This window comes from Symbiopectobacterium purcellii, assembly GCF_019797845.1.
GTDB classification, from domain to species: domain Bacteria; phylum Pseudomonadota; class Gammaproteobacteria; order Enterobacterales; family Enterobacteriaceae; genus Symbiopectobacterium; species Symbiopectobacterium purcellii.
This window is the reverse complement of sequence record NZ_CP081864.1, coordinates 4,833,143-4,890,813: the sequence shown is the minus strand read 5'-3', so window position 1 is coordinate 4,890,813 and position 57,671 is coordinate 4,833,143. Positions and strand designations below refer to the sequence as shown.

The window sequence follows — 57,671 nt, the reverse complement described above, 5'->3', positions numbered from 1 at the left end:
CTTGCGATCTTACTACGTATCTCTTTTGCGCCGGCCATCTTTGCATCTCCTCAATGCCTGAAGGCCTGCCATCAGGCAGGCCTACGGGCGTTACCAGGACTGGGTTGCCTTGAAGGTATCAAGGATAGTTTTGAACTTACCCTCGATCTCATCGTTATAAGCGCCAGTCTGGTCGATTTGTTGCAGAAGATCGCCGTGCTCGCGGTCGGCATACGCCAACAGCGCCGCTTCGAAGCTGCCTACTTTCGCCAGTTCAACATCAGCCAGATAGCCACGTTCCGCAGCGAACAGCACCAGAGACTGCTGCGCAACCGACATCGGCGCATACTGTTTCTGTTTCAGCAGTTCAGTTACTTTCTGACCATGATTCAGCTGCTTACGCGTTGCATCATCCAGATCCGAAGCAAACTGGGAGAACGCCGCCAGTTCACGATACTGCGCCAGCGCGGTACGGATACCACCGGACAGTTTTTTCATGATCTTGGTCTGTGCTGCACCACCCACGCGGGATACGGAAATCCCTGGGTTAACAGCAGGACGGATACCGGCGTTGAACAGGTTAGATTCCAGGAAGATCTGACCATCGGTAATCGAGATTACGTTGGTCGGAACGAACGCGGAAACGTCACCTGCCTGCGTTTCGATGATCGGCAGCGCCGTCAAGGAACCGGTTTGCCCTTTAACTTCACCCTTGGTAAACGCTTCTACGTAATCAGCATTAACGCGTGCCGCGCGCTCCAGCAAACGGGAGTGGAGGTAGAAAACGTCGCCTGGGTAAGCTTCACGACCTGGCGGACGACGGAGCAGCAGGGAAATTTGACGATAAGCGACGGCCTGTTTGGACAAGTCATCGTAAATGATCAGTGCATCTTCACCGCGGTCACGGAAGTATTCACCCATCGCACAACCGGCATACGGCGCCAGGTATTGCAGTGCAGCAGATTCAGACGCCGTAGCGACCACCACGATGGTGTTGGCCAATGCGCCGTGCTCTTCCAGTTTACGCACCACGTTAGAAATGGTGGAGGCTTTCTGGCCGATGGCCACGTACACGCACTTGATGCCGGAATCGCGCTGGTTGATGATGGCGTCGATAGCCAGTGCGGTTTTACCCGTCTGACGGTCGCCGATAATCAATTCACGCTGACCACGACCAATCGGGATCATGGCGTCAACGGACTTGTAGCCCGTCTGTACCGGCTGATCAACGGATTGACGTTCGATAACGCCCGGTGCGATCGCTTCTACCGGAGAGAACCCGTCGTTCTCAACCGGGCCTTTGCCGTCGATAGGTGCACCCAGGGTATTCACCACGCGGCCCAGCAGACCACGACCAACCGGCACTTCCAGAATACGGCCGGTACACTTGACCTTCATGCCTTCGGCGAGGTCAGCGTACGGACCCATCACCACCACACCCACGGAGTCGCGCTCCAGGTTCAGGGCGATAGCGTAACGGTTGCCAGGCAGGGAGATCATCTCCCCCTGCATTACATCGGCCAGACCGTGTACGCGAATGATCCCGTCACTAATGGAAACAATAGTACCTTCATTGTGAGCTTCGCTCACCACATTGAACTGAGCAATGCGCTGCTTGATCAGTTCGCTGATTTCGGTGGAATTCAGTTGCATGCTCCAGTCCCCTTAAGACTGCAAGACGTCTGCGAGGCGTTCCAGACGGCCGCGAATACTGCCATCTATCACCATGTCGCCCGCGCGGATCACCACGCCTGCGACAACAGACTTATCAATTTTGCAATTCAGCTTCACTTTGCGTGACAGGCGTTTTTCCATGGCGGAAGTAATCTTGTCCAGCTGCGGTTCACTCAGTGCGCTCGCGGAAGTGACTTCGACGTCAACCGTCGACTCCTGCGCGGCACGGAGTTGCGCAAACTGTTCCAGAACTTCAGGAAGCACCAGTAAACGCCCATTTTCTGCCATCACCTTAATCAGGTTCTGGCCGGGCTCATCCAACTGATCGCCACACACGTCAATGAACGTGCTCGCCAGCAGATTCGGTGCCATAGCACCGGACAGCAGAGCGGCAACCTGTTCATTGCGTGTGACTTCAGCGGCAAACGCCAGCATGTTCTGCCAGCGTTCAACGGCCTGATGTCCAACCGCAAAGTCAAAAGCTGCTTTGGCGTAGGGGCGAGCTACCGTGACAAATTCAGACATCGGCCCCTCCCTCCTTACAGTTCAGCGACCAGTTTATCAACGATGTCGCTGTTAGCAGCTTCATCCACGGAACGTTCAATAATCTTCTCGGCACCGGCAATCGCAAGCATGGCAACCTGTTTACGCAGCTCTTCACGAGCACGTTTACGTTCGGCTTCAATTTCAGCCTGCGCCTGCGCCACGATTTTGCTACGTTCAGCTTCTGCTTCCGCTTTGGCCTCATCCAGGATCTGAGCACGGCGTTTATTGGCTTGCTCGACGATCACCTGAGCTTCCGCTTTGGCTTTTTTCAGCTGATCGGTGGCATTGGCCTGCGCTAAGTTCAAATCTTTTTTGGCACGTTCCGCAGAAGCCAAACCGTCAGCAATCTCTTTCTGACGCTTCTCGATGGCAGCCATTAACGGCGGCCATACAAACTTCATGCAAAACCAGACAAACAGGACGAACGCAATGGCTTGGCCGAGGATTGTTGCATTAATATTCACAACACAATGCCTCTTTTAAGTTAAATAATTGATGTTAAATACCTAACCGGCGTTACCGGGTTAGGCGACCGCAAACATCACATACAGGCCCAGACCAACAGCAATCATCGGGATGGCGTCAACCAGACCCATAACGATAAAGAACTGTGTACGCAGCAGAGGAATCAGGTCAGGCTGGCGAGCCGCGCCTTCCAAGAATTTACCACCCAGAATGCCGATACCGATCGCAGCACCGATCGCCGCCAGACCCATCATCAACGCGGCAGCCATGCACAGCAGATCCACACTCAGGTTTTCCATGACAGTCTCCAGTTTGTTTCAGTTAGAACGTTATTATGTTGAAAGAAAAATCAATGCTCTTCAGATGCCATCGAGAGATAAACAACCGTCAGAACCATGAAAATAAAGGCCTGAAGCGTAATGATCAGGATGTGGAATATTGCCCAAGGCACATTCAACAACCATTGCGACCACCACGGCAGCAAACCGGCAATCAGGATGAAGATCAACTCACCCGCATACATGTTGCCAAACAGTCGCAAACCGAGTGAAACCGGTTTGGACAGCAGGCTGACACCTTCAAGAATCAGGTTGATGGGAATAAAGACCGGATGGTTGAAAGGTTGCATGGTCAGTTCTTTAACAAAACCGCCAACGCCTTTCATTTTGATGCTGTAGAACAGCACCAGGATAAACACCCCCAACGCCATTGACAGAGTGATGTTGACATCCGCTGTCGGTACTACGCGCAGGTAAGGTAATCCAATCCAATGCTCACCGATAAAGGGAAGAAGATCGATCGGCAACAGGTCCATGGCGTTCATCAGGAACACCCAAACGAAAATGGTCAACGCCAAAGGGGCGATAAGTTTGCTTTTGCCATGGAACATGTCGCGCACGTTGCCATCAACAAAACCGATGATCATCTCCACAAAGGTTTGCAGTTTACCGGGCACACCGCTGGTCGCGTTCTTTGCAACCCTGCGGAAAATGACCAGAAACAGGATCCCAAGTGCGATTGAGAAAAACATCGAATCGACGTTAATCGACCAGAACCCCGAACCTACCTGTAAATGTTTCAGGTGATGACCGATATACTCTTGGGGAGTAGATGCAGACATGATGTTCCTTACCCTGTTGTTGTTAATACGGTAACGGTTAACGAATCTTACGGTTAACGATGTCTGGCGCCACTATCTGCATTATCAGCACCGCCAGGTAGGTCAGACCAAGGGGAACAAACGCCGCCTTGAACAACCCTAACGCCACCACCAGCAACGCGATGGTGATAAATACCTTTAACGCTTCGCCAATGGCAAACGACCAGGCAACGCGCCCCGCTATGGGCTTACCCGCCTGATGACGCAAGGCGAACAGCACAAAACACACGTTCGGCAGCCACACCGCCAGTCCCCCGGCTAAAGCGGAAACGCCCGCCTCAACGCTCCGCAGGCAAAAAAGGGCGCTGACTAAAATGAACGTAGCCGCCTGTAGCATCAACCCCAAAAAGGCCGGTTTTCCACTGTAAAGGGAGACAGACATGCGTTTTGCTCTTCATTCCTGTTCCAGAGGCTGACTGACGTATAAAACTGCCTTTATTCCATCGAGTCAAGCGGCAAAAAACGAGCAAATTATACGGTTCACGCCTGCGAATTCAATCGATAAGTAGCAAAAAGGTGAACAATAATTTAAATCTCTTATTCAAGCCCTATTTTTACTAACAATCCTGACAGCAGCCGCGGCCCGTAAGCCTTTCAATAACCCGATAATATGTGATATCAATCACATAAAAATGACATATAGGCTTTATATCAGATCTGATTTTTTTAAGTCTTTAGCAAAAATAGCTATTTATCTTAATTAAATTCAAATAGTTAAATAACGACTCTTTTTAAAACGCCTCGAAAACATCCCGTGCACTGCGTATTGACATCATTAACATTATTTATTTATGTCTTTAACATCTGGATTTTTCATTCGCAATCTACACCGACAATTAATTTCTCGAGTTACTATTCGAAGAGAAACAAATAGTGTGCAAGGCGGCCAGGTTTTGTAAAAAAATGGTGATCGGTGTCCATTTTTCCGCAAATAATACCCTTCTGGCTTAAAAGGTCTCTCTGATACAATTAGTTATAATTTATTTGATAAAACGCAAAATTAGTTTGCTTTAAGAATCACCAAATGGCGTTCAGCGTCCAATCCAGGTACCGATAAACGCACAATACGCTCTACCACTATCGATGCAGGTAATGCAGTTAATTCCTCTTCCGGCACTACCCCTTTCAGGGCATAAAAACGTCCGTTTGCCGATGCAGGCAGATGTTTGCACCACGCCAGCATATCAAGCAAAGAGGCAAAAGCACGGCTGATTACGCCATCGAAAGGCGGTTCGGCGGTGAATTCCTCAACCCGAGACTGCACCGGAAAGACATTATCCAGCTTAAGTTCATGCTGAACCTGTCGCAGAAAACGCACGCGTTTTCCCAAGCTATCCAGCAGCGTGAATGACGCTGACGGACGTACAATAGCCAGTGGAATACCTGGTAATCCCGGCCCGGTACCCACATCGATAAACCGATCGCCCTGCAAATGCGGCTCAACCACGATGCTATCCATGATATGCCGAACCAGCATCTCCTGCGGGTCGCGCACTGAGGTGAGATTATAAGCCTTGTTCCATTTGTGCAGCATTTCGACATACTGGATTAGCGAATTTTTTTGTTGTTCACTGACCAAAATGCCAGCCCGCTGCAACAGAGCGTCTAATTTGTGTTTCACGCGCTTATCCTGCCATATCTGATGAAACGTGGCTGTCAGGAACAGCCACCAAATGACACACCGTAGTGCGCTATCCGCACCGGTTATCAGGCGCTGCGGCGCAGCAGCCCTTGTTTTTTCAGCCAAACCAGTAGAATAGAGATCGCTGCTGGGGTAATTCCCGAAATACGCGATGCCTGACCAATCGATCCCGGTTTGTGGTCGTTGAGTTTGGCTTTCACTTCGTTAGAAAGCCCACTCACCTGACCATAATCCAGATCCGCTGGCAGCACGGTACTCTCATTGCGCAGCTGTTTTTCAATCTCATCTTGCTGGCGCGCGATGTACCCTTCGTACTTCACCTGAATTTCAACCTGCTCTGCCGCCTGAACATCCGTCAACGCAGGCGAGAACATCGGTAACGAGGTCAGGGTGGCGTAATCCATCTCAGGGCGACGCAGCAGCTCCTCACCGGTCGCTTCACGCGACAGAGGCGTTTTCAGCAACGCATTCACAGCTTCTCGCTGTTCACTGTGAGGATTAACGCGAATGTCGCGCAGGCGCTGGCGTTCCTGCTCAATCTGTTCCAGCTTCTCGTTAAAGCGCGCCCAGCGATAATCGTCCACCATACCGAGTTCACGGCCAATTTCTGTGAGACGCAGATCGGCGTTGTCTTCGCGCAGCATCAGGCGGTATTCAGCACGCGAGGTGAACATGCGGTAGGGTTCTTTGGTGCCGAGCGTGCACAGGTCGTCCACCAGAACGCCCAGATACGCCTGATCGCGACGTGGGAACCAACCGTCCTGATCGAACGCCAGACGTGCCGCGTTTAAGCCAGCCAGCATGCCCTGAGCAGCGGCTTCTTCGTAACCGGTTGTGCCGTTTATCTGTCCTGCAAAGAACAAACCGTGGATAAATTTGCTCTCCAGCGTGGGTTTAAGATCGCGCGGATCGAAGAAATCGTATTCGATAGCATAACCGGGGCGCACGATTTTGGCGTTTTCCATGCCTTGCATCGAACGGACGATTTGACACTGTACGTCGAAGGGCAGGCTGGTTGAAATGCCGTTGGGGTAGATTTCGTTACTGGTCAACCCTTCAGGCTCAAGGAAAATCTGATGCGCATTGCGATCGGCAAAGCGCATCACCTTGTCTTCAATCGATGGGCAATAACGCGGGCCAATCCCCTCGATCACACCGGCATACATCGGGCTGCGATCCAGGTTATTGCGGATCACCTCATGGGTTTTTTCATTGGTGTGCGTGATGTAGCACGGCATCTGTGCCGGGTGCTCGCTGGCATTCCCCAGGAACGAGAACACTGGCATTGGGTTATCACCGTGCTGTTGCGCCAGTACGCTGAAATCAATGGTGCGCGCATCGATACGCGGTGGCGTACCGGTTTTAAGACGGCTGACACGCAGCGGCAGCTCACGCAGTCTGCGCGATAGCGGAATGGAGGGCGGATCGCCAGCACGTCCACCGCTGTAGTTATCCAGGCCGATGTGAATTTTGCCGTCAAGGAATGTCCCAACGGTCAGCACCACCGTTTTGGCGCGGAATTTCAGTCCCATTTGGGTAACAGCACCGACCACACGATCGTTCTCAACAATAAGATCGTCAACCGCCTGTTGGAAGATCGTCAGGTTCGTCTGGTTCTCCAGCGCAGTGCGTACTGCTTGACGATAAAGCACGCGATCCGCCTGTGCTCGGGTGGCGCGAACGGCAGGGCCTTTACTGTTGTTTAGTATTCTAAACTGAATGCCGCCCCGATCGACCGCGCGAGCCATCAAGCCGCCCATGGCATCGATCTCTTTAACCAGATGTCCCTTTCCGATCCCACCAATAGCCGGATTGCAGGACATTTGTCCCAGCGTATCGATATTGTGTGTCAATAACAGGGTTTGACGCCCCATGCGTGCCGCTGCCATGGCGGCTTCTGTGCCCGCATGACCACCGCCGATCACTATGACGTCAAAAGGATCTGGATAAAACATGGTACTGCACCTCGCGTGGTGTTAACGAGAATAGTCGGGTTAACGATGTGTGCCTAAGATCATTGCTTGCCTTGGGGAAGGGGATTCTACTCAAGTTTACGCAAACGACAAGCCCGTTGGATCGTCGGTAGTTAAATAAAGATCTTTTTATATAGAGATCTTCTTATTGGATCTATTATTAGGATCCATACTGCTTGTGGATAAGTACTTTTTCCAGATGAAGATCAACAGATTGTTGACGATCGTTTGCTGTGAATGATCGGTGATCCTGCACCGTATAGCCTGGGATCAAAACAGGCGGTTATTCACATGTCAAAAAACGAACAGCGGTTGTTATTGGGATAACTACCGGTTTTCACCCGGATATACATAAAGTTATACACAATTAAGTGGCTAAATAAACCGCTTAATTGAGTAATTCTACCCACGGAGCCAACCAAATTTCTGCTGGATCCTCGGGAATATCGTGCTCGGTAATGTCGATCTGCAACATCTCACCGATCCTTTTTGCGCCACGATCCGCAAGAATACGATCCACGGTAACGATCGCACCACAGAAGGTGTCGTACTCTTTACTGCCGATCCCGATCGCACCATAACGAACCTGCGAAAGATCTGCTTTGCGATCGCTGATCTGTTTAAACAGGGGTTGCAGGTTATCCGGTAATTCACCGGCACCGTGGGTTGAGCTCACCAGTAGCCATATTCCGCTCTGCGGGAGGTCGTCCAGTTGTGGGCCATGCTGAACATCAGTGGAAAAGCCTTGCTGTTCCAGTAACTCTGCCAGATGTTCTGCCACATAATCGGCACTGCCTAACGTACTGCCGCTGATAAGCGTAATGTCTGCCATGCTCGATCCCGCCCGAATAAAAGATGCGGTATTGTACGCTGTGTTCGAGCTGTTATCTACCTGTGGATAATAGGGATATACCTGTTGACGTTTACGGGGTGATCGTCCGCATGATCGGGTTCTGTAGCGAGATCAGGGTTTCTGTAGACTGAATTTCATCGATGGTTTGGATCTTGTTGATAAGTACGTGTTGCAGTGCATCTATGGAACGGCACATGACTTTGATGAAAATGCTGTAATGTCCCGTGGTGTAGTAAGCCTCTACCACTTCTTCCAGATTATTTAATTTCTCCAGGGCTGAGGGGTAATCCTTGGCGCTTTTTAAAATGATGCCGATAAAGCAGCACACGTCGTAACCGAGTTGCTTGGGGCTGACATCAACCCGAGTGCCGACAATAATGCCAGCCTGCTTCATTTTTTCTACACGAACGTGGATGGTGCCGGGGCTCACCGAAAACTGCTTGGCCAATTCGGCATAAGGGGTGCGGGCATTCTCCATTAACGCGTTGAGGATGCCGCGATCAAGATTATCTATCTGATAAATTTCAGTCATAATTTTTACTTATATTTAGCTCTTTCTCATTTTTAGCATGCGTTAAATGAGGAATCAAAACCATGATGCCTGTTTCTTTGCTGGAATATTGAGTTTCACCGCCATTCTATTGCTTAATTGCACAATAGACAGTGACGACGGACATGGGTAAATGAAAAAGAGCTATATCGAAAAACAACAACAAATCGCGTTTGTGAAATCCTTTTTCTCCGCACAGTTGGCGCAGACGCTGGGCCTGATTGAAGTTCAGGCCCCGATACTGAGCCACGTGGGCGATGGCACTCAGGACAACCTTTCCGGCAGCGAGAAAGCGGTACAGGTACACGTGAAAGCGCTGCCCGACGCCACGTTTGAAGTGGTGCACTCCTTGGCGAAATGGAAGCGTAAAACCTTAGGGGAATATGATTTTAGCGCCGGAGAAGGGATCTACACCCACATGAAGGCGCTGCGCCCGGATGAAGATCGCTTGAGTCCAATCCACTCTGTTTATGTCGATCAGTGGGATTGGGAACGCGTAATGGGGGATGGCGAGCGTTCCATCAGCTATTTGAAAGCCACTGTTAACCACATTTATCAGGCAATAAAGCGCACCGAAGCCGAGGTGAGCAGCAAGTTTGGCCTGGCCCCTTTCCTGCCGGATACCATTCATTTTGTCCACAGCGATACGCTGCTCAAGCGTTATCCTGAACTCGATGCCAAAGGGCGCGAACGCGCCATTGCCAAAGAGCTGGGTGCCGTATTCCTGATAGGAATTGGCGGGGCGTTGTCCCACGGTGAACGTCACGATGTGCGTGCCCCGGATTATGATGACTGGTCGTCAGCGGGTGAGCAGGGTCTGAAAGGGCTGAACGGCGATATCCTGGTATGGAACCCAGCGTTAAATGATGCTTTTGAGCTCTCTTCCATGGGGATCCGTGTCGATGCTGAGGCGCTTCAACGTCAATTGACACTGACCGGGGATGTTGATCGTCTGGCCCTGGAGTGGCATCAGGCGCTACTGCGTGGTGACATGCCGCAAACCATCGGCGGTGGTATCGGGCAGTCCCGCCTGGTGATGTTATTGCTGCAATTAGCGCATATTGGTCAGGTGCAGTGCGGTGTATGGCCGCAGCCGGTCAGAGAATCTGTGCCAGCACTGCTGTAACCGCTGTAGAAGGCGCTACGCTCAGGCGTGGCGCAATCGCCGCAGTAAACGTCCTTTTAGCCCGGTATCCACGTGCCAGATATGGTCGAAAATATGCAGGATGCCGGGTTTTCCATGCTGTGACATCGCAACGGCATGAAAACGATGATGATGTTGTTGCTGTCGTTGCCGCACGCGTTGCACGGTTTCTTCAGGCAAGCGCTGTGCGATGAAATCAGAAATCATCACCGCGTCGGCATCGTGCCACACATCATCTTCCAGTTTATCCAGCAACGCTGACATACAGGCTGCCATATTGGTGCCGCCACGAAATGATTGACCAAGAAAGCGCGTGGCCTGTTCGATACCGGTGACGGCAGTCAACTCGTAGCGCACGATGTCGGTGGCAAACAGCATGATGTAGCAGCGGCGATTATCAGCAAGGGCTACGCGCATGAGTGCCAGGCAAAAGGCTTTGGCGCAGCGTTCATTGAAGCCGCCCATCGACCCTGAGGTATCGACGCAGACAATAAAAGGCCCTCTGGGCTGCTGTTCGTTTTGCTGGTGAGACACCGGGCGCTCGATTACCTTTTCGTGCCAGTTCTCCCCCTGCAACCGATAGGTCAGCAACCGCCGTTCCAGCAAACGGCGATAGAATTCGTATTCCAGCTCTTTGATACCCATGGCGGCCAATTCGGCGGGGAGCAGGCGCAGAATATCATCGCTTTGATGGATGCCATCCACTTGCTCTGGCACCGTATCCGGTTCGCGAACCATCACGCGAAACGCTTCGCGCGGCGCTTCGGTGGCGATAATCGATTTGGTTTCCCGGCTGCGGCCCAAACGCTCGGCCAGGCGCTGCAATGAAGGCTGTTTTTGCAGAAAGTCGCAGAAGTTAATCAGGGTTTGCAGCTCGGTTTTTATCAATTTTCCCGCGCTGAGATCCCATAATCGTCCGGCCGCTGTCTCGTTCTCTGCCAGAACGGCTTCCAGTTTGCCGGTCAGCGTTAGCCGCTGTTGTAATTCGTCGAGCAGGATCTCTTTTTCGGCTTCCATCAATTGATGGTGTAAGGAGACCGTTTGTAAAGAGAGACTCATTTTCCAGCGCTGCAAGAACAACGCGTGGAAGGCGTTGCTAAACCGTTGCCCAAGCGTCGGTTCTGTCTGTGCGATCAGCTTGTTGGCCTGAGAAAGAAAAGGCGAGTCCACCGTTTGCAGCGTATTAACGATACGCGGAATGCGTGACTGAAAGGTCAGAGTGTCGACGGTCTGGGTATTTTGATAGCAGGTAAATTCCCGCTCCAGATCGGCGGGTGCCACGGTTGCACGCAGGCGCTGCTTGAGTGACGCTTTCCATTCGGGCAGATCGTGCAGCAGCGCCGCTTTCATTCTCGGGTGCTGTTCAAGAAAGACCGCAAGCTGCGGCGTTGCCAACAGCGCGAGGACCAGGTCGTCCAAGAGCTCGTTTTCGTCAATGGACAACAGCATTTCCAGCGATTCCAACGTTAACATTCGATCAGTCCTGTAACGAGAGCTGTATCTGTTCGTCGACCTGTTGCAGGCTGTCTTCTATTTTTGCCAGCCAGTCGGCAGGGATGAACAAACACGGCTGATGGTGGTGAAACAGACGTCGCTGCTCGCGCAACTGTTGACGCAATTTCTCATATTCATCAGTAAGTTCTGTCGGTAGGGTACAGTCTCGTTTTTCAGGTAAAGAAAGAATGGTGGTCTGTAGGCTGATATCGCGCACCGCAAGATGAAGGTGGTCATCCACGAACATGTCGAGGTGCTGGGTAAACCCGATGCCGTTGAGTTTTCCCCTGATTTCGCCTTCTCCGCCTTTTTGCAGCCATGACTGCAAGGCGTTTTTTTCTAACACGATATGTGTCACATCAATATTATTCAATACCAGTGGACGCTGTAACACCACGGTTAGCGTCTCTTTATTCAGCGCTTCTGGCAGCAGGTAGTGGGCTTTACGGCTGAGGAATGCCCCCTGTTTTTCGACCGTTATCGCCTGCAACTCGCTCTGTTGCTGCTGATATTGCTGCCGTTTCACGTTTAATTGCTGCAAGCGGAACAGCAGAGCCTGTTGCTGATAGGCATGTGCGGTGATGAGTTGCTCGGTGTGCTGTTCCACCAGCGTTTGTGAATCCCTGTCATGCCACAGGCAATCTTTCAGCAAGATGATATCAAGCGGAACAATGCTTTCACGGCCAGAGAAGAACGCACAGGCTTGCAGCAGTCGCAGCGCTTTCTTCCAGCGTCGATCGGAAACGTACGGCGCATTGTCGGTGGTATTCAACTGTTGGCGCAGTGCGTAAATCAGTTCAAAGCAGGTATCCGGCAAGGCGATGCGATCGATGGCGCTTTGCCATGCCTGATACTCTTCATCGCTGACGCTCAGCGACAGCCGCACCGGGTTGTCGCGATCGTTGCCGGTATGCGTCAACAATGCGCGGAAGTTTTGTTTTTCCTGCACTTTATCCAGCCACAGGCGAATAAGCATGCGGTCATAGAGCGCTTCTAAGCTGCTGTCTGATTCGGGCAGTTCGTTGGAGGCCGTTACCAGCAGCCGCATGGGAATGGTTTCTTCATGGCTGCCGTTGCGAAAGCGCCGTTCATTGATGGCTGTCAACAGAGTATTGAGAATGGCCGGGCCCGCTTTCCAGATTTCATCCAGAAAGACGATTTCCGCCTCCGGCAAATAGCCGCCGGTAAGACGCTGATAACGCCCTTCATCTTTCAGCGCCTGAATCGACAGCGGGCCAAACACCTCTTCTGGAGTGGAGAAGCGTGTCATCAGGTATTCGAAAGCACGGGCGTCACGAAACGCGAACTTCAGACGACGCGCGATCATGCTCTTGGCGATGCCCGGCGGCCCCAGCAAAAACACGCTTTCGCCGCTGAGCGCGGCGAGCAGGCACAGGCGAATAGCGTGCTGACGTTCATACAAGCCGTGTTCAAGGGCTTGGCTGAGGCGTGTAATACGATCGGCCAAAGAGGCTGATTGAAGCATAAGAGATCCGTTTTTACTCTGATGGCGCAAAACAGGGTGGCAAGCGATAAAGTCATCAACGATGATGCAATAATATACGGCAGATCACAGATTTTTTTAATCGTATCTGCATCGATTATTGCCATCTTTGGCTATGTTAATCAATAAACCAGTTTATTTCTGGATGTTTCGATACGGCGTGAAGGGATGGGTTTTTGCATGAATATATGCATACTGTGCGCTTTCGGGCTAAGTCTACGAAAAACGCGTTGCTCTCTACGCAGTGAAAACAGCGGAAGTCGCAAAGTGAAAACAACAGAAGATAGGCGCTATGAGCTCAGAGCATAAGCAATCGCTTCCTGCCATTACCTTGGCAGCTATTGGCGTGGTGTACGGGGATATCGGCACCAGCCCACTTTATACATTAAGGGAATGCCTTTCCGGACAGTTTGGGTTTGGCGTCGAGCAGCATTCAGTATTTGGTTTTCTCTCGCTGATCTTCTGGCTGCTGGTGCTGGTGGTGTCGCTCAAGTATCTCTCCTATGTGATGCGAGCCGACAACGCCGGAGAAGGGGGGATTTTGACCCTGATGTCACTGGCCGGCCGCCACACCAGCGATCGCATGACATCCATCGTGTTGATCATGGGGCTGATTGGCGGCGGGTTTTTTTATGGCGAAGTGGTCATCACCCCGGCGATGTCGGTGCTTTCCGCCATGGAAGGGATTGAGATTGCTGCCCCCGAGTTGGATAGCTACATCGTACCGCTGTCGGTGATTGTGCTGACCTTGCTGTTTGCCATTCAGAAACACGGCACCAGCAGCGTGGGTAAGCTGTTTGCGCCGGTGATGCTGATTTGGTTTTTGACGCTGGCGGTGCTGGGCGTGCGCAGCATCATGGACACGCCGCAAGTGCTTCAGGCATTGAACCCGGTTTACGCCGTACGTTTCTTTATAGAGTACAAGTTTATCTCTTTCTTCGCGCTCGGTGCTGTGGTGCTGGCGATCACGGGGGTAGAGGCGCTCTACGCGGATATGGGGCACTTTGGTAAATTCCCTATTCGCCTGGCGTGGTTTACCGTGGTGTTGCCATCATTGGTGCTCAACTACTTTGGTCAGGGGGCGTTGCTGCTGCGTAACCCGGAAGCCATCAAAAACCCCTTCTTTTTGCTGGCTCCCGATTGGGCGTTGATTCCGCTGCTGATCCTGGCAACGCTGGCGACCATCATCGCGTCTCAGGCCGTTATCTCCGGCGTCTTCTCGCTGACGCGCCAGGCGGTGCGTTTGGGGTATCTGCCGCCAATGCGTATTGTGCATACGTCAGACATGGAATCCGGGCAGATTTATATTCCTGCGATAAACTGGCTGCTGTATACGGCGGTGGTGATTGTCATCGTCAGCTTCGAGCATTCTGGCAATCTGGCCGCGGCTTACGGTATTGCGGTGACCGGAACCATGGTGCTGACCAGCATTCTTTCTGCGACCGTGGCGGTAAAAAACTGGCACTGGCATCGCTATGTGGTGTGGCTGCTGCTGGTGGCGATGTTGTTGATTGATATCCCGCTGTTTCTGGCCAACGTGGTCAAGATCCTTTCCGGCGGCTGGTTGCCGCTGGCGCTGGGATTAATCATGTTCACCATTATGACCACTTGGAAAAGCGAGCGTTTCCGGTTGCTGCGCCGTTTGCATGAGCATGGTAATTCACTGGATGCGATGATTGTCTCACTCGAGAAAAACCAGCCGGTGCGTGTGCCGGGTACGGCGGTCTATCTCTCGCGCGCTACGCACGTCATTCCGTTTGCATTACTGCATAACCTCAAGCACAACAAAGTGTTGCATGAAAGGGTGGTGCTGCTGACCATGCGCACCGAGGCGGTTCCCTATGTGCATAACGTGCAACGCGTTACGGTTGAGCAGCTTTCCCCCACCTTTTGGCGCGTGATTGCCAATTACGGCTGGCGGGAAACGCCCAACGTGGAAGAGGTATTTCACCGCTGTTGGCAGGAGGGGTTAGCGTGCCAAATGATGGAAACGTCGTTTTTCATGTCCAATGAGTCGCTGACCATGGGTAAACGACCCTGGTATCTGCGCGTGCGCGGCAAGGTGTTTATGATGCTGAGTCGTAATGCGTTGCGCGCGGCCGATCAGTTTGAGATACCGCCGAACCGGCTGATAGAGCTGGGGATTCAGGTAGAAATTTAGTGTATGACGCCCTCAATACCGAGGGCGTCATTTTGGGGGATTATTTACCGTTCGATTTTAAGGTTTCCCCTTCCTTCAGGGCAAACAGCTCATCATCACGGGTGGAGACGCGGGCGCTGCCGTCCGGCATGCGATAAGCCCCTTCGGTGAAGCCGGAGCCGTTAAGGAACGGGGCAACGGCCTGCGGTTTGTTCTTCAGCGTGGCTTCGAGCGCCAGCAGTGCGTATGGGTCGATGCTATCAATGGACGCATATTGATATTTGGCGGAGTTCATAAAGAAGCCGTTGTGCAGATTATTGCTGACAATGTTATCGGCCACTTTTTCGGCTACGGTCAGGTAGGTTTTATCCTGCGTTGCCTGCCACAGATCGATCAGCGCAAAAATAGCATAGGGATCGCTGTTTTTGGTGCTGACATTGACGCTAACGCCTTTACCCGGCGCTGAGCCGATATCCCCCAGATCCAACCCCTTGGCGATACCGCGCGCCACTTTCCACAAATCGGCATCTTTCTCCAGCGTGTAAGCGCGAGCGTAGGACAACAGGAAATCACTGCTGGCCGGGTAGGCTTTCAGCACCGTGCCTTTCTTACCGTAGTAACCGTCACGCGGCAGCGTGTAATTGGAGAGATCGGTACCGTTGGCGAGCATCGGACGGAAGGTGTTGTTGCTTTCGTCATAGGCGTATTTGGCAAATGCTTTGAGGCCGTCCAGCGTCCATTTCTTGATATCGTCGCCGTCTTTACCTAAATCTTTCGCCAACTGTAGCTGCATCAGCGCATTCTCGGAATAGAGCGTGCTGGTGCGTCCTTTCAGCATCATGTTGCCTTCCAACGCAGCAGGCCCAAACTCTGGTCCGAACTGACGCTGAGCACGGTCACCGTATTTAGAGTTGGTGTCGCTATCATCGCTGGTTTCAGCGCGTTTTAATGCCTGAGTGAATTGGTAAACGCCCAGACCGGTTTTTTTATCGCGCGGCAATACGTACTGCTCCGCCAGCCGTTTTGCCCACACCAGCGCACCCGCTTCCTGGTTGTTTTTATACAGCAGGGAGGCGGAATAGATCAGGTCATTACCGGCGTTAAGGAAACTCAGCCCTTTGGTGGCGAAGAACGGGGGTTGCTGGGTGAAGCTGTTGTCCCACAGTTTACCAATCTCCTTACCGTACTGACCGTGGCGGCTGGTTTCCAAGATTTGCCAGTCATAAACGTGGGCATTCCAGAATGCGCGAATGAAGCGAACTGTTGCTGGCTTATCCACGGCAAACATCAATTCATAGTAGGGGTAAGCATTTTTCAGCTCATGCACTAGCTCTTTTTCACTCGGTCCTTCTGGCTGAAGCGTTTTCAAATCGACAAAACGGTGTCCCCCCCAAATCAGCAGGCCGCTTTTATCCTGATAGCGATCGAAATAGTAACGTACGCTGGTTTTGGCGCGCTGTTGATAACGCTCATCACCCGTCAGGTTAGAGAGGCCAACCAATACGCGCATAAAGTTTTGCTGAGCAGAAAAATTGGAGAGCACAGCGGTGCGCCCATCGGGGAAAATCCACTCAAGCTGTTTCCCTGTGCGCGGATCGACACCGCTTGCCAATAACGGTGATGGCTGCGTGCCGTGATAATGGTCGCCGGCTTTATCCAGTACGGTATCGGCATACTGTTTTACGATAGTTAAACGATCGGCGCTGTGCGCCTGAGTGGCGAGTGCTGCCATACAGCAGAAAGCGGCCAAAGAGAGGGATAGGTTTTTCATCATTAGAATCCTTGTTAACAAACCAGAGTTTTTCGGCAGGCGTCAGGGTGCCGTTATTGTTTAAATTGTGAGTATGGTGATGTGATCTTTAGGAAGTGAGGTGAATTATACGAAAAAAAGAAACACTGTTTTAATAAAAAAATTATCTGGTTTCATTGTTTTTTTCATTTGTGATAGCGATCAATCTTCCTAAACCGTGTTCAACGGCTATTTTCTAACCCAATGTTTTTCTTATCTCTCTTTTTTGTGATAGCGAAACGTTTCGATGATGATCACAATTCTGCAAACTCTTTTTTGCTTTATCAGGACTTTTTCTTAAACTTTACTACAAGCGAAACGTTTCGCTGTCGTTATCAAAACGAGTGAAATAATGAAAAAAGGCGTATTACTCAATTCCGAAGTCTCGAGCGTGATTGCCCGACTTGGGCACACTGACCAAGTGGTGGTGTGTGATGCAGGGTTACCCATTCCTGCCACCACCGCCCGTGTCGATCTGGCGTTAACACACAATGTGCCTACCTTTATACAGGTGCTGAGCGTGATTACGCAGGAGATGCAGGTGGAAGCGGCGATTGTTGCTCAAGAGATTATCGAGAAGAACCCAGAGCTCCATGAAGCGATTCGTGAGCATTTGCAAAAACTTGAACAACACCAGGGAAACACCATTGCGTTGCACTATGTCAGTCACGAGGCATTCAAGACGCAAAGCGGGCAGAGCAGGGCCGTTTTTCGCAGCGGTGAATGCTCGCCCTATGCCAATATTATTTTGTGTGCTGGCGTAACCTTCTGAGGCCGAGATGGAACCTTTATTACAGTTGCAGGGGATAGTAAAAACCTTTCCCGGTGTAAAAGCGCTGTCCGGTGCTGCCCTGAATGTCTATCCCGGCAAGGTGATGGCGCTGGTGGGGGAGAACGGCGCCGGTAAATCGACCCTGATGAAGGTGCTCACCGGTATTTACCGCAAAGATGCCGGTCATATTCGCTTTCTCGGGCAAGAGGTTGCCTTTAACGGGCCAAAATCATCACAGCACGCGGGTATCGGTATTATTCATCAGGAACTCAACCTGATTCCTCAACTGACGATTGCTGAAAATATTTTCCTTGGCCGTGAGTTTACCGGAGCTTTGGGGCGCATTGATTGGCAAAAGATGTACGCCGAAGCCGACAAGCTGTTGAAAAAGCTCAACCTACGCTACAACAGCCGCCGACTGGTCGGCGAGTTGTCCATTGGTGACCAGCAAATGGTCGAGATTGCCAAGGTGCTGAGTTTTGAATCCAAAGTGATCATCATGGATGAACCCACCGATGCACTGACGGATACCGAAACCGCGTCCTTATTTACCGTGATTAAAGAACTGACCGCTCAGGGCTGCGGTATCGTCTATATCTCCCACCGCCTGAAAGAGATCTTCGAGATTTGTGATGATGTGACCGTGTTGCGCGACGGTCAGTTTATCGGTGAGCGCCCGGTCAGCCAGCTGCATGAAGAGCAGCTCATTGAAATGATGGTGGGGCGTAAGCTGGAAGAGCAGTACCCAAGGTTGAATACCGTGCCGGGTGATATTCGCTTGAGCGTTACAGACCTGACGGGGCCGGGTGTTAAAGGCGTCAGCTTTACGCTGCGGCAGGGGGAAATTCTCGGTGTTTCCGGCTTGATGGGCGCAGGTCGTACAGAACTGATGAAGATCCTGTATGGCGCACTTCCTCGCACACACGGTGACGTGGCGCTGGATGGCCGTAAGGTGGTGACACGCAGTCCGCAGGATGGGTTGGCAAACGGTATCGTTTATATCTCCGAAGATCGCAAACGTGATGGTCTGGTGTTGGGGATGTCCGTCAAAGAGAACATGTCGCTGACGGCGTTGCGTTATTTCAGTCGTGGTTTTGGCGCACTTAAACATGAAGACGAACGCACCGCGGTCAGTGATTTTATCCGTTTATTCAATATTAAAACCCCCTCAATGGCACAGCCCATTGGTCTGTTGTCCGGCGGAAATCAGCAGAAGGTTGCGATTGCCCGCGGTCTGATGACGCGGCCGAAAGTGCTGATTCTCGATGAACCTACGCGCGGCGTCGATGTGGGAGCTAAGAAAGAGATCTACCAGTTAATCAACCAGTTCAAAGAAGAAGGCCTTAGCATCATTTTGGTGTCATCGGAAATGCCGGAAGTGCTGGGTATGAGCGATCGCATTTTGGTGATGCATGAAGGCCGCTTGAGCGGTGAATTTTCCATTGAGCAGGCCACTCAGGAAGTGCTGATGGCGGCGGCGGTTGGCAAGCAATATAGCGTAAAGCAGGAGTAAGTCAGACATGAGTTCCGAATCTATCACGGCAAAGCGCTGGTTCAGTAAAGAGTGGCTGTTGGAGCAAAAGTCGCTGATTGCCCTGCTGATCCTGATCGCAGTGGTCTCGTCCATGAGCCCTAACTTTTTCACGGTCAATAACCTGTTCAATATCCTGCAACAGACATCGGTGAACGCCATTATGGCGGTAGGAATGACGCTGGTGATTCTGACATCGGGTATCGATTTATCGGTTGGATCGCTACTGGCGCTGACCGGCGCAGTGGCGGCATCGATTGTTGGCCTGGAAGTGAATGCGCTGCTGGCGGTGTTTGGAGCGTTGGCGCTCGGTGCGGCCATCGGGGCAGGTACTGGCGTGATTGTGGCCAAAGGCAAAGTGCAGGCGTTTATCGCCACGCTGGTGATGATGTTGCTGCTGCGCGGCGTCACCATGGTGTACACCAACGGCAGCCCAATCAACACCGGTTTTTCTGACGTCGATGATACCTTTGGTTGGTTTGGTATTGGTCGCCCTCTGGGGATTCCTACACCAATCTGGTTGATGGTTATCGTTTTTATCGCGGCCTGGTACATGCTGCACCACACGCGGCTCGGGCGTTATATCTATGCGCTGGGCGGCAATGAAGCGGCGACGCGCTTGTCGGGCATCAGCGTCGATAAAGTCAAAATTATCGTCTACGGCTTGTGTGGGTTGTTGTCTGCACTGGCTGGGATTATCGAAGTCGCGCGTTTGTCATCGGCACAGCCGACGGCAGGCACGGGGTATGAACTGGATGCGATTGCGGCAGTAGTGCTGGGCGGAACCAGTTTGGCGGGTGGTAAAGGGCGCATTGTCGGCACGCTTATCGGCGCGCTGATTCTTGGGTTCCTCAACAATGGACTGAATCTGTTAGGTGTTTCTTCTTACTACCAAATGATCGTGAAGGCAGCCGTTATTTTGCTGGCGGTTTTGGTAGATAACAAAAGCAGTAAATAACCTTCATTCTCACGCATAGGAATTGGATTATGAATATGAAAAAACTGGCTACGCTGGTTTCTGCTGTTGCATTAAGTGCTACGGTGAGCGCCAATGCGCTGGCGAAAGAGTCGATAGCATTGGTGGTTTCAACCCTGAATAACCCGTTCTTCGTGTCACTGAAAGACGGCGCGCAAAAAGAAGCGGATAAATTGGGCTACGACCTGGTGGTGTTGGATTCGCAAAACAACCCGGCAAAAGAGCTCTCCAACGTTCAGGATCTGACCGTGCGCGGTACCAAACTGCTACTCATCAACCCGACAGACTCTGATGCCGTAGGTAATGCGGTGAAACTGGCGAATCAAGCCAACATTCCGGTGATTACACTGGATCGCGTGGCAGGCAGCGGCGCGGTGGTAAGCCACGTGGCGTCTGACAATGCGTTTGGTGGCAAAGTTGCCGGCGATTTCATCGCGAAAAAATTGGGTGAAGGCGCCAAGGTGATTCAGTTGGAAGGTATCGCCGGAACCTCTGCCGCCCGTGAACGCGGCGCTGGCTTTATGAAATCCGCTGAGAAAAACAAATTTGTCATGCTGGCCAGCCAGCCCGCCGATTTCGATCGTACCAAAGGGCTGAACGTGATGCAGAACCTGCTCACCGCACACCCTGATGTAAAAGCCGTGTTCGCACAAAACGATGAAATGGCACTGGGTGCGCTGCGTGCTCTGCAAACTGCGGGTAAAACTGATGTCATGGTGGTCGGTTTTGATGGCACGCAGGATGGTGTAAAAGCCGTAGAGGGCGGGAAACTGGCTGCCACTGTTGCACAACGTCCTGAAAAAATAGGTGAAATTGGCGTACAAACCGCTGACAAGATCATCAAGGGTGAAAAGGTACAGGCGATTATCCCGGTTGATCTGAAACTGGTTGCCAAAGAATAACGAATAACAACGACAAGTAGCGCCGCCGAAATAAGGCGGCGCTTTTAATCACTTTTGGGGCGATTTTATGAAAACGGGCAAACTTGTGGTGTTGGGCAGTATTAATGCCGACCATATCCTCAATCTGACACACTTCCCTCAACCGGGCGAAACGGTGATCGGTAAGCAATACCAGGTCGCTTTTGGTGGTAAAGGGGCTAATCAGGCGGTTGCTGCCGGGCGCAGTGGTGCCAATATTGCCTTTATTGCTGGCGTGGGTGAGGATGATATTGGTGCCCGCATTCGCGAGCAGTTGTCTCGTGACCAGATAGATGTTTCTGCCGTTGAAACCGTTGCCGATGAAACCACGGGCGTTGCGCTGATTTTTGTCAATGGCGACGCTGAGAATATGATTGGTATTAACGCGGGTGCCAATGCGGCGATCACTCCTGATGTTCTGGCGCGTCACCGGCAAAAAATCATCGATGCATCTGCCTTATTAATGCAGCTTGAGTCTCCGCTGGAGACGGTTATTGCCGCTGCGCAGTTGGCGCATCAGCACCAAACGCGTGTAATTTTAAACCCGGCTCCCGCCTGTGACTTGCCGGATGAGCTGCTGGCGCTGGTGGATATGATCACGCCGAATGAAACGGAAGCACAGCGTCTGACCGGTGTCACTGTGCAGAATGAGCAAGATGCAGCACGGGCTGCGCAACTATTGCATAATAAAGGCATTACTACCGTGCTGATTACATTGGGTAGCCGCGGCGTATGGCTGAGTGAAAACGGCCAGGGTCAGCGCATTCCCGGTTTCCAGGTTCAGGCCGTAGATACGATTGCGGCGGGAGATACCTTTAATGGTGCGCTGGTAACGGCTCTTTTGGAACATCAACCGATGCAAACCGCCGTGAAATTTGCTCATGCTGCCGCTGCCATTGCGGTAACTCGCGCTGGTGCTCAATCTTCTGTGCCGTGGCGCAATGAGATCGATGCATTTTTACACTCTCAGGGGTGACTTGTGGCCACAATGAAGGATGTTGCTCGTCTGGCGGGCGTGTCGACGTCAACCGTTTCACATGTAATTAATAACAATCGCTTTGTTAGCGACACGGTGCGTGAACGGATATTGGCGGCCGTTGATGCGCTCAACTACGCACCGTCTGCGCTGGCGCGCAGTTTGAAGATCAATCAGACGCAAACTATTGGTATGTTGCTAACGGCCAGTAGTAACCCGTTTTATGCTGAAGTGGTGCGTGGCGTTGAGCGTAGCTGCTACGAGCGCGGCTATAGCCTGATCCTGTGCAATACCGAAGGCGACCATAATCGGCTGGACCGCAGTCTGGAAACCTTGATGCAAAAGCGGGTTGATGGCTTGCTCCTGATGTGTACCGAGAACCACCGCCCCTCTTCCGAAACCATCAGCCGTTACCCGTCAATTCCACTGGTGATGATGGACTGGTCGCCGTTTGAAGGCGTCAGTGATGTTATCAAGGACAATTCTCTGCTTGGCGGCGATATTGCAACCCGCCATCTGATCGACAGCGGTTACCGTAATATCGCTTGTATCGCTGGCCCACAGGATAAAACAACGGCCTATAACCGACTGTTAGGCTATCGGCAGGCGATGCAGCGTGCCGGTTTGCACGTTCCTGATGATTACGTGGTGTTAGGGGATTTCGAGTTTGAAACCGGGTACCAGGCGATGCGTAAACTGCTGTCGCTGGCGAAAAGGCCGGAGGCCGTGTTCTGTAGTAATGATGCAATGGCCGTTGGGGTTTATCACGCGCTCTATCAGGCGGGGTTATCTATTCCAAGGGATATGGCCGTGGTGGGTTATGACGATATAGAACTGGCGCGCTATATGTCTCCGCCGTTAACCACCATTCATCAACCAAAAGATGAATTGGGGGAACTGGCGGTGGATACGCTGTTATACCGTTTGGAACATCCTGAAACCGAGCCAACGGTACTGGTATTAACGCCCGAGTTGGTGCTGCGTGAATCGGTGGCTCACCGGTAAATAGGATTTACGACGCAGTAAAATGGGGTGTTTAGGATGAAATAGCGTCATCTGTGCTGGTTTGCTATGCGATTAGCCGAAAAAACACCCACTCAGAAATAAAATTGAAATTAGCCCTTGTCAGGGCGCGAGAAGTGTCTATACTGCGCCTCCACTGACACGGCAACAGCGATACGCGGTTGTGGTAACAGTAAGAAGTAAAACAGGAAAGCCGAACGCGAAATTGAAAAATTAACGTTGACTTTTCAGCGGTGCAGCGTAATATACGCCTCCCGCGCCACGGTTGATGTGGCAACGCTCTTTAACAATTAATCAGACAATCTGTGTGGGCACTCACAGGACTTTATCGTAAAGCCTACGGGCTTAAAAAATAAAAGTCTTGAAGAGTGAACAACAGTTAATTCATTACGAACTAACAGTAATAATTCTTTGAGCATCGCTTCTCTTGCAGAAGCAAATCAAACTTTAAATTGAAGAGTTTGATCATGGCTCAGATTGAACGCTGGCGGCAGGCCTAACACATGCAAGTCGAGCGGTAGCACAGGAGAGCTTGCTCTTTGGGTGACGAGCGGCGGACGGGTGAGTAATGTCTGGGAAACTGCCTGATGGAGGGGGATAACTACTGGAAACGGTAGCTAATACCGCATAACGTCGCAAGACCAAAGCGGGGGACCTTCGGGCCTCGCGCCATCAGATGTGCCCAGATGGGATTAGCTAGTAGGTGGGGTAATGGCTCACCTAGGCGACGATCCCTAGCTGGTCTGAGAGGATGACCAGCCACACTGGAACTGAGACACGGTCCAGACTCCTACGGGAGGCAGCAGTGGGGAATATTGCACAATGGGCGCAAGCCTGATGCAGCCATGCCGCGTGTGTGAAGAAGGCCTTCGGGTTGTAAAGCACTTTCAGCGAGGAGGAAGGCAGTAAGGTTAATAACCTTGCTTATTGACGTTACTCGCAGAAGAAGCACCGGCTAACTCCGTGCCAGCAGCCGCGGTAATACGGAGGGTGCAAGCGTTAATCGGAATGACTGGGCGTAAAGCGCACGCAGGCGGTTTGTTAAGTTGGATGTGAAATCCCCGGGCTTAACCTGGGAACTGCATTCAAAACTGGCAAGCTAGAGTCTCGTAGAGGGGGGTAGAATTCCAGGTGTAGCGGTGAAATGCGTAGAGATCTGGAGGAATACCGGTGGCGAAGGCGGCCCCCTGGACGAAGACTGACGCTCAGGTGCGAAAGCGTGGGGAGCAAACAGGATTAGATACCCTGGTAGTCCACGCTGTAAACGATGTCGATTTGGAGGTTGTGCCCTTGAGGCGTGGCTTCCGGAGCTAACGCGTTAAATCGACCGCCTGGGGAGTACGGCCGCAAGGTTAAAACTCAAATGAATTGACGGGGGCCCGCACAAGCGGTGGAGCATGTGGTTTAATTCGATGCAACGCGAAGAACCTTACCTACTCTTGACATCCAGAGAATTTAGCAGAGATGCTTTAGTGCCTTCGGGAACTCTGAGACAGGTGCTGCATGGCTGTCGTCAGCTCGTGTTGTGAAATGTTGGGTTAAGTCCCGCAACGAGCGCAACCCTTATCCTTTGTTGCCAGCGGTTCGGCCGGGAACTCAAAGGAGACTGCCAGTGATAAACTGGAGGAAGGTGGGGATGACGTCAAGTCATCATGGCCCTTACGAGTAGGGCTACACACGTGCTACAATGGCGTATACAAAGAGAAGCGACCTCGCGAGAGCAAGCGGACCTCATAAAGTACGTCGTAGTCCGGATTGGAGTCTGCAACTCGACTCCATGAAGTCGGAATCGCTAGTAATCGTAGATCAGAATGCTACGGTGAATACGTTCCCGGGCCTTGTACACACCGCCCGTCACACCATGGGAGTGGGTTGCAAAAGAAGTAGGTAGCTTAACCTTCGGGAGGGCGCTTACCACTTTGTGATTCATGACTGGGGTGAAGTCGTAACAAGGTAACCGTAGGGGAACCTGCGGTTGGATCACCTCCTTACCTAATGATACTGATTCTGTGAAGTGTTCACACAGATTGTCTGATGAAAATGCTGAGCAAAAAGCACCTGTTGATGAATGAGTCTCTGACTCATGCTGATACGAACCGATTAGAGCTGTTGTGTTAATCGGGTTTTCGTGTCCCCATCGTCTAGAGGCCTAGGACACTGCCCTTTCACGGCTGTAACAGGGGTTCGAATCCCCTTGGGGACGCCATACCGATAATGAGTGAAAGACATTATCACCGGTTCTGCGGAACCGACAATAACGTAAAGATGACTTACGAGTCGTGTTTACGATATTTGCTCTTTAACAATCTGGAACAAGCTGAAAATTGAAACGAGCAATAGTGGCTCACTACTACTATTGTGATTCTCTCAAGCTTTCACACCTGAAACATTTTCGGGTTGTGAGGTTAAGTGAATAAGCGTACACGGTGGATGCCTAGGCAGTCAGAGGCGATGAAGGGCGTGCTAATCTGCGAAAAGCGTCGGTAAGCTGATATGAAGCGTTACAACCGACGATACCCGAATGGGGAAACCCAGTGCAATTCGTTGCACTATCATGTCATGAATACATAGTGGCATGAGGCGAACCGGGGGAACTGAAACATCTCAGTACCCCGAGGAAAAGAAATCAACCGAGATTCCCCCAGTAGCGGCGAGCGAACGGGGAAAAGCCCAGAGTCTGAATCAGCTTGTGTGTCAGTGGAAGCGTCTGGAAAGTCGCACAGTAAAGGGTGATAGTCCCGTACACGAAGATGCACAGGTTGTGAGCTCGATGAGTAGGGCGGGACACGTGACATCCTGTCTGAATATGGGGGGACCATCCTCCAAGGCTAAATACTCCTGACTGACCGATAGTGAACCAGTACCGTGAGGGAAAGGCGAAAAGAACCCCGGCGAGGGGAGTGAAATAGAACCTGAAACCGTGTACGTACAAGCAGTGGGAGCACTCTTTATGGGTGTGACTGCGTACCTTTTGTATAATGGGTCAGCGACTTATATTCTGTAGCAAGGTTAACCGTATAGGGGAGCCGCAGGGAAACCGAGTCTTAACTGGGCGTTAAGTTGCAGGGTATAGACCCGAAACCCGGTGATCTAGCCATGGGCAGGTTGAAGGTTGGGTAACACTAACTGGAGGACCGAACCGACTAATGTTGAAAAATTAGCGGATGACTTGTGGCTGGGGGTGAAAGGCCAATCAAACCGGGAGATAGCTGGTTCTCCCCGAAAGCTATTTAGGTAGCGCCTCGTGAATTCATCTTCGGGGGTAGAGCACTGTTTCGGCTAGGGGGTCATCCCGACTTACCAACCCGATGCAAACTACGAATACCGAAGAATGTTATCACGGGAGACACACGGCGGGTGCTAACGTTCGTCGTGAAGAGGGAAACAACCCAGACCGCCAGCTAAGGTCCCAAAGTCATGGTTAAGTGGGAAACGATGTGGGAAGGCATAGACAGCCAGGATGTTGGCTTAGAAGCAGCCATCATTTAAAGAAAGCGTAATAGCTCACTGGTCGAGTCGGCCTGCGCGGAAGATGTAACGGGGCTAAACCATGCACCGAAGCTGCGGCAGCGACACTTAGGCGTTGTTGGGTAGGGGAGCGTTCTGTAAGCCGTTGAAGGTGAACTGTGAGGTTTGCTGGAGGTATCAGAAGTGCGAATGCTGACATAAGTAACGATAAAGCGGGTGAAAAGCCCGCTCGCCGGAAGACCAAGGGTTCCTGTCCAACGTTAATCGGGGCAGGGTGAGTCGACCCCTAAGGCGAGGCCGAAAGGCGTAGTCGATGGGAAACAGGTTAATATTCCTGTACTTGGTGTTACTGCGAAGGGGGGACGGAGAAGGCTATGTCATCCGGGCGACGGTTGTCCCGGTTTAAGCGTGTAGGTGGGTGACTTTGATAAATCCGGGTCACTGTTAACACTGAGGCGTGATGACGAGGTACTACGGTACTGAAGTGACAGATGCCCAGCTTCCAGGAAAAGCCTCTAAGCATCAGGTAACATTGAATCGTACCCCAAACCGACACAGGTGGTCAGGTAGAGAATACCAAGGCGCTTGAGAGAACTCGGGTGAAGGAACTAGGCAAAATGGTGCCGTAACTTCGGGAGAAGGCACGCTGTGCGAGGTGTAGGGATTTACTCCTGAAGCTTTGCGCAGTCGCAGATACCAGCTGGCTGCAACTGTTTAATAAAAACACAGCACTGTGCAAACACGAAAGTGGACGTATACGGTGTGACGCCTGCCCGGTGCTGGAAGGTTAATTGATGGGGTTATCCGCAAGGAGAAGCTCTTGATCGAAGCCCCAGTAAACGGCGGCCGTAACTATAACGGTCCTAAGGTAGCGAAATTCCTTGTCGGGTAAGTTCCGACCTGCACGAATGGCGTAATGATGGCCAGGCTGTCTCCACCCGAGACTCAGTGAAATTGAACTCGCTGTGAAGATGCAGTGTACCCGCGGCAAGACGGAAAGACCCCGTGAACCTTTACTATAGCTTGACACTGAACCTTGAGCCTTGATGTGTAGGATAGGTGGGAGGCTTTGAAGTGTGGACGCCAGTCTGCATGGAGCCAACCTTGAAATACCACCCTTTAATGTTTGATGTTCTAACCTGGGCCCATGATCTGGGCTGGGGACAGTGTCTGGTGGGTAGTTTGACTGGGGCGGTCTCCTCCCAAAGAGTAACGGAGGAGCACGAAGGTTAGCTAATCCTGGTCGGACATCAGGAGGTTAGTGCAAAGGCATAAGCTAGCTTGACTGCGAGAGTGACGGCTCGAGCAGGTACGAAAGTAGGTCTTAGTGATCCGGTGGTTCTGAATGGAAGGGCCATCGCTCAACGGATAAAAGGTACTCCGGGGATAACAGGCTGATACCGCCCAAGAGTTCATATCGACGGCGGTGTTTGGCACCTCGATGTCGGCTCATCACATCCTGGGGCTGAAGTAGGTCCCAAGGGTATGGCTGTTCGCCATTTAAAGTGGTACGCGAGCTGGGTTTAGAACGTCGTGAGACAGTTCGGTCCCTATCTGCCGTGGGCGTTGGAGAATTGAGGGGGGTTGCTCCTAGTACGAGAGGACCGGAGTGAACGCACCACTGGTGTTCGGGTTGTCATGCCAATGGCATTGCCCGGTAGCTACGTGCGGAAGAGATAAGTGCTGAAAGCATCTAAGCACGAAACTTGCCCCGAGATGAGTTCTCCCTTGTCCCTAGAGGACGCTAAAAGGCCGTTGAAGACGACGACGTAGATAGGCTGGGTGTGTAAGTGCAGCGATGCATTGAGCTAACCAGTACTAATGACCTGTGAGGCTTAACCTTACAACGCCGAAGATGTTTTGGTGGTTGTGAGTGGTGATGAAGAGAATCGTTACTCGTAATTCAGCTTGTTGACAGATTGGTCTTGCTGGCTCGAAAGGACGGGTGAGATGAAACAGAATATGCCTGGCGGCGATAGCGCGGTGGTCCCACCTGACCCCATGCCGAACTCAGAAGTGAAACGCCGTAGCGCCGATGGTAGTGTGGGGCTTCCCCATGTGAGAGTAGGGAACTGCCAGGTTTTTATATCGATTATCAGACGATGTCTGATGATAAAAAGTAGCGAAAGGGCTGTCCGAAAGGACAGCCCTTTTTGCTGTGCGTGCTTTTTGGTTATATAGCGTTTTTATTATCAGGCGTGATTCGCCTTTCATTGCCCACTCTGGGGTTGAAGATGCCCACGGACCGTAGAGATTTGGCGTGCGGGATCGGGTAAACTACGGCGTATTCAATCTGGAGAGTACGTTCTGATGACGAGCAGTGTCACATCCCTTAAGCCATACCACACCTTCTCTTTGCCCGTTTATGCCGATGAGATCGTTTGCGCCGATACACCGGATTCGTTGGTCGCTTCTTGGCGTCATGCGAGTGAACAGAATACACCGGTGTTGATTGTGGGGGAGGGTAGCAATGTCCTGTTTTTGGAAGATTTTGCAGGGACCGTCATTGTTAACCGCATAAAAGGGATTGAGATTGCTGAGGATGATCTCGGATGGCATCTGCACGTCGGTGCCGGTGAGAACTGGCATCATCTGGTCGAGCACACGTTGCAACGGGGCGTGTCGGGCCTGGAAAATCTGGCGCTGATCCCTGGCTGCGTCGGCTCGGCTCCCATCCAAAATATTGGCGCTTATGGCGCCGAGTTTAAGCAGTTTTGCGCATACGTCGATGTTTTGGATCTTACTCTTAATCAGGTAACTCGCCTCAGTGCTGCGCAGTGCCAGTTTGGTTATCGTGAAAGTATCTTCAAACATGAATACCGTCGGGGGTTTGCCATTATTGCGGTAGGGCTGTATCTGACTAAGTCCTGGGTGCCGCTATTGGGCTATGGTGATTTGGCGCAGCTCGATCCTGCAACCGCGACGCCTGATGCTATCTTTACTACGGTATGTGCGATGCGGCGTAAGAAATTACCCGATCCGGCGCTGATGGGAAATGCGGGCAGTTTTTTCAAAAACCCCGTCATAAGTGCCGAACAGGCACAGGTTATCTTAATGCGTTACCCCCATGCACCACACTATCCGCAGCCCGATGGTACGGTTAAATTTGCTGCTGGTTGGCTTATCGACCAGTGCCAATTAAAAGGGCACCGTATGGGTGGCGCTGCGGTTCATCAGCAGCAGGCTCTGGTGCTGGTCAACCTTGATGAGGCGACGAGTGACGATATCGTCGCGTTGGCGCGTTATGTGCGTAATAGCGTTGCAGAGACATTTGCACTCTGGCTTGAGCCGGAAGTGCGCTTTATTGCTTCAACGGGTGAAGTAAGCGCGACTGAGGTGCTGTCATGAAAGATATCCGCGTCCCGTTAACGCTCATCAAGATTCTATCCGACGGTGAGTTTTACTCAGGCGAATATCTGGGAGAACTGTTGGGAATGAGCCGAGCAGGCATTAACAAACATATTCAAACCATCAGAGAATGGGGACTGGATGTGTTTCCCGTTACAGGCAAAGGGTACAGCTTGCCTGAGCCGATGCAATTGCTCGACGAGAATGTTATTCGCGCCGCACTCTCAGGAAATAATGTTTCGGTACTGCCTGTCATTGATTCAACCAACCAGTACCTGCTAGACCGGCTGGAGAGCTTGCACTCTGGCGATGCGTGCGTGGCGGAATACCAGCAGGCGGGGCGCGGTCGTCGCGGTCGTCAGTGGCAATCACCGTTTGGCGCTAACCTTTACCTCTCGATGTTTTGGCGCTTGGAGCAGGGGCCTGCGGCAGCGGTGGGCGTGAGCCTGGCTATTGGTATCGTGATTGCTGAAGTGCTGCATCGCCTTGGCGCACATGATGTCAAAGTCAAATGGCCTAACGATCTCTATATGCACGATCGCAAATTGGCTGGCATTCTGGTTGAACTGATGGGAAAAACCGGAGATGCGGCGCAGCTAGTGATCGGTATTGGCATCAACTTGCGGATGCGGCCCTCCTCGGGGCAAAGCGTGACGCAGGAATGGATCAATCTGCAAGAAGCCGGGATCGATATCGATCGTAATATTTTGGCCGCTACGCTTATCACTGAATTGAGTAACGCGCTGGAAGTGTTTGAGCAAGGTGGACTGCGCTCATTCATTCCTCGCTGGCAAGCTATCGATAATTACTATAATCGGCCGGTGAAATTGATTATGGGTGAGCGCGAGATCCACGGGATTGAACGTGGAATTGATGATCAAGGCGCGCTGTTACTCGAAGAGAATGGTGAGATTAAGGCCTATATTGGTGGCGAAATATCACTGCGTGGCAAATAGCCAGTAGGGGGTGTTACCCCCCACTGGTTGGTAATATTGCTATTTTCTCAAACGCACATAGTCAACGGCATGATTAGCGCTTTTGGTCATAATTAAGCTGGCACGCTCACGGGTGGGCAAAATATTTTGGTGCAAGTTAGGTTCATTAATATCACGCCAAATTTTGGTCGCGATTGTCACCGCTTGCTCTTCTGTTAATTTGGCGTACTCGTGAAAATAAGAATTAGGATCAGAGAATGCACCCAAGCGGAATTTCAAAAACCGGTTTATATACCAGGATTTTAATAACGCTTCCGGGGCGTCAACATATATAGAAAAGTCAATAAAATCAGAAACAAAAGCGCGTGGTTGTGCGTGTGGATAATCCATCCCACTTTGCAGAACATTTAATCCTTCAAGGATAAGAATATCCGGCTGTTCCACCACTTTATTGCTATTCGGTACAATATCGTAAGTCAGGTGCGAGTATATTGGTGCGGTAACTTTTTTAGCCCCTGATTTTATATCTGACACAAATTTCATCAGACTATGGATATCGTAAGATTCAGGAAACCCTTTTTTCTGCATCAGGTTTCTGTCTTTAAGCACCTGTTTAGAATGCAAAAAGCCGTCTGTTGTGATCAACTCGACTCGACGATGCTCAGGCCAACGGCTTAGCAATGCCTGCAATACGCGCGCGGTCGTGCTTTTGCCCACTGCGACACTGCCTGCGATGCCGATAATATAGGGAATGCGTTGCCCGTTAGTGCCGAGAAATTGCTCCAATACCGCCTGGCGTCTCAGGTTTGAGCTGATATAAAAATTAAGCAGACGTGATAAAGGCAGATAGATTTCGGCAACTTCATCGAGCGACAACTCATCATTGATCCCTTTTAACCGGATAATTTCTTCTTCTGTCAGCGTCAGTGGCACTGAATTGCGCAATGCAGCCCATTGACGGCGATCGAAGTGTAGGTAGGGTGTTGCCAAAGGTTGCTCGCTGTCTCTCATCTGTCCAATTTATCCTATAGACCATCCTGCCAAGAGAAGAAACCGCCCAAGCGTTGCGTGAGCAGGACCTATAAGCCGCGGGGGGTCATACACGGTAATGTTGTGATTCGATTAGTAGATGTCAGGCAGGTTACACGTTGGACACGCAGAAAAGAAGACAACAGGATGATATTTCCTGACGCCATTGCGTCAGGAAACGATTAACTTGCCAGAGCCGGTGTCATCCGATTGGCGACAAACAGGCGCTTGTAGTAGATGGCGGTCGGGTGATAACTGCCATCGGGCGCACTGGCATAATCAGGAATTTCTCCCAAATAACGGTAGCCCTGCATGCGGTAAAAGGCTTCTGCCGGAGAGCCTGCCTGAGTATCCAGATACAGCAAGCCGCGATTAAGTTCAAAGGCAGTGGTTTCCAACACCGACAGCAGTTTACGGCCAATACCTTGGCGACGCGCGCGGCTGTGTACCAGCAGTTTTTGTACTTCTGCCCGGTTCAAACCATTGCTTTTCTGGCAAAGCTCAAGCTGCACGCTTCCGATAATGCCCTGGGCGTCACGGGCAATCCACAGCAAGCGGGCCCCTTCTGCCAGAGAAGTGCGCAATCCGTGAAAATAGCTGGCTGCGGTTTCGTGCGACAGAGGCATCTCATAGCCAACAGAGGCGCCATGCATTACCGCATCCAGCAGCAGGTCTGCCAGTTCGGCACGGTAAACCGGAAGGGTTGTGTCATTAAGTAAAACGATTTTCATCATTCAGTCTCCAGCGAAATGAGCCCTCTCTGACCCGCTTTACCGAATTAAAGCAAGATACATGCCAGGCCAGATTCATGTCGTTAACGCGGTTAAACACATATTTATGGCGAAGAAGGTGCGTTACCGTGGAGCAAAAGGTCATTGTTGGTGCAGAATCGTGCTGAGGTCATGTCAAAAAACGGATGAACGACAGGAGGGAATGTGCGGGATTGGTCGTGAATTTGAACGTTCTTTAGGCATTTTATCGCATGATGCGTGAATTCATGCTCGATTTTGGATAAAATCTAAGCGATAGCGCATTTTAAGCAATTTTTTTGTTGCATAGGTGGCTCGCTCTACCTAGAATGCGCAGCACTTGATGCCGGCTTAGCTCAGTTGGTAGAGCAACTGACTTGTAATCAGTAGGTCGCCAGTTCGATTCCGGCAGCCGGCACCATCAAGTACACAATTAGGTGGGGTTCCCGAGCGGCCAAAGGGAGCAGACTGTAAATCTGCCGTCACAGACTTCGAAGGTTCGAATCCTTCCCCCACCACCAAATTCAAGCCATACAGGTTATGGCTGAACCAGTGCGATGAGGCAATCATTGTGCTGGCGAAGGCGGAAGCTTTCAACAGAGAAATCAGGTAGCCGAGTTCAGGATGCGGGCATCGTATAATGGCTATTACCTCAGCCTTCCAAGCTGATGATGTGGGTTCGATTCCCACTGCCCGCTCCAATAAGTGCTGATATAGCTCAGTTGGTAGAGCGCACCCTTGGTAAGGGTGAGGTCGGCAGTTCGAATCTGCCTATCAGCACCACTTCTTTTTCATCTCCTGATTTCCTTTCTGTAAAATATTCGTCAAGCGTTAGCTTGGTTAATGTGGTGCTATCACCGATTTATCCGTGTCTTAGAGGGACAGTCAATGTCTAATGAAAAGTTTGAACGTACTAAACTGCACGTTAACGTCGGTACTATCGGCCACGTTGACCATGGTAAAACCACGCTGACCGCAGCGATCACCACCGTACTGGCTAAAACCTATGGCGGTAGCGCGCGTGCATTCGATCAGATCGATAACGCACCGGAAGAAAAAGCACGTGGTATCACCATCAACACCTCTCACGTTGAATACGACACCCCGACCCGTCACTACGCACACGTTGACTGCCCGGGACACGCCGACTACGTGAAAAACATGATCACCGGTGCTGCCCAGATGGACGGCGCGATCCTGGTAGTTGCTGCGACTGACGGCCCGATGCCGCAGACCCGTGAGCACATCCTGCTGGGTCGCCAGGTAGGCGTTCCGTACATCATCGTGTTCCTGAACAAATGTGACATGGTTGATGACGAAGAGCTGCTGGAACTGGTTGAGATGGAAGTGCGTGAGCTGCTGTCTCAGTACGACTTCCCGGGTGATGATACGCCTATCGTTCGTGGTTCAGCGCTGAAAGCACTGGAAGGCGAAGCAGAGTGGGAAGCAAAAATCATCGAACTGGCTGGCTACCTGGATTCCTACATCCCAGAACCTGAGCGTGCGATTGACCGTCCGTTCCTGCTGCCTATCGAAGACGTATTCTCCATCTCCGGCCGTGGTACTGTAGTGACCGGTCGTGTAGAGCGCGGTATCGTTAAAGTCGGTGAAGAAGTTGAAATCGTTGGTATCAAAGATACGGCGAAATCAACGTGTACTGGCGTTGAAATGTTCCGCAAAATGCTGGACGAAGGCCGTGCGGGTGAGAACGTTGGTGTTCTGCTGCGTGGTATCAAGCGTGAAGAAATCGAACGTGGTCAGTTACTGGCTAAGCCGGGTTCCATCAAGCCGCACACCCAGTTCGAATCTGAAGTGTATATCCTGAGCAAAGATGAAGGTGGCCGTCATACGCCGTTCTTCAAAGGCTACCGTCCTCAGTTCTACTTCCGTACCACTGACGTAACGGGCACCATCGAACTGCCGGAAGGCGTTGAAATGGTAATGCCGGGCGACAACATCAAAATGGTTGTTACCCTGATCCACCCGATCGCGATGGACGAGGGCTTGCGTTTCGCTATCCGTGAAGGCGGCCGTACCGTTGGTGCAGGTGTTGTTGCTAAAGTTATCGCGTAATCGCCGATAAATTTGACTCAACATGTAGTAAAAGGGCATCATTTGATGCCCTTTTACTACGCAGCCCTCAGTAGAACCTATCTCATCACGGATTGTGGCGTATAATCCTGCTAATCTGTGGTGAGATAGGCTCTGTAGATTACAGCGTAAATGCCGAGTTTCGCTGCGAGCGAAACATCATGTCGGTTTGGTTTGCCCTGCGTTGCGGGGCAAAGTTATTTGTCTGATTCATGAGTGACAGGTTGGTTTATGAGTGCAAATACCGAGACCCAGGGTAGTGGGCGTGGCCTGGAAGTGATCAAGTGGCTGGTTGTGGCGGCTTTGCTCGTTGTTGCCATTGTGGGTAATTATTACTACCGCGGGTACAGTCTGCCGCTTCGTGCATTGGCCGTTGTTATCCTGATTGCTGCCGCAGGCGGTGTTGCACTGTTAACCGCCAAAGGCAAAGCAACGGTGACCTTTGCCCGCGAAGCGCGCACTGAAGTTCGTAAAGTGATTTGGCCAACCCGCCAGGAAACGCTGCATACCACGTTGATCGTTGCCGCGGTAACTGCCGTGATGTCACTGATTCTGTGGGGGCTGGATGGTATTCTGGTCCGTTTGATATCATTTATCACAGGCCTGAGGTTCTAAGATGTCTGAAGCTCCAAAAAAACGTTGGTACGTCGTTCAGGCGTTTTCCGGCTTTGAAGGCCGCGTTGCACAATCGCTGCGCGAGCACATCAAATTGCACAACATGGAAGAGCTGTTTGGCGACGTCATGGTACCGACCGAAGAAGTGGTCGAGATTCGTGGCGGCCAACGCCGTAAAAGCGAACGCAAATTCTTCCCTGGCTACGTGCTGGTACAGATGGTAATGGAAGACGCCAGCTGGCACTTGGTGCGTAGCGTTCCGCGTGTGATGGGCTTTATCGGCGGTACGTCCGATCGTCCTGCGCCGATTAGCGACAAAGAAGTTGACGCTATCATGAACCGCCTGCAACAGGTGGGTGATAAGCCGCGTCCGAAAACGCTGTTCGAACCGGGCGAAATGGTGCGCGTCAACGACGGCCCGTTTGCCGACTTCAACGGTGTTGTGGAAGAAGTGGATTACGAAAAAAGCCGCCTGAAAGTGTCGGTCTCCATCTTCGGACGTGCTACGCCCGTTGAGCTGGATTTCGGACAGGTGGAAAAGGGCTAATACCGCCTGACGTTCATAAAGAAATTCTTGTATCTGGCGCAAAATTAATCTATTATTTCGCGCTTTTTGTTTTTAGGTGCTACGGCATCTGAAAAAATCAAAAATCACGGGGAGCCTTTTTAAGGCGCTATTACCCATTAGAGGAAAGTTAAATGGCCAAGAAAGTACAAGCCTACGTCAAGCTGCAAGTTGCAGCTGGTATGGCTAACCCGAGCCCGCCGGTTGGTCCTGCTCTGGGTCAGCAAGGTGTGAACATCATGGAATTCTGTAAGGCATTTAATGCTAAAACAGAAAGCCTGGAAAAAGGTCTGCCGACTCCGGTCGTTATCACCGTTTACTCCGACCGTTCTTTCACCTTAGTTACCAAAACGCCTCCGGCAGCAGTTCTGCTGAAGAAAGCGGCTGGTATCAAGTCTGGTTCTGTCAAGCCGAACAAAGACAAAGTAGGTAAAGTGACCCACGCTCAGGTTCTGGAAATTGCCCAGACCAAAGCGGCGGATATGACGGGTGCCGACGTGGACGCCATGGCGCGCTCCATCGCGGGTACTGCTCGTTCCATGGGCCTGGTAGTGGAGGACTAAGAAATGGCTAAGCTGACCAAGCGCATGCGCGTGATCCGTGAGAAAGTTGATGTTACTAAACAATATGACATCAACGAAGCTGTTGCCCTGCTCAAAGAGCTGGCCACTGCTAAGTTTGTTGAAAGCGTTGACGTTGCCGTAAACCTGGGCATCGACGCACGTAAATCTGACCAGAACGTTCGTGGCGCAACTGTACTGCCGCACGGTACTGGCCGTTCCGTTCGCGTTGCCGTATTTACCCAAGGCGCAAACGCTGAAGCTGCTAAAGCAGCTGGCGCAGAGCTGGTAGGTATGGAAGATCTGGCTGACCAGATCAAAAAAGGCGAAATGAACTTTGACGTGGTTATTGCTTCTCCGGATGCAATGCGCGTTGTTGGCCAGTTGGGTCAGGTTCTGGGTCCGCGTGGCCTGATGCCGAACCCGAAAGTCGGTACTGTAACGCCGAACGTTGCTGAAGCGGTTAAAAACGCGAAAGCCGGTCAGGTTCGTTATCGCAACGACAAAAACGGCATCATCCACACCACCATCGGTAAGGTTGATTTCGACGCTGACAAACTGAAAGAAAACCTGGAGTCTCTGCTGGTTGCGCTGAAAAAAGCCAAACCTGCTCAGGCGAAAGGCGTGTACATCAAGAAAGTTAGCCTCTCCACCACCATGGGTGCTGGCGTTGCCGTTGATCAGAGTGGCCTGAACGCGGTCGCTAACTGATAGCTTTACCTGGGCGAAAGATGTATGTATAATCTTACGCCCATTGTCCTTAAATGGACAAAACAGATTTTTTCGGTTGGAGCCTGGCCTGATCCAGGCCTCCGTCCAAGACCGCAGGTGCTTCAACGTTTTCAGGTTTACCTGAAAAAAGAGATGCTTAATTTTCCTGCGTAGACGGTGACAGAGCCTAAAGAAAATTTTCTTTTACTGGATTCTGCTCACCGTGTTTTGACGCCTGTTTTCCATGTGGTTGCAGGTGAAGTGAGTTCCGGAAATGTATTCCGGCTATATCCAGGAGCACAAGCTAATGGCATTAAATCTTCAAGACAAACAAGCGATTGTTGCTGAAGTCAGCGAAGTGGCCAAAGGCGCGCTGTCTGCGGTTGTTGCGGATTCTCGTGGCGTAACCGTAGATAAAATGACTGAACTGCGTAAAGCAGGTCGTGAAGTTGGCGTATACATGCGTGTTGTTCGTAACACCCTGCTGCGTCGCGTCGTTGAAGGCACTCAGTTCGAATGCCTGAAAGACACGTTTGTTGGTCCGACCTTGATTGCATACTCTATGGAACACCCGGGCGCTGCTGCTCGTCTGTTCAAAGAGTTCGCGAAAGCGAATGCAAAATTCGAGGTTAAAGCTGCAGCCTTTGAAGGTGAGTTGATTCCGGCGGCTCAAATTGACCGTCTGGCAACGCTGCCGACTTACGAAGAAGCAATTGCACGCCTGATGGCGACCATGAAAGAAGCCTCTGCAGGCAAACTGGTCCGCACTCTGGCAGCTGTTCGCGATCAGAAAGAAGCGGCGTAATCGCCCTTTTCCTGTTTTCGCATTTGCTTACGTATAAACTATGTCTGATTGTTAGGAACAATTGTCATGTCTATCACTAAAGATCAAATTATCGAAGCAGTTGCCGCTATGTCCGTAATGGACGTTGTTGAGCTGATCTCTGCTATGGAAGAAAAATTCGGCGTTTCTGCTGCTGTAGCTGTTGCTGCTGGCCCGGTTGAAGCTGCTGAAGAGAAAACTGAATTCGACGTTATCCTGAAAGCTATCGGCGCTAACAAAGTTGCCGTAATCAAAGCTGTTCGTGGCGCAACTGGCCTGGGTCTGAAAGAAGCGAAAGACCTGGTTGAGTCTGCACCTGCTGCGCTGAAAGAAGGCGTGAGCAAAGATGACGCTGAAGCTCTGAAGAAATCTCTGGAAGAAGCTGGCGCTGAAGTTGAAGTTAAATAAGCCAACCCTTCCGGTTGCAGCCTGAGTTTTCAGGCTGATGGCTGGTGACTTTTTGGTCACCAGCCTTTTTGCGCTGTAGGGGATCTGTGGTGTTTCGCACTGTTTGACCACGGGTTATCCCAATATTTTTTCTATCGACGCCTTAATATACTGCTTTCCAGCCTAGGTTCCCTGCCTGTGCAAAAGCAATGAAATGATTTAAGAGTGATAGAAAGACGTATTAACGAAGGGCGGATTGCCTTTCGATCAACAAAATCGTGTAGCAATGAACCGTCCTGTCAGGACGAGCAAGTGGTTCTTACTTTTCAGCGAGCTGAGGAACCCCATGGTTTACTCCTATACCGAGAAAAAACGCATTCGTAAGGATTTTGGTAAACGTCCGCAAGTGTTGGACATACCTTATCTCCTTTCTATCCAGCTTGACTCGTTTCAGAAGTTCATCGAGCAAGATCCGGAAGGCCAGTACGGTCTGGAAGCCGCATTCCGTTCCGTATTCCCAATTTCAAGCTACAGCGGTAGCTCTGAGCTGCAATACATAAGCTACCGTTTGGGTGAGCCCGTATTTGACGTCAAAGAGTGTCAGATTCGCGGGGTGACCTTCTCAGCACCGCTGCGCGTCAAGCTGCGTCTGGTGATCTACGAGCGCGAAGCGCCGGAAGGCACCGTAAAAGACATCAAAGAACAAGAAGTGTACATGGGTGAAATTCCGCTCATGACCGAAAACGGGACTTTTGTTATCAACGGTACTGAGCGCGTTATCGTTTCTCAGTTACACCGTAGCCCGGGCGTGTTCTTTGACAGCGACAAGGGTAAAACCCACTCTTCCGGTAAAGTGCTGTATAACGCACGTATCATTCCTTACCGTGGTTCCTGGCTGGATTTCGAGTTCGACCCGAAAGATAACCTGTTTGTGCGTATCGACCGCCGCCGTAAACTGCCGGCGACCATTATTTTGCGCGCACTGAATTTCTCGGCCGAGCAAATTCTGGACCTGTTCTTCGATAAGATTGTCTACGAGATCAACGGCAACAAGCTGCAAATGGATCTGGTGCCTGAGCGTCTGCGCGGTGAAACTGCGTCGTTCGACATCGAAGCCAATGGCAAAGTGTACGTTGAAAAAGGCCGCCGTATCACCGCGCGCCACATTCGCCAGCTGGAAAAAGACAGCGTAGAGCGCATTGAAGTACCGGTCGAATACATCGCCGGGAAAGTGCTGGCGAAAGACTACGTAGACGCAAGCACCGGCGAACTGATCGGTGTGGCGAACATGGAGCTGTCGCTGGATCTGCTGGCTAAACTGAGCCAGGCAGGCCATAAGCGCATCGAAACCCTGTTCACCAACGATCTGGATCACGGCCCGTATATCTCCGAAACGCTGCGTGTAGACCCGACCAACGATCGCCTGAGCGCGCTGGTTGAAATCTATCGCATGATGCGTCCGGGCGAGCCGCCGACACGTGAAGCAGCAGAAACGCTGTTCGAGAACCTGTTCTTCTCTGAAGATCGTTACGATCTGTCCGCTGTGGGCCGCATGAAGTTTAACCGCTCCCTGCTGCGCGATGAGATTGAAGGTTCCGGTATCCTGAGCAAAGACGACATCATTCAGGTGATGAAGAAGCTCATCGATATTCGTAACGGTTCTGGCGAAGTCGATGATATCGACCACCTGGGCAACCGTCGTATCCGCTCCGTGGGCGAAATGGCGGAAAACCAATTCCGCGTTGGCCTGGTGCGCGTAGAGCGTGCGGTGAAAGAACGTCTGTCTCTGGGCGATCTGGATACCCTGATGCCGCAGGACATGATCAACGCCAAGCCGATTTCGGCGGCGGTGAAAGAGTTCTTCGGTTCCAGCCAGTTGTCCCAGTTTATGGACCAGAACAACCCGCTGTCCGAAATTACGCACAAACGCCGTATCTCCGCGTTGGGCCCAGGCGGTCTGACCCGTGAACGTGCTGGCTTTGAAGTGCGTGACGTACACCCGACCCACTACGGTCGCGTATGTCCTATCGAAACGCCGGAAGGTCCGAACATCGGTCTTATCAACTCGCTGTCCGTGTACGCACAGACCAACGAATACGGTTTCCTTGAAACCCCGTATCGTCTGGTGCGTGACGGTGTGGTAACGGATGAAATCCATTACCTGTCCGCGATTGAAGAAGGCAACTACGTTATTGCACAGGCGAACACCAACCTCGACGAAGAAGGGCATTTCGTTGACGATCTGGTGACTTGCCGTAGCAAAGGCGAATCCAGCTTGTTCAGCCGCGATCAGGTTGACTACATGGACGTTTCCACCCAGCAGGTTGTTTCCGTCGGTGCATCTCTGATCCCGTTCCTGGAACACGATGACGCCAACCGCGCCCTGATGGGTGCGAACATGCAACGTCAGGCTGTACCGACTCTGCGCGCTGACAAGCCGCTGGTAGGTACCGGTATGGAACGCGCTGTGGCCGTTGACTCCGGTGTAACTGCCGTTGCCAAACGTGGCGGTACCGTACAGTACGTCGACGCATCCCGTATCGTTATCAAAGTTAACGAAGACGAGATGTATCCGGGCGAAGCGGGCATCGACATCTACAACCTGACCAAATACACCCGTTCCAACCAGAACACCTGTATCAACCAGATGCCGTGTGTGTCTCTGGGTGAACCTGTTGAACGCGGTGATGTGCTGGCTGACGGCCCGTCTACCGATCTGGGTGAACTGGCGCTGGGTCAGAACATGCGCGTCGCGTTCATGCCTTGGAACGGTTACAACTTCGAAGACTCCATCCTCGTGTCTGAGCGTGTGGTGCAGGAAGACCGTTTCACCTCTATCCACATTCAGGAACTGGCGTGTGTGTCCCGCGACACCAAGCTGGGGCCAGAAGAGATCACTGCCGACATCCCGAACGTGGGTGAAGCAGCACTCTCCAAACTGGATGAGTCCGGTATCGTGTATATCGGTGCTGAAGTAACGGGTGGCGACATTCTGGTCGGTAAAGTGACGCCGAAAGGTGAAACCCAACTGACGCCAGAAGAGAAACTGCTGCGCGCGATCTTCGGTGAGAAAGCGTCTGACGTTAAAGACTCTTCCCTGCGTGTGCCGAACGGTGTATCCGGTACGGTTATCGACGTTCAGGTCTTCACCCGCGATGGCGTGGAAAAAGACAAACGTGCGCTGGAAATCGAAGAGATGCAACTGAAGCAGGCCAAAAAAGACCTGACGGAAGAATTGCAGATCCTCGAAGCGGGTCTGTTTGCCCGTATTCACGCTGTGCTGGTCTCCGGCGGCGTGGAAGCCGACAAGCTGGACAAGCTGCCGCGCGAGCGTTGGTTGGAACTGGGTCTGACTGATGAAGAGAAACAGAATCAGTTGGAACAGTTGGCCGAGCAGTACGACGAGCTGAAACACGAATTCGAGAAAAAACTCGAAGCGAAGCGCCGCAAGATCACGCAAGGCGACGATCTGGCTCCGGGCGTCCTGAAGATCGTCAAGGTGTATCTGGCTGTTAAACGTCAGATTCAACCGGGTGACAAGATGGCTGGCCGCCACGGTAACAAGGGTGTTATCTCCAAGATCAACCCGATCGAGGACATGCCTTACGATGAGAACGGTACGCCGGTCGATATCGTATTGAACCCGCTGGGCGTTCCATCGCGTATGAACATCGGTCAGATTCTGGAAACCCACCTTGGTATGGCTGCTAAAGGTATCGGCGAGAAAATCAACGCCATGCTCAAGCGTCAGGAAGAAGTGGCTAAGCTGCGCGAATTCATCCAGAAAGCTTACGATCTGGGCAACGACGTGCGTCAAAAAGTCGACCTGAACACCTTCACTGATGATGAAGTGTTGCGTCTGGCGGACAACCTGAAGAAAGGGATGCCGCTGGCAACGCCAGTGTTCGACGGTGCCAAAGAGTCCGAGATCAAAGAACTGCTGACGCTGGGTGGTCTGCCGACCTCCGGTCAGATCACGCTGTTCGATGGTCGTACCGGTGAACAGTTTGAGCGTTCAGTAACCGTCGGTTACATGTACATGCTGAAACTGAACCACTTGGTTGACGACAAGATGCACGCGCGTTCTACCGGTTCTTACAGCCTGGTAACCCAGCAGCCGTTGGGTGGTAAAGCCCAGTTCGGTGGTCAACGCTTCGGTGAGATGGAAGTGTGGGCGCTGGAAGCGTATGGCGCAGCTTATACCCTTCAGGAAATGCTGACGGTGAAATCCGATGACGTCAACGGCCGTACCAAGATGTATAAAAACATCGTGGATGGCGACCATCGTATGGAACCGGGCATGCCGGAATCCTTCAACGTACTGTTGAAAGAAATCCGCTCGCTGGGTATCAACATCGAGCTGGAAGAAGGTTAATCCTGCTCGCTGGTACGCTTTGCTCGTGTAAAGGAGTGCCTGAGCTTCGGCTCAGGCATCCAACAGGTCTAACTCCGACGGGAGCCAATCCGTGAAAGACTTATTAAAGTTTCTGAAAGCGCAAACCAAGACCGAAGAGTTTGATGCGATCAAAATTGCGCTGGCATCGCCAGACATGATTCGTTCCTGGTCTTTCGGTGAAGTTAAAAAGCCGGAAACCATTAACTACCGTACGTTCAAACCTGAACGTGACGGTCTGTTCTGCGCCCGTATTTTCGGGCCAGTGAAAGACTATGAGTGCCTGTGCGGTAAGTACAAGCGCTTGAAACACCGTGGCGTTATCTGTGAGAAATGCGGCGTTGAAGTGACCCAAACCAAAGTGCGCCGTGAGCGCATGGGCCACATCGAGCTGGCGTCTCCGACGGCGCACATCTGGTTCCTGAAATCGCTGCCGTCCCGTATCGGTTTGCTGCTGGATATGCCGCTGCGCGATATCGAACGCGTGCTGTACTTCGAATCCTATGTGGTGATTGAAGGCGGCATGACCAACCTGGAAAAACGTCAGATCCTGACTGAAGAGCAATATCTGGACGCGTTGGAAGAGTTCGGTGACGAATTCGACGCCAAGATGGGTGCCGAAGCGATCCAGGCCTTGTTGAAAAACATGGATCTGGAACAGGAATGCGAACAGCTGCGCGAAGAGTTGAACGAAACCAACTCTGAAACCAAGCGTAAAAAGCTGACCAAACGCATCAAGCTGCTGGAAGCGTTCGTACAGTCTGGCAACAAGCCGGAGTGGATGATCCTGACCGTGCTGCCTGTGTTGCCGCCGGATCTGCGTCCGCTGGTTCCGCTGGACGGTGGTCGTTTCGCAACCTCAGATCTGAACGATCTGTATCGTCGCGTGATCAACCGTAACAACCGTTTGAAACGTCTGCTGGATCTGGCGGCACCCGATATCATCGTACGTAACGAAAAACGTATGCTGCAAGAAGCGGTAGATGCCCTGCTGGATAACGGTCGTCGCGGTCGTGCGATCACCGGTTCCAACAAGCGTCCGCTGAAATCTTTGGCCGACATGATCAAAGGTAAGCAGGGTCGTTTCCGTCAGAACCTGCTCGGTAAGCGCGTGGACTACTCCGGTCGTTCTGTTATTACCGTAGGTCCGTACCTGCGTCTGCACCAGTGCGGTCTGCCGAAGAAAATGGCACTCGAACTGTTCAAACCGTTCATCTATGGCAAGCTGGAACTGCGTGGTCTCGCTACCACCATCAAAGCCGCCAAGAAAATGGTTGAGCGCGAAGAAGCCGTGGTTTGGGATATCCTGGATGAAGTTATCCGCGAACACCCGGTACTGCTGAACCGTGCGCCGACGCTGCACCGTTTGGGTATCCAGGCATTCGAACCGGTTTTGATCGAAGGTAAAGCCATTCAGCTGCACCCGCTGGTGTGTGCGGCGTATAACGCCGACTTCGACGGTGACCAGATGGCTGTTCACGTACCGCTGACGCTGGAAGCCCAGTTGGAAGCGCGTGCGCTGATGATGTCCACCAACAACATTCTGTCTCCGGCGAACGGCGAACCTATCATCGTTCCGTCTCAGGACGTGGTATTGGGTCTGTACTACATGACTCGTGACTGTGTTAACGCCAAAGGCGAAGGCATGGTGTTGACCGGTCCGAAAGAAGCAGAACGTATCTACCGTGCGGGTCTGGCCTCACTGCATGCGCGCGTTAAAGTGCGTATCACTGAGCATGAGAAGAATGCGCAGGGTGAGTGGGTGGCTAAAACCAGCCTGATCGACACCACTGTCGGCCGTTCCATCCTGTGGATGATCGTGCCGAAAGGTCTGCCGTACTCTATCGTTAACCAGGCGCTGGGTAAAAAAGCCATCTCCAAGATGCTCAATACCTGTTACCGCGTGCTGGGGCTGAAGCCGACCGTTATCTTCGCTGACCAGATCATGTACACCGGTTTTGCCTATGCAGCGCGTTCTGGCTCTTCCGTTGGTATCGACGATATGGTCATCCCAGCGAAGAAAGTGGAAATCATCAACGAAGCGGAAGCCGAAGTTGCTGAAATCCAGGAACAGTTCCAGTCTGGTCTGGTAACCGCCGGCGAACGTTACAACAAAGTCATCGACATTTGGGCCGCTGCTAACGAGCGCGTGGCCAAAGCGATGATGGAAAACCTCTCGACCGAAACCGTTATCAACCGTGATGGCGTAGAAGAGCGTCAGGTTTCCTTTAACAGCATCTTTATGATGGCTGACTCCGGTGCGCGTGGTTCTGCGGCACAGATTCGTCAGCTGGCCGGTATGCGTGGTCTGATGGCGAAGCCAGATGGCTCCATCATCGAAACGCCGATCACCGCGAACTTCCGTGAAGGTCTGAACGTACTCCAGTACTTCATCTCCACGCACGGTGCGCGTAAAGGTTTGGCGGATACCGCGTTGAAGACAGCGAACTCCGGTTACCTGACCCGTCGTTTGGTTGACGTGGCACAGGATCTGGTAGTGACCGAGGACGATTGCGGCACGCACGAAGGCATCATGATGACCCCGGTTATCGAAGGTGGCGACGTTAAAGAGCCGCTGCGTGAGCGCGTACTGGGTCGTGTAACGGCTGAAGATGTTCTGAAGCCGGGCACCGCGGACATTCTGGTGGCACGTAATACGCTGCTGGACGAACAATGGTGTGATCTGCTGGAAGAAAATTCTGTCGATGCCGTTAAAGTTCGCTCTGTAGTAAGTTGTGAAACCGACTTCGGCGTGTGCGCCAAGTGCTACGGTCGCGACCTGGCACGTGGTCACATCATCAACAAAGGTGAGGCCATCGGGGTTATCGCAGCACAGTCCATCGGTGAACCGGGTACTCAGCTGACCATGCGTACGTTCCACATCGGTGGTGCGGCATCGCGTGCGGCGGCTGAATCCAGCATTCAGGTGAAAAACAAAGGTAGCCTGAAATTGTCCAACGCCAAGTTCGTTAAGAACGCGGCGGGCAAGCTGGTTATCACCTCGCGTAACACCGAGCTGAAACTGATCGACGAATTCGGTCGTACCAAAGAAAGCTATAAAGTGCCTTACGGTGCGGTAATGGGCAAAGGCAACGGTGACGAAGTGACCGGCGGTGAAACCGTCGCAAACTGGGATCCGCATACCATGCCAGTTATCACAGAAGTGGGCGGTAGCATTCGCTTCACCGACATGATCGACGGCCAGACGATTACTCGTCAGACCGACGAACTGACCGGTCTGTCCTCCATCGTGGTTCTGGACAGTGCAGAACGTACCGGTGGCGGTAAAGATCTGCGTCCGGCACTGAAAATCGTTGATGCCAAGGGTAATGACGTACTGATCCCAGGTACCGACATGCCGGCACAGTACTTCCTGCCGGGCAAAGCGATTGTTCAGTTGGAAGACGGTACTCAGATCGGTGCAGGTGACACCTTGGCGCGTATTCCGCAGGAATCCGGCGGTACCAAGGACATCACCGGTGGTCTGCCACGTGTTGCCGACTTGTTTGAAGCGCGTCGTCCGAAAGAGCCGGCTATTCTGGCTGAAATCACCGGTATCATCTCGTTCGGTAAGGAAACCAAAGGCAAACGCCGTTTGGTGATCTCGCCGCTGGATGGTAGCGATGCTTACGAAGAGATGATTCCGAAATGGCGTCAGCTCAACGTGTTTGAAGGTGAACGCGTAGAACGTGGCGATGTGGTTTCCGACGGTCCGGAATCAGCGCACGACATTCTGCGTTTGCGTGGTGTACATGCGGTAACCCGTTATATCACCAACGAAGTGCAGGAAGTTTACCGTCTGCAAGGCGTTAAGATTAACGATAAACACATCGAAGTTATCGTGCGTCAGATGCTGCGTAAAGGCACCATTGCCAGCGCGGGCAGTTCCGAGTTCCTGGAAGGCGAGCAGGCAGAAGTGTCGCGCATCAAGATCGCCAACCGTCAGTTGGAAGCCGATGGCAAGATTGCAGCTACGTACCACCGTGACCTGCTGGGTATCACCAAGGCATCTCTGGCAACCGAATCCTTCATCTCTGCGGCCTCGTTCCAAGAAACGACGCGCGTGTTGACGGAAGCAGCCGTTGCGGGTAAACGCGACGAACTGCGCGGTCTGAAAGAGAACGTCATCGTGGGTCGTTTGATCCCGGCCGGTACTGGTTATGCGTACCACCAGGATCGCATGCGTCGCCGTCATGCGGGCGAAGTGCCAGTCGTGGCGCCAGTGAGTGCAGATGAAGCTTCTGCAAACCTGGCTGAACTGCTGAACGCAGGCTTTGGTAGCAGCGACGACGAATAAGCTAGCTACTGATAACGCTTAAACGTCTAAACCCCGGTCCATTGGCCGGGGTTTTTTTTATCTCTCGGCCTGTGAACTCACAGAAAAAAAGCAGACTTGCTCCCCTTCGTCACGCATACTTCTTAATCGTACTTTTGTAACCATGATATGAATTTCTTCTGAGTAATATTTAGTGTACAGTTGTGTAAATTTAAAATAACGAGATAAACATGAACAGCACAAGCACACCAATGTCGCCGCAGAGCGATAGCGCAGCAAACCGCAACAGCTCACAATCTCTGTCTGAAAGCCCTACACATAACCGTGCACGCCGTGCTGCATGGGGAAGTTTTGTCGGCGCCGTTGTCGACTGGTATGACTTTCTACTGTACGGAATAGTTGCCGCTTTGGTGTTTAACACTGAATTTTTCCCTCAGATAAGCCCGACCATGGGGACGCTGGCCGCCTTCGGGACTTTTGGCGTCGGCTTCTTGTTCCGTCCGCTGGGTGGCATGGTATTCGGTCATTTTGGCGATCGCCTGGGGCGTAAACGCATGCTGATGATCACCGTGTGGATGATGGGGATTGCCACAGCGTTCATCGGCCTGTTGCCTTCATTTGCGTCTATCGGCTGGTGGGCTCCGGTGTTGCTGGTCACCTTGCGTGCTATTCAGGGGTTTGCTGTTGGTGGCGAGTGGGGCGGTGCAGCATTGCTTGCGGTGGAAAGCGCGCCGAAGAAGAAAAAAGCCTTTTACAGTAGCGGTGTGCAGGTCGGTTATGGTGTCGGCTTGTTGCTGGCGACCGGCTCTATTTCTATTGTCAGTCATTGGACGACCAACGAGGAGTTTGTGACCTGGGGCTGGCGGTTGCCCTTCCTGTTCAGCCTGATACTGGTTGCCATCGCCTGGTGGGTGCGTAACGGCATGGATGAATCGCAGGAGTTTGAAGCCAATAAAACGCTGCAAGATCGCGCCAGCAAGCTCCGCTCTTTCCCCATTTTTGAAGCATTGCGCAAACATCCAAAAGCATTTCTGCTGATCATTGCTCTGGCCTTGGCGAACTGTTGACGATGTATATCGTTACGGCTTTTGCGTTGAACTACTCAACCGCACATCTTGGCCTGTCGCGCGATATGTTCCTGAATATCGGCCTGCTGGTGGGGGCAATCAGCTGCTTTTCTATCCCTGCTTTTGCCTGACTGGCGGACAGCTTCGGTCGTCGTCGTATCTATGTCACCGGTGCGCTGATCGGTGCAGCCAGTGCGGTGCCGTTCTTTATCGCGCTGGAGAATCACAACACGGTGCTGATTCTGCTGTTCGCTATTCTGCTGGCGAATGTCGCGCACGATATGATCGTCAGTGTGCAGCAACCGATGTTTACCGAACTGTTTGGTACCGCTTACCGCTATAGCGGTGCAGGCGTGGGTTATCAGGTCGCGAGCGTGGTGGGCGGTGGCTTTACGCCGTTTATTGCCGTGCTGCTGGTGACATTTTTCTCCGGCGCCTGGTACGGCGTTGCGGGTTATCTGGCGATAGGGTGCCTGATCTCCGCCGTGGTCGGTATGAGTATGAAGCCACAGTCAACGGATTGACCGCTAACAAAGACCGTAACGCGATAGTGCTGTACGTTACGGTCTCTCCCGCTATTTTGCGCTAAGTTGCGCTTTAACCGCCTCGAGCGCATCCAGCGCACACTGTTGGTCGATACTGCCCGAGGGCGCGCCACCAATGCCAATCGCCCCAATGGTTTGATCCCCGACTTTCACCGGCACGCCGCCTGCCAGCAGTAAAAAGCCCGGAATATCACGCAGATTTTGCGCTTCAGCGTTGGCCTGGGCATTTTTCATCACGTTTTCGGTGGGCGTTTTGGTGGTGAGTGCGGTAAAGGCCTTCATCCGGCTGGCTTCGAGGGTATGCGGACCGGCGTTGTCCATGCGTTTGGCCAGTTTCACTACGCCAGCACGATCGACGATGGTCACCGCCACGTTTACATTCTTGGCGACGCAGGATTGGATGGCGTGCTGTGCCAGCTGTTCGGCCAGCGCCAAAGAAAGATTTTTTTCGCTCAACACGCCATTGGCCAAGCTGGGGAAGGCGGTAATGCCGCTGAAAAGCAGTGTGGTAATAAGAAGGCGTTTCATTATGTTCTGGCTCCTGTTGTCCTTGGGAGGGATGCGACAAGGACAGCGTAACCAGAGCCTCTGGAAGGAACCATTCGGTTGATTACTCAAGCCACTGCGTAATTTTACGGAGCTTTATCGATAAGCGATTGCCCACCATACAGTTTTATCAATTTTGCCAGCGAGTTTATTTCCAGTTTGGAGAACAGATTCGCGCGGTGGGCCTCCACGGTGCGGGCGGAGAGTTGCAGATCTTTGGCGATCTCTTTGTTCGATTTCCCCTCCATCATCAGTGCCATCACTTCATGCTCGCGCGCAGAAAGCGTATTGAGCTTATCCCGTAACTGTGTGGCTTGTTGGCGCTGGGCAGCCTGCGTTTGAAACTGTGCCATCGCGCCAGAAACCGTTTCGAGCAGCAGATCTGCATCGATGGGCTTGGTCAAAAATTCGAAGGCACCACTTTTAAAGGCGCGTCGGCATAAATTGATATTGCCATGACCTGTCATGATGATGACGGGGATATCCATGCCGCGCTGTTGCCACTCCGCTAACAGGGTGAGCCCCGTTTTGCCTGGCATACGAATATCGAGCAACAGACAACCGTGCAGCGAGCACCAGTCACTGTGCTGATGTTCAAAATCAGCAATGCTGGCATAGGGTTGCGTTTGCCACCCGACGGAAGCCAGCAATGCACTGAGTGAGTCGCGGATAGCGTCATCATCGTCAATCAGATAAACACACTGCGTCAAGGGGTCTGCTCCTCGGCGTTGAAAGGAAACCACAGTGTGAATCGGGCTCCACTGCCAGCGACATTTTCTGCGCTGATGTCGCCGTTGAGACCCTGCACCAAGGTTTGGGTCAGCGCCATCCCGAGCCCTAATCCCCCTTGCCGGGTGGTGAAAAAGGGCAGAAAGACATTCTGTAGCGCCTGCTCAGATAACCCCGGTCCGCCGTCCGTTAGGGTCAGTGTAATGCCCCTTTCCGTCGGGTATGCAGCGATCTCAACCCAGGCCGATTTCGGCGCATTATCTCGCTGTGCCTGGATCGCATTGAGCAGCAGGTTATGCAGAATTTGCTCAACCCACTGCGGTGCAGCGAGAAACGGCGGCAGATCATCGGGGATTTTGTTGATGATTTTCATTTTCCCTGCCTGTAACTCGTTTTCCAGCAGCATTAACACACGTGACCAGACCGGTTTCAGATTAATCGGTTGTAAGGGCACATGGTCGCTATGCATTTTTTGCCGTAAATCGGTGAGCAGGGCACTGATGCGTTTGGTTTGCACGACCGCGGCGTTGAGCAGCGGGGCGATCTCCGCGCTCTTTTCTTGTTTCAGTAAACTCAGGGCGGTTTGGTTGTAACTCAGAATCGCAGTAAGCGGTTGATTCAGCTCATGTACCATACCGGCGGTGATCTCACCCATGGTATTGAGCCGGGTGAGTTCGGAAAACTGCGCGCGTAAATCCGCCAGCACACGTTGACGTTTATACATCAGGTAGCGGCTGACAAACGCTATGACGAGCGCCCAGAGCAGGGCAAACAACAGCATGCTGATCCAGGGCAGATGACGCCAGTCGGGATCGTTTCCTGCCGAAAGCTCAAACGGCTGTGAATCGCCCACCAGCGCTTTATGCCACTGCCAGTAAGACGTCGTCGTTGCATCACCAAGCACCACCAGAGGGGTGTCATGCCAGTACAGACGCAAAGTACGAAATGCATTGCTCTGCGGCAGTGTGCTGAGTACCTGATTGAGGTCGATCAGCAACGAGACGTGCTGGCCGTTTAGCCAATAGGTGCCGTTGCCCGCCAGTTGCGGCTCGGTGGCACTGAACTCCGGTGCGCGTGTTTTTAAGATAAGAATTTGGGGAAACGCTTTTTTGACTCTCTCGGGATCGCTGGCGGCGGAAAGCAGCGTCAGGATGACATCATGCTGAGACAGTTTGAGTGCCACATCACGATAGAGGATACGGAACTCGGCGCTGTGTTCTTCATACTGTTGTTGCAGCGTATGAATGCTCAGCGCGAGAGCGGATAGGGCCGTTAAGAGTATCCAAATGGCGAACTTACGCATGATGATGTCATTCGGGTTGAGTTAACGCCATGCGCATGGCTGAGAGAGTAACGCCGGGACATAGAACCATACTGGATGGATATTGTAAACCCGGCCGCACTCAACCCGTCCGGCCGGAACCTCTGTTTAGCGAAAACGGTCGACATCGTGAGCGGTGAGGCCGATGTCTTTGAGCTGAGCGTCATTGAGTCGACGCAGTTCGCGCAGCGTGGTACGGCGTTTTAGCCAGTGACACCACCACCGAAATGGGGTGCGGATGGTGATATCAATACTCCGCGTTATTGCTGTTTTACAACCGCTTCTCCACTGGCTCATTGCGCTCTCCTTCTCCTCAAGATACTGTTTATGATGAAGGTGAACGCGATGAGGATACAGCCTCAGAAAATCGATTTTTCAAGCATACAGATCGCGCTATATTGCAACTGAATGGCCTGTTTTACCTCTATCTGTACTGGTTTTTTTGCTGACGCATGGTGCAACACGGATACTTATGACGCGTTACCAGCATCTCGCCGCGCTTTTGGCGCAGCGCATTGAACAAGGGTTGTACCAAAACGGCGAGCGTTTGCCCTCCGTGCGCACGCTCAGTCAGGAACACGGCGTGAGCATTAGCACCGTACAGCAGGCCTATCATGTGCTGGAATCTCAGCAGCTTATTTTGCCGCAGCCCCGTTCTGGCTATTATGTCGCGCCGCGCAAAGCACATCCGCCCGTGCCGGGCTTAACCCGTCCTGCGCAGCGCCCGGTAGAAATCAGCCAATGGGATTCGGTGCGAGAGCTGTTCAGCCCCAATCCGGAACGTAACCTGTACAACCTGGGCGGCGGTGGACCGGATGTCAGCCAATCCTCGATTAAACCTTTATGGAAATCCCTGACGCGCTTTTGTCAGCGGCAGGACCTGCGGGTACTGAATTACGGCAATATGTATGGCGCGCCGGAACTGCGCGAGCAAATTGCTCGATTGGCGCTTGACAGCGATTGCCAACTGGCGGCAGAAGATATCGTGATCACCACCGGTTGTCAGGAGGCGTTGTTCACCGCATTGCGTTCCCTGTGTCGGGAAGGGGATATTGTGGCGGTGGAGTCACCCACCTTTCCCGGCACGCTGCAAACGCTTCGAGGATTGGGGATCAAAGTGGTGGAAATCCCCACCGATGCCGTGACGGGTATCAGTCTGGAAGCCTTGCAGTTGGCGCTGGAGCAGTGGCCGATAAAAGCGGTCATGCTGGTGCCAAGCTGTAATAATCCGCTCGGCTTTTATATGCCGGATGCGCGCAAGAAGGCGCTGATCGTGCTGGCACAGCAGTTTGATATTGCCATCATTGAAGATGATGCTTACGGTGAGTTGGCGTATGAGTACCCACGGCCGCGCACCATCAAATCCTTCGATAGCGATGGCAGAGTGCTGCTGTGCAGTTCATTTTCCAAAAGCTTTGCACCTGGGTTGCGTGTCGGATGGATTGCTCCCGGGCGCTATCTGGAACGCGTGCTGCATACCAAATACACCAGCACGGGCTATGCCGTGACCCATACCCAGTTAGCCGTGGCGGAGTTTATTCGTCAGGGCCATTATCAGCCCCACGTGCGTCGAATGCGCGCCTATTACAAAAGCAATCTTGATACGTTCACCTGCTGGGTGCGGCGCTATTTCCCCTGTGGAATTTGTGTAAGTCGACCGCAAGGTGGGTTTCTGATGTGGATTGAGTTTCCTGAAACCTTCGATACGTTGCGACTGAATAGTCTACTGCGCCAGTCCGGTATCCAGATAGCCTCTGGCTCGTTGTTCTCTGCGTCCGGCAAATACCGCAACTGTATGCGCGTGCACTACGGTCTGCCGTTAACCGATGAGATGCAACAGATGCTACGCGTGATTGGCGAGCAGGCGGAACACCTGCTGCATGAAGATACGGTGAGCGGCCACTAGGTGTATGTCGAAGAAGGGCCGATACAGCGTGCTAACGCCACCCTGTATCGGCAGAGGGGGCAAAACCGGATGGAACAATCCGGTTTTGGTTGATGAGTCGAGATCGTCAACAACCTCACTTTACGTAGCGAAAGATAAACCGAGGGTGCATGATCTGACCGTTTTATCGCCCGATAATGGCACGTTTCGCCCCGTTATCCCACGTGATGTTGATGATGCGACTGCCTTCCCAAATACCCATCCCAGTCTTTCCATACCGGTTGCAGACCAGCCTGCGCGATCGCTTGTGCGACGGCTTCCGGGCGGCGATTATCATGGGGGGCAAATTGCTCCAATTCGGAACGATCGTCTGCGTAGCCGCCCGGCTGCGTTTTGGAAAACGCGCTGACGCTGTTGATAGCAATAGGCACCACGTTATCGCGAAAATAGGGGGATTCCCGGGTAGATAGCGATAATTCCACGTCGGGAGCCAGCAGGCGGAACGCGCAAATCACTTGCAGTAACTGCGCTTCGTCCATGATCGATGCGGGCGTGATCCCCCCTGCACAGGGGCGCAGACGCGGAAAGGAGATGGAGTAACGACTCTGCCAGTAGGTTTGCTGCAAATACAGCAGATGCTCCGCCACCATATAGCAGTCAGTGCGCCAACTGTGCGATAAGCCGATTAACGCGCCGAGCCCGATCTTGTCGATCCCGGCGCTGCCCAAACGATCCGGTGTGTCCAGGCGCCAATGGAAATCCTGCTTGTTGCCGCGCAGGTGATGTTGTTGATAGGTCACCGGATGGTAGGTTTCCTGATAGACCATCACCCCGTCCAGCCCCAGCGTTTTCAGTTCTGAGTAATCCTCCTGCGCCATCGGCTGTACTTCCATCATCAGCGCGCTGAAGTGCGGCCGAATCACGGGAAACATCTCGCGAAAGTAATCCATGCCGACTTTACGTTGATGCTCCCCCGTGACCAGCAGCAGGTTGTCAAACCCCAGCGCTTTGATGGCGGCAATCTCGCGCAGGATTTCCTCTTGGTTCAAGGTCTTGCGCTTGATGTGGTTGCTCATGGAGAAACCACAGTAGGTGCAGTCATTGGCGCACAGGTTTGACAAGTAGAGCGGCACATAAAAGCCCACGGTATTGCCGAAGCGTTGCCGGGTAAGTTGCTGAGCCTGTGCGGCCAGCGGTTCCAGATAGTGCAGTGCTGCCGGGGAAAGCAGTGCCATCATATCGTCTCGGGAGAGCGTGGTCGCGGTAAGAGCCCGTTCCACATCACGCGCGGTTTTGCTGTTGATATCGATTGTGATGGCATCCCAATCGAGCTGCTCCCAGCGGGTACGAAAAGCGCGCGTCATGATTGCGCCTCCGATCTTATCTGATGAAGAAAGCCGGTCAACGGGCTGGTGGCACTTGCCGCCTGTTGGCGTTGACCTAATCCAGCCTGACGAGCCCGTTCGCCCGCGTCCACCGCTAAACGAAAGGCGTGAGCCATCTGCACCGGATCGCGCGCCACGGCAATCGCCGTGTTAACCAGCACCGCATCGGCCCCTATCTCCAGCGCCTCGGTGGCGTGGCTGGGGGCACCAATACCTGCGTCAACCACGACGGGCACGGTGGCCTGCTCAATAATGATGCGCAGGAAATCGCGGGTTTGCAGCCCCTGATTGGAGCCGATGGGCGCGCCCAATGGCATCACGGCGGCGCAACCTGCCTCTTCCAGCCGCTTGCACAGCACCGGGTCCGCGCCGCAGTAGGGCAGCACCACAAAACCTTCTTTGACCAGGCGCTCAGCGGCGCGCAGGGTTTCAATCGGGTCGGGCAACAGGTATTTGGCATCGGGGTGAATTTCCAGTTTCAGCCAATGCGTGCCCAGCGCTTCGCGTGCCAGTCGTGCGGCGAACACCGCTTCATCTGCGGTTTTTGCCCCTGAGGTGTTGGGCAACAGTTTCACACCAAGCTGTTTGAGCGGTGCGAAGATGGCGTCATTACCGGTTTTCAGGTCAACGCGTTTCATGGCCAGCGTGACTAACTGAGAGCCCGATGCCTGTAACGCCGCGTGCATCAGTTCGGCGGTGGCAAATTTACCCGTTCCGGTTAATAACCGGGAAGAAAAGCGTGTATCGGCAATCTGCAACATATCAACCCCCTGCGATAGCCTGAAAAAGAAGAATATCGTCGCCTGAGCGAATGGGCCGTGTCGCCCATTCGTCACGCGGCACAATGGTCTGGTTTATTGCCAGGGCCGTACCGGGCTGTAAGCGATCCAACCCCGCCAGCAGCGTTTCCACCATAATGCCCTCATCGCATTCCATCGGGGTGTCGTTCAGCGTGATGTTCATGCCGCGATATCCTTACAGACCGGGCAGCACGCCGAGCGGCTTAACTGAAAGGTTTGCCAGCTCTGTTGCTTGCCATCAAACAGGCGCAGCTTGCCGCTGAGTGCCGACGGCAATCCCGCCAGTAGCTTGATGGCTTCCAACGCCTGAAGCGTGCCGATGACCCCGACCACCGGGCCGAGCACACCGGCGGTGCGGCAATTGCGCTGCGGTTCTGTCGCGTCTGGATAGAGACAGGCGTAACAGCCGTGCGGGTAGGGGGGCGTTAGCACCAACAACTGTCCGCTAAAGCCAACCGCACTGCCGCTGACCAACGGCGTGTGCTGCTGAATGCAAGCGGCGTTAATCGCATGGCGTGTGGCCATGTTGTCGCTGCAATCCAGCACCAGATCTGCCTGTTGAACCGCGTGCTGTAAGGCTGTTCCTGCTAAACGCTCGGTAAGTGTTATCACTTCGGTTAACGGGTTGAGCGCCAAGAGTTGCTGCTTGGCGAGCGTGGCCTTGGAGCGAGAAATATCCTGCGTGCGATAGAGGATTTGCCGTTGTAGATTGGAAATATGCAGTTGGTCGTCATCGGCGATCGTCAAGGTGCCGACCCCTGCGGCAGCGAGATAGAGCGCGGCGGGCGCACCTAACCCACCCATGCCGACCAGCAGCACGCGGGATTTTTTCAGCCTTTCTTGTCCTTCCGGGCCGATATCTTCCAGCAGCAATTGACGGCTGTAGCGTAAGAACTCTTGATCGCTCAGTGTCGGCTCGTTAAGCATCATGACCCTCCTGATGTTCAATCAGGCTGAGCAGGGTGGCGGTGGCCTGACGCCAGTCGTCGGCCTGCGTGATGGCGCTGACCACCGCAATACTGCCGACGCCGGTTGCCAGTACGCTCGGCACGCGGTCAATACTGATGCCGCCGATGGCCACGGTAGGGAAACGTCCTTGCAGCGCATCAATGTGACGCTTCAGTTCACTCACACCCTGTGGCGCAGAGGGCATCTCTTTGGTTTGTGTCGGGAAGATATGCCCGAGGGCGATATAAGACGGTGTAAGCGCTACGGCGCGTGCCAGTTCCGCGTCATCGTGGGTTGAAATACCCAAACGTAGCCCTGCATTGCGGATTGCCTCCAGATCGGCGCTGTCCAGATCTTCCTGACCCAGGTGCACGCCGTATGCCCGATGCTTGACGGCCAATTGCCAAAAATCGTTAATAAACACGCGAGCCTGATAATCCTGCCCGAGCGCGATGGCTTGCATGATCGCGGTCTCGGCTTGTTCTGCGGTGCTGTTCTTAATGCGTAACTGGATGGTTTTTACGCCAGCACTGAGCAGGCGCTCGATCCAGGTCACGCTGTCGACCACCGGATAAAGCCCGAGCTGGGGCGCGGTCGTGGGAAATGCCGGATTCATTTCGTGTCCTCCCCGAGCAGCGTCGTGGCACTGTGGTAGAGCTCGCTGCCGCGCGCTCGGAACTGGGCGGACATCTCTGCCATGCCGACGTGAATTGGCTGCGCTTCTACGTCAGGGGAGGGGTTTTTCGCCGCGTATTCACGCACTTCCTGCGAAATTTTCATCGAGCAGAATTTGGGGCCGCACATGGAGCAGAAGTGTGCAACTTTGCCGGATTCTTGCGGCAGGGTTTCATCGTGATAGGCGCGGGCGGTTGTCGGGTCGAGTGCCAGATTGAACTGGTCTTCCCAACGAAACTCAAAGCGCGCTTTGGACATGGCGTTATCGCGGATCTGCGCACCGGGGTGCCCTTTCGCCAAATCAGCAGCATGCGCGGCGATCTTGTAGGTAATAAGCCCCTGCTTCACATCCTCTTTGTTGGGTAGCCCAAGGTGTTCTTTCGGCGTAACGTAGCAGAGCATGGCGCAACCGAACCAGCCAATCATCGCGGCCCCGATACCCGAGGTGAAGTGGTCATAACCGGGAGCGATATCGGTGGTCAGCGGCCCCAATGTATAGAACGGCGCTTCGTGGCAGTGCTCCAACTCTTCGGTCATGTTGCGGCGAATCATCTGCATCGGCACATGCCCCGGCCCTTCAATCATCACTTGCACGTCATACTCCCAGGCGATTTTGGTCAGCTCACCCAGGGTATGCAGCTCGGCAAACTGCGCCTGATCGTTGGCATCCTGAATGGAACCGGGACGCAAGCCATCGCCCAGCGACAGGG

The 57,671-nt window shown here is 52.7% G+C and carries 46 protein-coding genes, 5 tRNA genes, 3 rRNA genes and 1 pseudogene (2 of these 55 running past the window's edge); 29 read left to right on the top strand and 26 right to left on the bottom strand.

All coding sequences use genetic code 11. The annotated features are described in order from the left end of the window. The 11 genes from atpG to asnC all read right to left on the bottom strand — a co-directional run. Positions 1 to 38: the start of a F0F1 ATP synthase subunit gamma gene (atpG, locus tag K6K13_RS22735; RefSeq protein ID WP_222158959.1), read on the bottom strand. The gene continues 826 nt to the left of window position 1, outside the view; the window shows 38 of its 864 coding nt (coding positions 1-38); the start codon lies at positions 36 to 38; its stop codon lies beyond the left edge, outside the window. A 52-nt stretch (positions 39 to 90) separates the two neighbouring features. Then, a complete protein-coding gene (gene atpA, locus K6K13_RS22730; RefSeq protein WP_222158958.1) occupies positions 91 to 1,632 on the bottom strand; it encodes a F0F1 ATP synthase subunit alpha in 1,542 nt (513 codons plus the stop codon). 12 nt (positions 1,633 to 1,644) lie between these two features. Next, positions 1,645 to 2,178 carry a F0F1 ATP synthase subunit delta gene (gene atpH, locus K6K13_RS22725; RefSeq protein WP_222158957.1) on the bottom strand — a complete coding sequence of 178 codons (534 nt, stop codon included), beginning with the start codon at positions 2,176 to 2,178 and terminating at the stop codon, positions 1,645 to 1,647. 14 nt (positions 2,179 to 2,192) lie between these two features. Next, a complete protein-coding gene (gene atpF, locus K6K13_RS22720) occupies positions 2,193 to 2,663 on the bottom strand; it encodes a F0F1 ATP synthase subunit B (RefSeq protein WP_195313257.1) in 471 nt (156 codons plus the stop codon). A gap of 60 nt (positions 2,664 to 2,723) precedes the next feature. Next, positions 2,724 to 2,963: a F0F1 ATP synthase subunit C gene (gene atpE, locus K6K13_RS22715; protein WP_222158956.1), complete on the bottom strand. Its 240-nt coding sequence runs from the start codon at positions 2,961 to 2,963 to the stop codon at positions 2,724 to 2,726. 50 nt (positions 2,964 to 3,013) lie between these two features. After that, positions 3,014 to 3,784 carry a F0F1 ATP synthase subunit A gene (atpB, locus tag K6K13_RS22710; RefSeq protein ID WP_222158955.1) on the bottom strand — a complete coding sequence of 257 codons (771 nt, stop codon included), beginning with the start codon at positions 3,782 to 3,784 and terminating at the stop codon, positions 3,014 to 3,016. A 37-nt stretch (positions 3,785 to 3,821) separates the two neighbouring features. After that, entirely contained in the window at positions 3,822 to 4,205 is a 384-nt protein-coding gene (atpI, locus tag K6K13_RS22705) for a F0F1 ATP synthase subunit I (protein WP_222158954.1), read from the bottom strand. 618 nt (positions 4,206 to 4,823) lie between these two features. Next, entirely contained in the window at positions 4,824 to 5,444 is a 621-nt protein-coding gene (gene rsmG, locus K6K13_RS22700; RefSeq protein ID WP_222158953.1) for a 16S rRNA (guanine(527)-N(7))-methyltransferase RsmG, read from the bottom strand. Between the two features lie 86 nt (positions 5,445 to 5,530). Beyond that, the gene (gene mnmG, locus K6K13_RS22695; protein ID WP_222158952.1) at positions 5,531 to 7,420 is read right to left on the bottom strand and encodes a tRNA uridine-5-carboxymethylaminomethyl(34) synthesis enzyme MnmG; all 1,890 of its coding nucleotides are present in this window, start codon (positions 7,418 to 7,420) and stop codon (positions 5,531 to 5,533) included. A 406-nt stretch (positions 7,421 to 7,826) separates the two neighbouring features. Beyond that, positions 7,827 to 8,270 carry an FMN-binding protein MioC gene (gene mioC, locus K6K13_RS22690; RefSeq protein WP_222158951.1) on the bottom strand — a complete coding sequence of 148 codons (444 nt, stop codon included), beginning with the start codon at positions 8,268 to 8,270 and terminating at the stop codon, positions 7,827 to 7,829. 91 nt (positions 8,271 to 8,361) lie between these two features. Then, positions 8,362 to 8,823, bottom strand: coding sequence for a transcriptional regulator AsnC (asnC, locus tag K6K13_RS22685; RefSeq protein WP_195313263.1), 462 nt, complete (start codon positions 8,821 to 8,823; stop codon positions 8,362 to 8,364). A 151-nt stretch (positions 8,824 to 8,974) separates the two neighbouring features. Between asnC and asnA the strand changes: the two genes are divergently transcribed. Then, positions 8,975 to 9,967 (top strand): aspartate--ammonia ligase, encoded by a 993-nt coding sequence (gene asnA / locus K6K13_RS22680; protein ID WP_222158950.1) that lies wholly within the window; start codon positions 8,975 to 8,977, stop codon positions 9,965 to 9,967. 21 nt (positions 9,968 to 9,988) lie between these two features. On the opposite strand, the gene viaA is transcribed toward asnA, so the two are convergent. After that, a complete protein-coding gene (gene viaA, locus K6K13_RS22675; protein WP_222158949.1) occupies positions 9,989 to 11,458 on the bottom strand; it encodes an ATPase RavA stimulator ViaA in 1,470 nt (489 codons plus the stop codon). A gap of 4 nt (positions 11,459 to 11,462) precedes the next feature. Continuing rightward, entirely contained in the window at positions 11,463 to 12,965 is a 1,503-nt protein-coding gene (ravA, locus tag K6K13_RS22670) for an ATPase RavA (protein WP_222158948.1), read from the bottom strand. Positions 12,966 to 13,275: 310 nt separating this feature from the next. On the opposite strand from ravA, the gene kup reads away from it, so the two are divergent. After that, a complete protein-coding gene (gene kup, locus K6K13_RS22665) occupies positions 13,276 to 15,144 on the top strand; it encodes a low affinity potassium transporter Kup (protein ID WP_222158947.1) in 1,869 nt (622 codons plus the stop codon). Between the two features lie 40 nt (positions 15,145 to 15,184). Here the strand turns inward: kup and K6K13_RS22660 are convergent, their stop codons facing one another. Beyond that, the gene (locus K6K13_RS22660; protein ID WP_222161231.1) at positions 15,185 to 16,894 is read right to left on the bottom strand and encodes a pectate lyase; all 1,710 of its coding nucleotides are present in this window, start codon (positions 16,892 to 16,894) and stop codon (positions 15,185 to 15,187) included. 370 nt (positions 16,895 to 17,264) lie between these two features. Here K6K13_RS22660 and rbsD point away from each other — a divergent pair, with 370 nt between their 5' ends. The 12 genes from rbsD to birA all read left to right on the top strand — a co-directional run bounded on the left by rbsD (position 17,265) and on the right by birA (position 30,882). Continuing rightward, a complete protein-coding gene (gene rbsD / locus K6K13_RS22655) occupies positions 17,265 to 17,684 on the top strand; it encodes a D-ribose pyranase (protein ID WP_222158946.1) in 420 nt (139 codons plus the stop codon). A gap of 7 nt (positions 17,685 to 17,691) precedes the next feature. Further along, the gene (gene rbsA, locus K6K13_RS22650) at positions 17,692 to 19,197 is read left to right on the top strand and encodes a ribose ABC transporter ATP-binding protein RbsA (RefSeq protein ID WP_222158945.1); all 1,506 of its coding nucleotides are present in this window, start codon (positions 17,692 to 17,694) and stop codon (positions 19,195 to 19,197) included. Positions 19,198 to 19,204: 7 nt separating this feature from the next. Beyond that, on the top strand, positions 19,205 to 20,173 hold the full coding sequence (rbsC, locus tag K6K13_RS22645; RefSeq protein WP_222158944.1) for a ribose ABC transporter permease: 969 nt from the start codon (positions 19,205 to 19,207) through the stop codon (positions 20,171 to 20,173). Between the two features lie 29 nt (positions 20,174 to 20,202). Beyond that, complete coding sequence (gene rbsB, locus K6K13_RS22640) at positions 20,203 to 21,093, top strand: ribose ABC transporter substrate-binding protein RbsB (protein ID WP_222158943.1); 891 nt, start codon at positions 20,203 to 20,205, stop codon at positions 21,091 to 21,093. Positions 21,094 to 21,160: 67 nt separating this feature from the next. Further along, a complete protein-coding gene (rbsK, locus tag K6K13_RS22635) occupies positions 21,161 to 22,087 on the top strand; it encodes a ribokinase (RefSeq protein WP_222158942.1) in 927 nt (308 codons plus the stop codon). A 3-nt stretch (positions 22,088 to 22,090) separates the two neighbouring features. Continuing rightward, positions 22,091 to 23,092 carry a ribose operon transcriptional repressor RbsR gene (rbsR, locus tag K6K13_RS22630; protein ID WP_222158941.1) on the top strand — a complete coding sequence of 334 codons (1,002 nt, stop codon included), beginning with the start codon at positions 22,091 to 22,093 and terminating at the stop codon, positions 23,090 to 23,092. A 467-nt stretch (positions 23,093 to 23,559) separates the two neighbouring features. Next, positions 23,560 to 25,101, top strand: a 16S ribosomal RNA gene (locus K6K13_RS22625). Between the two features lie 139 nt (positions 25,102 to 25,240). Continuing rightward, a tRNA-Glu gene (locus tag K6K13_RS22620) sits at positions 25,241 to 25,316 on the top strand. Positions 25,317 to 25,513: 197 nt separating this feature from the next. Next, positions 25,514 to 28,421: ribosomal RNA gene (locus tag K6K13_RS22615) — 23S ribosomal RNA — on the top strand. Positions 28,422 to 28,543: 122 nt separating this feature from the next. After that, a 5S ribosomal RNA gene (rrf, locus tag K6K13_RS22610) occupies positions 28,544 to 28,659 on the top strand. Together the 16S, 23S and 5S rRNA genes with 1 tRNA gene alongside form the textbook arrangement of a ribosomal RNA operon. A 229-nt stretch (positions 28,660 to 28,888) precedes the next feature. Continuing rightward, positions 28,889 to 29,926: a UDP-N-acetylmuramate dehydrogenase gene (gene murB / locus K6K13_RS22605; protein ID WP_222158940.1), complete on the top strand. Its 1,038-nt coding sequence runs from the start codon at positions 28,889 to 28,891 to the stop codon at positions 29,924 to 29,926. Beyond that, on the top strand, positions 29,923 to 30,882 hold the full coding sequence (gene birA / locus K6K13_RS22600; RefSeq protein WP_222158939.1) for a bifunctional biotin--[acetyl-CoA-carboxylase] ligase/biotin operon repressor BirA: 960 nt from the start codon (positions 29,923 to 29,925) through the stop codon (positions 30,880 to 30,882). Before murB ends, birA begins: the two co-directional genes overlap by 4 nt. A 39-nt stretch (positions 30,883 to 30,921) precedes the next feature. Here the strand turns inward: birA and coaA are convergent, their stop codons facing one another. Then, positions 30,922 to 31,872 carry a type I pantothenate kinase gene (gene coaA / locus K6K13_RS22595; RefSeq protein WP_222158938.1) on the bottom strand — a complete coding sequence of 317 codons (951 nt, stop codon included), beginning with the start codon at positions 31,870 to 31,872 and terminating at the stop codon, positions 30,922 to 30,924. Between the two features lie 200 nt (positions 31,873 to 32,072). Beyond that, on the bottom strand, positions 32,073 to 32,621 hold the full coding sequence (locus K6K13_RS22590; protein WP_222161230.1) for a GNAT family N-acetyltransferase: 549 nt from the start codon (positions 32,619 to 32,621) through the stop codon (positions 32,073 to 32,075). Positions 32,622 to 32,984: 363 nt separating this feature from the next. Between K6K13_RS22590 and K6K13_RS22585 the strand changes: the two genes are divergently transcribed. The 14 genes and pseudogenes from K6K13_RS22585 (at position 32,985) to shiA (ending at position 48,651) form a co-directional block, all read left to right on the top strand. Further along, a tRNA-Thr gene (locus tag K6K13_RS22585) sits at positions 32,985 to 33,060 on the top strand. Between the two features lie 15 nt (positions 33,061 to 33,075). Next, positions 33,076 to 33,160, top strand: a tRNA-Tyr gene (locus tag K6K13_RS22580). Positions 33,161 to 33,265: 105 nt separating this feature from the next. Further along, positions 33,266 to 33,340: transfer RNA gene (locus tag K6K13_RS22575), tRNA-Gly, on the top strand. A gap of 6 nt (positions 33,341 to 33,346) precedes the next feature. Next, positions 33,347 to 33,422 (top strand) — tRNA-Thr (locus tag K6K13_RS22570). 105 nt (positions 33,423 to 33,527) lie between these two features. Further along, on the top strand, positions 33,528 to 34,712 hold the full coding sequence (gene tuf / locus K6K13_RS22565; protein WP_222158937.1) for an elongation factor Tu: 1,185 nt from the start codon (positions 33,528 to 33,530) through the stop codon (positions 34,710 to 34,712). A 249-nt stretch (positions 34,713 to 34,961) separates the two neighbouring features. After that, positions 34,962 to 35,345, top strand: coding sequence for a preprotein translocase subunit SecE (gene secE / locus K6K13_RS22560; RefSeq protein WP_222158936.1), 384 nt, complete (start codon positions 34,962 to 34,964; stop codon positions 35,343 to 35,345). 1 nt (position 35,346) lies between these two features. Continuing rightward, positions 35,347 to 35,892, top strand: coding sequence for a transcription termination/antitermination protein NusG (nusG, locus tag K6K13_RS22555; RefSeq protein ID WP_222158935.1), 546 nt, complete (start codon positions 35,347 to 35,349; stop codon positions 35,890 to 35,892). A gap of 152 nt (positions 35,893 to 36,044) precedes the next feature. Next, on the top strand, positions 36,045 to 36,473 hold the full coding sequence (gene rplK, locus K6K13_RS22550; RefSeq protein ID WP_222158934.1) for a 50S ribosomal protein L11: 429 nt from the start codon (positions 36,045 to 36,047) through the stop codon (positions 36,471 to 36,473). Positions 36,474 to 36,476: 3 nt separating this feature from the next. Next, a complete protein-coding gene (gene rplA, locus K6K13_RS22545; protein ID WP_222158933.1) occupies positions 36,477 to 37,181 on the top strand; it encodes a 50S ribosomal protein L1 in 705 nt (234 codons plus the stop codon). A gap of 307 nt (positions 37,182 to 37,488) precedes the next feature. Beyond that, a complete protein-coding gene (gene rplJ / locus K6K13_RS22540; protein WP_222158932.1) occupies positions 37,489 to 37,986 on the top strand; it encodes a 50S ribosomal protein L10 in 498 nt (165 codons plus the stop codon). A gap of 66 nt (positions 37,987 to 38,052) precedes the next feature. Next, positions 38,053 to 38,412, top strand: coding sequence for a 50S ribosomal protein L7/L12 (rplL, locus tag K6K13_RS22535; protein WP_222158931.1), 360 nt, complete (start codon positions 38,053 to 38,055; stop codon positions 38,410 to 38,412). A gap of 325 nt (positions 38,413 to 38,737) precedes the next feature. Then, complete coding sequence (rpoB, locus tag K6K13_RS22530; protein ID WP_222158930.1) at positions 38,738 to 42,766, top strand: DNA-directed RNA polymerase subunit beta; 4,029 nt, start codon at positions 38,738 to 38,740, stop codon at positions 42,764 to 42,766. Positions 42,767 to 42,857: 91 nt separating this feature from the next. Continuing rightward, on the top strand, positions 42,858 to 47,081 hold the full coding sequence (gene rpoC / locus K6K13_RS22525; protein WP_222158929.1) for a DNA-directed RNA polymerase subunit beta': 4,224 nt from the start codon (positions 42,858 to 42,860) through the stop codon (positions 47,079 to 47,081). A 230-nt stretch (positions 47,082 to 47,311) separates the two neighbouring features. Beyond that, positions 47,312 to 48,651, top strand: a pseudogene (gene shiA / locus K6K13_RS22520) (shikimate transporter). Between the two features lie 51 nt (positions 48,652 to 48,702). Here the strand turns inward: shiA and K6K13_RS22515 are convergent. The 4 genes from K6K13_RS22515 to K6K13_RS22500 form a co-directional block, all read right to left on the bottom strand. Further along, positions 48,703 to 49,200 (bottom strand): GlcG/HbpS family heme-binding protein, encoded by a 498-nt coding sequence (locus K6K13_RS22515; protein ID WP_222158928.1) that lies wholly within the window; start codon positions 49,198 to 49,200, stop codon positions 48,703 to 48,705. Positions 49,201 to 49,304: 104 nt separating this feature from the next. Further along, a complete protein-coding gene (locus K6K13_RS22510) occupies positions 49,305 to 49,928 on the bottom strand; it encodes a response regulator transcription factor (RefSeq protein ID WP_222158927.1) in 624 nt (207 codons plus the stop codon). Next, a complete protein-coding gene (locus K6K13_RS22505) occupies positions 49,925 to 51,250 on the bottom strand; it encodes a sensor histidine kinase (RefSeq protein WP_222158926.1) in 1,326 nt (441 codons plus the stop codon). The genes K6K13_RS22510 and K6K13_RS22505 overlap by 4 nt, the downstream gene beginning before the upstream one ends. A 126-nt stretch (positions 51,251 to 51,376) precedes the next feature. Continuing rightward, positions 51,377 to 51,565 carry a YjiS-like domain-containing protein gene (locus tag K6K13_RS22500; RefSeq protein ID WP_222158925.1) on the bottom strand — a complete coding sequence of 63 codons (189 nt, stop codon included), beginning with the start codon at positions 51,563 to 51,565 and terminating at the stop codon, positions 51,377 to 51,379. A 175-nt stretch (positions 51,566 to 51,740) separates the two neighbouring features. Between K6K13_RS22500 and K6K13_RS22495 the strand changes: the two genes are divergently transcribed. Continuing rightward, entirely contained in the window at positions 51,741 to 53,174 is a 1,434-nt protein-coding gene (locus tag K6K13_RS22495; RefSeq protein ID WP_222158924.1) for an aminotransferase-like domain-containing protein, read from the top strand. A gap of 194 nt (positions 53,175 to 53,368) precedes the next feature. On the opposite strand, the gene thiH is transcribed toward K6K13_RS22495, so the two are convergent. The 6 genes in view from thiH to thiC are tightly spaced (at most 1 nt apart) and all read right to left on the bottom strand, a layout consistent with a single transcriptional unit that may run on beyond the window. Further along, on the bottom strand, positions 53,369 to 54,517 hold the full coding sequence (gene thiH / locus K6K13_RS22490) for a 2-iminoacetate synthase ThiH (protein ID WP_222158923.1): 1,149 nt from the start codon (positions 54,515 to 54,517) through the stop codon (positions 53,369 to 53,371). Next, complete coding sequence (locus tag K6K13_RS22485) at positions 54,514 to 55,299, bottom strand: thiazole synthase (RefSeq protein WP_222158922.1); 786 nt, start codon at positions 55,297 to 55,299, stop codon at positions 54,514 to 54,516. The genes thiH and K6K13_RS22485 overlap by 4 nt, the downstream gene beginning before the upstream one ends. Position 55,300: 1 nt before the next feature. Continuing rightward, positions 55,301 to 55,501, bottom strand: a complete 201-nt coding sequence (thiS, locus tag K6K13_RS22480; protein WP_222158921.1) for a sulfur carrier protein ThiS — start codon at positions 55,499 to 55,501, stop codon at positions 55,301 to 55,303. Next, positions 55,498 to 56,265, bottom strand: a complete 768-nt coding sequence (locus tag K6K13_RS22475; protein WP_222161229.1) for a HesA/MoeB/ThiF family protein — start codon at positions 56,263 to 56,265, stop codon at positions 55,498 to 55,500. The genes thiS and K6K13_RS22475 overlap by 4 nt, the downstream gene beginning before the upstream one ends. Beyond that, complete coding sequence (thiE, locus tag K6K13_RS22470) at positions 56,258 to 56,902, bottom strand: thiamine phosphate synthase (protein ID WP_222158920.1); 645 nt, start codon at positions 56,900 to 56,902, stop codon at positions 56,258 to 56,260. Before thiE ends, K6K13_RS22475 begins: the two co-directional genes overlap by 8 nt. After that, positions 56,899 to 57,671, bottom strand: the final stretch of a protein-coding gene (thiC, locus tag K6K13_RS22465) for a phosphomethylpyrimidine synthase ThiC (RefSeq protein WP_222158919.1). The gene runs 1,186 nt beyond the window's last position; only the last 773 of its 1,959 coding nucleotides appear in the window; its start codon lies off the right edge, out of view; it ends in the stop codon at positions 56,899 to 56,901. The genes thiE and thiC overlap by 4 nt, the downstream gene beginning before the upstream one ends.

Bases quoted from the DNA above. Each gene is read 5' to 3' on its own strand.
- atpH (WP_222158957.1), bottom strand. From the start codon at position 2,178: ATGTCTGAATTTGTCACGGTAGCTCGCCCCTACGCCAAAGCAGCTTTT.
- rplJ (WP_222158932.1), top strand. From the start codon at position 37,489: ATGGCATTAAATCTTCAAGACAAACAAGCGATTGTTGCTGAAGTCAGC.
- asnC (WP_195313263.1), bottom strand. From the start codon at position 8,823: ATGACTGAAATTTATCAGATAGATAATCTTGATCGCGGCATCCTCAAC.
- mnmG (WP_222158952.1), bottom strand. From the start codon at position 7,420: ATGTTTTATCCAGATCCTTTTGACGTCATAGTGATCGGCGGTGGTCAT.
- secE (WP_222158936.1), top strand. From the start codon at position 34,962: ATGAGTGCAAATACCGAGACCCAGGGTAGTGGGCGTGGCCTGGAAGTG.
- coaA (WP_222158938.1), bottom strand. From the start codon at position 31,872: ATGAGAGACAGCGAGCAACCTTTGGCAACACCCTACCTACACTTCGAT.
- mioC (WP_222158951.1), bottom strand. From the start codon at position 8,270: ATGGCAGACATTACGCTTATCAGCGGCAGTACGTTAGGCAGTGCCGAT.
- atpB (WP_222158955.1), bottom strand. From the start codon at position 3,784: ATGTCTGCATCTACTCCCCAAGAGTATATCGGTCATCACCTGAAACAT.
- birA (WP_222158939.1), top strand. From the start codon at position 29,923: ATGAAAGATATCCGCGTCCCGTTAACGCTCATCAAGATTCTATCCGAC.
- K6K13_RS22500 (WP_222158925.1), bottom strand. From the start codon at position 51,565: ATGAGCCAGTGGAGAAGCGGTTGTAAAACAGCAATAACGCGGAGTATT.
- K6K13_RS22515 (WP_222158928.1), bottom strand. From the start codon at position 49,200: ATGAAACGCCTTCTTATTACCACACTGCTTTTCAGCGGCATTACCGCC.
- K6K13_RS22485 (WP_222158922.1), bottom strand. From the start codon at position 55,299: ATGTTGCAGATTGCCGATACACGCTTTTCTTCCCGGTTATTAACCGGA.
- K6K13_RS22590 (WP_222161230.1), bottom strand. From the start codon at position 32,621: ATGAAAATCGTTTTACTTAATGACACAACCCTTCCGGTTTACCGTGCC.
- K6K13_RS22660 (WP_222161231.1), bottom strand. From the start codon at position 16,894: ATGAAAAACCTATCCCTCTCTTTGGCCGCTTTCTGCTGTATGGCAGCA.
- rbsK (WP_222158942.1), top strand. From the start codon at position 21,161: ATGAAAACGGGCAAACTTGTGGTGTTGGGCAGTATTAATGCCGACCAT.
- atpA (WP_222158958.1), bottom strand. From the start codon at position 1,632: ATGCAACTGAATTCCACCGAAATCAGCGAACTGATCAAGCAGCGCATT.
- rbsB (WP_222158943.1), top strand. From the start codon at position 20,203: ATGAATATGAAAAAACTGGCTACGCTGGTTTCTGCTGTTGCATTAAGT.
- rplK (WP_222158934.1), top strand. From the start codon at position 36,045: ATGGCCAAGAAAGTACAAGCCTACGTCAAGCTGCAAGTTGCAGCTGGT.
- rplL (WP_222158931.1), top strand. From the start codon at position 38,053: ATGTCTATCACTAAAGATCAAATTATCGAAGCAGTTGCCGCTATGTCC.
- thiS (WP_222158921.1), bottom strand. From the start codon at position 55,501: ATGAACATCACGCTGAACGACACCCCGATGGAATGCGATGAGGGCATT.
- K6K13_RS22475 (WP_222161229.1), bottom strand. From the start codon at position 56,265: ATGCTTAACGAGCCGACACTGAGCGATCAAGAGTTCTTACGCTACAGC.
- nusG (WP_222158935.1), top strand. From the start codon at position 35,347: ATGTCTGAAGCTCCAAAAAAACGTTGGTACGTCGTTCAGGCGTTTTCC.
- rplA (WP_222158933.1), top strand. From the start codon at position 36,477: ATGGCTAAGCTGACCAAGCGCATGCGCGTGATCCGTGAGAAAGTTGAT.
- tuf (WP_222158937.1), top strand. From the start codon at position 33,528: ATGTCTAATGAAAAGTTTGAACGTACTAAACTGCACGTTAACGTCGGT.
- K6K13_RS22505 (WP_222158926.1), bottom strand. From the start codon at position 51,250: ATGCGTAAGTTCGCCATTTGGATACTCTTAACGGCCCTATCCGCTCTC.
- rbsA (WP_222158945.1), top strand. From the start codon at position 17,692: ATGGAACCTTTATTACAGTTGCAGGGGATAGTAAAAACCTTTCCCGGT.
- rbsD (WP_222158946.1), top strand. From the start codon at position 17,265: ATGAAAAAAGGCGTATTACTCAATTCCGAAGTCTCGAGCGTGATTGCC.
- atpI (WP_222158954.1), bottom strand. From the start codon at position 4,205: ATGTCTGTCTCCCTTTACAGTGGAAAACCGGCCTTTTTGGGGTTGATG.
- murB (WP_222158940.1), top strand. From the start codon at position 28,889: ATGACGAGCAGTGTCACATCCCTTAAGCCATACCACACCTTCTCTTTG.
- K6K13_RS22495 (WP_222158924.1), top strand. From the start codon at position 51,741: ATGACGCGTTACCAGCATCTCGCCGCGCTTTTGGCGCAGCGCATTGAA.
- rbsC (WP_222158944.1), top strand. From the start codon at position 19,205: ATGAGTTCCGAATCTATCACGGCAAAGCGCTGGTTCAGTAAAGAGTGG.
- viaA (WP_222158949.1), bottom strand. From the start codon at position 11,458: ATGTTAACGTTGGAATCGCTGGAAATGCTGTTGTCCATTGACGAAAAC.
- asnA (WP_222158950.1), top strand. From the start codon at position 8,975: ATGAAAAAGAGCTATATCGAAAAACAACAACAAATCGCGTTTGTGAAA.
- kup (WP_222158947.1), top strand. From the start codon at position 13,276: ATGAGCTCAGAGCATAAGCAATCGCTTCCTGCCATTACCTTGGCAGCT.
- atpE (WP_222158956.1), bottom strand. From the start codon at position 2,963: ATGGAAAACCTGAGTGTGGATCTGCTGTGCATGGCTGCCGCGTTGATG.
- thiE (WP_222158920.1), bottom strand. From the start codon at position 56,902: ATGAATCCGGCATTTCCCACGACCGCGCCCCAGCTCGGGCTTTATCCG.
- rpoB (WP_222158930.1), top strand. From the start codon at position 38,738: ATGGTTTACTCCTATACCGAGAAAAAACGCATTCGTAAGGATTTTGGT.
- thiH (WP_222158923.1), bottom strand. From the start codon at position 54,517: ATGACGCGCGCTTTTCGTACCCGCTGGGAGCAGCTCGATTGGGATGCC.
- ravA (WP_222158948.1), bottom strand. From the start codon at position 12,965: ATGCTTCAATCAGCCTCTTTGGCCGATCGTATTACACGCCTCAGCCAA.